This is a genomic window from Zunongwangia sp. HGR-M22 (genome assembly GCF_027594425.1).
In the GTDB taxonomy this organism is placed as follows: Bacteria; Bacteroidota; Bacteroidia; order Flavobacteriales; family Flavobacteriaceae; genus Zunongwangia.
In genome coordinates this window covers 346,029-403,699 of sequence record NZ_CP115159.1, presented here as the reverse complement: position 1 = coordinate 403,699, position 57,671 = coordinate 346,029, and the positions used below count along the sequence as shown (strand labels likewise).

Here is a 57,671-nt window from a genome sequence, read left to right as displayed (position 1 = left end):
CCATCAAACCCTTGCTATTCGCTGAAGCCTCCTTTACTTCAGTAAAAACTTTTTCTTGAATTTCTGGATGCTGCGCTAGTAGTTGCATGGTAAAACTTAAGGAATTTGAAGTGGTCTCGTGGCCGGCGACAAAAAGAATTAAAATTTCATCGATTAGTTGTTCCTCATCCATCGGCTGCCCATCATCATAACGCGCATCCAATAGCATATCGAGTAAATCGTCGTAACGCTTTGGATTTGCCTGACGTTCTTTTACGATTTGCTTTAAAATTTGTCGCGATTCTTCGCTTAATTTTAAGTGGCGTTTCAGCTCTCCGCTAATGCGGAACCAAACACTTTTATAAGGCTGTCGAAGTTCTTTTACAAGCATTTTTTGATTCGCTTCTGTCACAAACTGTAAACGATTAATTTGTTCCTGACTGGCCGCTGAACTAAATAAAGATTTAACGACAGTTTGGAAAGCTAGATCGTTGAATATGGAAAATACATCTAAAGAAGTATTGAGTTCGATCTTTGTATATTCAACCCTTATAGCTTCTAAAATTGTATCTAATAAGTTAGCAATATGCTTTTTATGAAAGGCAGGCTGAATTAATTTTCGTTGTTTCTGCCAATGTTTTCCGTTAGCAGTTAACAGACCACTACCTACGTATTTCTTGAGATCTTTGGTCTGAATTTCAGATTTTATATAATTCTTCTGATTCTTTTGTAAAACATATTGGGCAAAATCTGCATCTCTACAAAAAATAACAGACTTCTTAGGGCCAATATTTAAACGGAAAATATCACCATGCTTTTTGAAATTCTCACGATGAAAAGGCAATGGATTTTTTACAATGCTACCTGCATTTTTTAAAAATGTTAGCGTAGATACCTCTGGAATTTCTTTCTTCTTCATAAATCAAAACGTCAAAAATTGCAGCTTTATCTGCAACTATTAAAATAGACCTCCCTGCTTAGCGCCTGGCGATCTTCCCATATGCTTATAAGCAGCCTCGGTTACTTCTCTTCCTCTTGGTGTACGATAAATAAATCCTTGTTGAATCAAAAAAGGCTCGTAAACCTCTTCAATAGTCTCAGCACTTTCACTTACCGCAGTAGCTAAAGTGGTTATACCAACGGGACCACCTTTAAATTTATCGATTATAGTTTCTAGAATTTTGTTGTCCATTTCATCCAAACCATGCGCATCTACATTCAAAGCTTTCAAACCATATTTGGCAATATGAATATCAATTTTACCATCTCCTTTAATCTGAGCGAAATCACGAACTCTGCGTAAAAGTGCATTGGCTATACGCGGCGTTCCACGGCTACGACCTGCAATTTCTATCGCTGCTTCCATAGTAATTGGTACATTTAATATTTGCGCACTACGCTGAACAATATCTGAAAGCAGTTCGGTTGAATAATATTGAAGTCGACTTGAAATCCCAAAACGAGCTCTCATTGGTGCCGTAAGCAATCCAGATCTAGTGGTGGCACCAATTAAGGTAAACGGACTCAAATTAAGTTGAACCGTACGCGCATTTGGCCCAGATTCGATCATAATATCAATCCGATAATCTTCCATTGCTGAATATAAGTACTCTTCAACAATAGGGCTTAAACGGTGAATTTCGTCTATAAAAAGGATATCACGTTCATCAAGATTAGTCAAAAGACCGGCTAAATCTCCAGGTTTATCCAAAACAGGCCCTGAAGTAACTTTTAATCCAACATTCAATTCGTTTGCTAAAATATGAGCCAAGGTGGTTTTCCCTAATCCGGGAGGACCATGTAATAAGGTATGATCTAAAGCTTCATTTCTTAGATTCGCAGCTGCTACAAATACTTTTAAATTATCTAAAACCTGTTCCTGTCCAGCAAAATCATCAAAACTAAGAGGCCTTAAAGCCCTTTCAATATCAAATTCTTCCGAAGAAAAACTTTCTCCGCTGGCATCAAGATTTTCATTCATAGCAATTAAATTAAATACAGCTTAAGTATAGACAAACAAATATAAAATAAAAAAGCCTCTTCATTAAAGAAAAGGCTTTTGAGTATATAAGATAAAAGTTTATTAATGATGTAAATCTTCTTCATCCTTTTGCATCGGTACCGTTTGAGGTACATAATCCTGACCTTTAATAATGTATTCGCCGTTAGGATAGGTTTTACTATAATCATACGCCCAACGATATACTACAGGAAGCTCTCCTGGCCAGTTTCCATGAATATGCTCTACTGGTGTAGTCCATTCTAGAGTATTAGATTTCCAAGGGTTCATAGTCGCTTTCTTACCGCGGAACATTGAATTAAAGAAATTGTAAATGAATACCAACTGAACCAAAGCAGTTATGATAGCACAAACTGTAATAATTACATTAATATCTGCAAGATCATCGAAATATGGAAAAGCTGTATTTGTATAATAACGTCTTGGAAGACCAGCCATTCCTATAAAGTGCATTGGGAAGAAAACTCCATATGCTCCAACAGCTGTTACCCAGAAGTGGATATAACCAAGATTTTTGTTCATCATTCTTCCAAACATCTTTGGGAACCAGTGATAAACACCGGCAAAAAGACCATACAATGCTGAAATACCCATTACAAGGTGGAAGTGAGCTACCACAAAATAAGTATCATGAACGTTAATATCTAGTGTTGAATCCCCCAGAATAATACCGGTAAGACCACCAGTAATAAATGTGGATACCAAACCAATCGAGAATAACATTCCTGGATTCATTTGAAGGTTACCCTTCCATAATGTAGTTATATAGTTAAAAGCTTTTACCGCTGAAGGAATCGCAATCAATAACGTTGTAAAGGTAAATACAGATCCTAAAAATGGATTCATACCCGATACGAACATATGGTGCCCCCAAACGATTGTTGAAAGGAAACCAATTGCTAATATAGATGCGATCATCGCACGATAACCAAAAATAGGTTTACGAGAGTTTGTAGCAACAACTTCTGAAGTTATACCAAGAGCCGGAAGAATTACGATGTAAACTTCAGGGTGACCTAAGAACCAGAATAAATGTTCAAATAAAACCGGTGAACCACCATGGTGGCTTAATACTTCTCCTTCAATAAAAATATCACTTAAAAAGAATGAAGTTCCAAAACTTCTATCCATGATTAATAGTAATGCTGCCGATAGCAATACAGGGAAAGAAACCAAACCAAGAATTGCTGTTACGAAGAACGCCCAAATAGTTAATGGAAGTCTTGTCATAGACATTCCTTTGGTTCTTAAATTAATAACGGTAACAATGTAATTAATACCTCCTAATAACTGAGAAGCAATAAATAATGCCATGGAAACTAACCAAAGTGTCATCCCCATACCTGAACCACCAATCGCTTGCGGTAATGCACTTAAAGGAGGGTATATTGTCCAACCAGAAGAAGCAGGTCCTGCCTCTACGAATAAAGAACATAACATAATCACACAAGCTACAAAAAACAACCAATATGAAAGCATATTCATAAAACCAGAAGCCATATCTCTAGCACCAATTTGCAACGGAATAAGTAGGTTACTGAAGGTACCACTTAATCCCGCGGTAAGTACAAAAAATACCATGATAGTCCCATGGATGGTCACTAATGCAAGATAAATATTTGGTGTCATCACCCCATCTGGAGCCCATTTTCCTAGCAAAGCTTCAAAAATAGCAAAAGACTCCTCTGGCCATGCTAATTGCATTCTAAATAAAATAGACATTCCAATTCCAACGATCCCCATTAAGAGACCTGTAATTAGGAATTGCTTAGCAACCATTTTATGATCAAAGCTAAAAATATACTTCGATATAAATGTTTGTTTATGATGATGTCCGTGATCTTCGTGGTGATCCTGAGCTGGTGCGTTTACTACTGCTGACATATCTTAAATAATACTTTTAGTTCTTTAATAAAATAATTATTCTTGCGACATTGATTCTTCGAAAGTTCCTTGCTCGGCCAACCAGGCTTCGTATTCCGCTTCAGACTCTACAACAACCTTCATCTGCATGTTATAATGGGCTTGTCCACAAATCTTATTACATAGTAAGAAGTAATCAAATTCGTAAGAGTCATCTCCATTATCTTTCCTAATTTCATTTATATGATCTACTTTATCGATCATATCATCGTTATTCCTCATTTCTTCAGTAGTTACTGTTGGAGTAAAACCAAACTGAGTAATCATACCAGGAACAACATTCATTTGTGCTCTAAAATGAGGGAAATAAGCAGAGTGCAATACATCCTGAGACCTTAATTTAAATAATACTGGCTTATTGACCGGTAAATGTAATTCTCTTACAACTTTATCATCCTGAGCATAAGAATCTTCTTTATCAACCCCCAATGTATTTACTCCTTCTATGAAACGAACATTTGCCTCACCTAGAGTATTATCTTCACCTGCATATCTTGCAGTCCAACTAAATTGTTGAGCATATAACTCGATAACTATTGGATCCTCATCCTCATTAACACTCATAATATCGGTCCAAGTAAAAAGGCCATATATAATTAATCCTGCTAACACAATTACCGGAATGATAGTCCAAATAAATTCTAACTTATCATTATCTGCATAAAACAAAGCTTTCTTTCCTGCTGCACCTCTGTACTTATACGCAAAAAAATGCAGTAATGCCTGAGTTATAATTTGAACAAACATGATAAGTAGAATAGATATCAACATTAAGTTATCATATTTACTACCATGCTCTGATGAAGCTTCTGGTAAAGTTACGTTTGTGTAACTCCAAAAACAAAATATCATTAAAAGATAAAGAAAAACTGCAAAACCAATCATTAGTTTTCCCTGGTTCTCGTTATCCTTATTGTTAGCTACCTGAGAAGTATCTGCATCAGGAGTTTTTGACAATTCAAATATTTTTGAAATTTGCCATCCTGTTACAGCAAGAAGTGCTAATACTATGATTACTAAAAATACGGTCATTTTATAAAGTCTTCTTTAAACAATCAATCTTTTAATTAGTAATGGTAATTTTCACTTTCCTTAAGGAAAGGATTACCCTTTGGATATAAGGATTCTTTACCTAAACCAGTTCCTACAAACAATATAAACAAGCCTAAGAAGAATAAGATACTTCCAATTTCAGGAATACCGAAAGACCAGTAAGGTCCAACAGTAGAAGGCATAACTAATAGGAAAATATCTATATAATGTCCTACTAAAATTAATACTCCCGCCATCATCACAAACCAAGGAATACGCTTATAATCTGTATTTATCAGCATTAGAATAGGGAATATAAAATTCAAAACGATCATACCAAAGAATAATAAGTTATATTCTTCAATTCTAATAATAAAATAAGTTACTTCTTCAGGGATATTTGCATACCAAATTAATAAGAATTGGCCGAACCAAAGATAGGTCCAAAATACACTAAAAGCGAACATAAACTTAGCCAAATCGTGCAAGTGACTATCGTTTACGAAACTTAAATGTCCAAGCTTTTTAAGGAACATTGTTACCATGGCAATTACAGTAATCGCAGAAACAAACATACTAGCGAATATGTACCATGCGAAAAGTGTACTGTACCAATGCGGAGTCATACTCATAAACCAGTCCCAGGCCATCGTAGTTTCAGTAATTACAAAAAACAATAGGAAAAATACCGAAGCCTTAAAATTCTTTTTATAAGGAGTTAAAGTATTAGCTGTAGCTTGTGCTACTGAATTTCTGGTTGCAATGAATCGATATAAATTCCATCCTATTAGATAAATTATAGCTCTAATAACGAAAAACGGAAAATTAAGATATCCTGATTTACCTTGCAAGATCACATCTTCTTCAACAAGTTCATGATTTTGCCAAGGATAAAAATGCTCCCCTGCAAAAAGTACAATTAACACAACGATAATCGAACCTGGTAAAATATAATTGGTAATACCCTCAATAACTCTAAATAATACCGGAGACCAACCTGCCTGTGCGACGTATTGAATAGCATAAAATACAAGAGCTCCCAATGCAATCATTAAGAAAAAGAAACCTGAGACAAAAACGGCCGACCAAGGTTTGGTTTGAAATTGATGAAGCACATGCTCCATATGTTCATCACCATGCTCAGCTTCTCCGTGAGCTTCTGTTTCATGAGCTGTTTCATTTTCGTGAACTTCAGCAGAGCTGGCATGATGGTTTTCTTCAGCACCATGTCCCTCTATATTAGCCGTTGCTTCAACATGATCACTGCTGTGTTCGCCGTGAGCATCTGAAGCCATTAATTCCTTCAATTCTTCCTGGTTGGATGGTGTAGAAATAAAACCATAAACTAAGCCTATGGCACCAACAACTATTAGAATAATTGCAGTTAATTTTAATTTACTAGAAAGCGTATACATATTACTAGATCTAAAAGCTATATTCCTAATTAATTATTCCTCAGACTGAGATTCCTCTTCATTTGATCCTTCGACTTGCTCTTTACTAGGCTCATCAGCAGGTTCAGCAGGATTAAGATTTTCTGAATTTTCCTGAGTTATGGTATTGGTTTGAAAAGAACGTTCAGGATTTCCTTCTAACTTATCTTTTAAACTCATCACATAATGATCTATTTGCCAACGCTCTTTTATACTAGTTTGAACAGCGTAAGACCCCATATTGTTAAGACCATAATACATTGCGTGGTAAACACTTCCCTCTGTAATACTTCGACCTGGATCATCATAAGAAGGAACACCCAATATTTTTTCTCTTTCTACCAACGTTCCTTGCCCATCACCTTTGTCTCCATGACATACTGCACAATAAACAGTATATAGGGCTTTACCTTCAGTTAAATTATCCTCTGTATATGGTAAAGGGTTTTTTAAATTTGCTTTAGCATCCTCTCTTCCCTCTGGTGTATTTTCGTAATCATAAGGCATCCAACCTCTAGAGATGCTTCCTTCTACCGGCAATTTAGCTTCCTGCTGATTCGCAAAAATATCGTATGACCCATAAGGCTCGTAAGGAACTGGTCGATACATATCAGGAAAATACTGGTAGTTACGATCGTTATCATCTGCACAGGAAGTAAAAAAACCTGCGATTATAATAAAGACTATAGATTTATGAAATAAACTTCTCATCTGGTCTATTTATTATCAATTAATTTAATTTCTGCAGCACCCGTATCGTATAAAAACTTTGTAAGGTCGTCTACGTTATGATTTGTTGCGTCGATCTCCATTAAGAACATATCATCAGTTGTTCTTGGATCTGGATTTTCAGCTTTTTTAAAAGGTGCCAATCTACTTCTCATATAAAAAGTGATTACCATTAAGTGAGCCGCAAAAAATACAGTCAACTCAAACATAATTGGCACAAATGATGGCATATTGGTTATGAATGAAAAACTAGGTTTTCCTCCAATATCCTGAGGCCAATCTTGAACCATCATAAAATTCATCATCAAAATGGCTACCGATAAACCTGTAATACCGTATAAAAAAGAAGTTATCGCCAGTCTTGTAGGAGCTTCACCAATCGCTTTATCCAAACCGTGGACAGGAAAAGGAGTAAAGACTTCTCCAATGTGATAGCGCGCTTCACGAACCTGCTTTACAGCCTGTAAAAGCAGATCATCATCATTATAAATAGCGTGTATTGTCTTTGATGCCATCTTGGTTATTTATTTTTTAGTTCGGTTGCCTGAGCGTTCCAATCACTACGATTACTAGCAATAGGGAAGCTTTCTATAACTTCATCAAGCAAAACATAATCTTCATTCGTCAAATTAGCCACCTGGCCATACTTGTATATTCCTACTTGATGCAAACGCTGCTCCAACAACGGCCCAACATTATCAAGTTTTTGCAAATCATCAGCCTTTTGCGTTTCGGGATTGAAAGTTCCAATCCTTTCTAACATTACATCAAGGCGATTTTTTTGAGCTTCAGTGATTCCCAATCCATCCGCATTTACCGTTGCCTCATGGCCTTCTCCAACTTCCTTTTCAGTAGAAGTATCACCAAAGAAATTACCTTTTCCCTCAATATTTGCCGACGGCTCTTTAGAAGTAGGGTCATTATCTACGTGATGAGCAACGTCGTCACCATGTTTAGCTCTTAGATTCTTATAGTACTCACCAGATGATTTCAAGATAGTCTTAACTTCTGCCTGAGCGATCACTGGGAATGTTCTTGCATATAACAGGAACAAAACAAAGAAGAATCCAATTGTACCAATAAATACACCAATATCAACAAATGTAGGAGAAAACATTGCCCAAGATGATGGGGTTCTACCTTTACTTAAGTCGATCACAATAATATCAAAACGCTCAAACCACATTCCAATATTAATAACAAGAGCTACAATAAAAGTCCAAAGAATATTTCTTCTTAGCTTTTTAAACCATAAAGTTAGTGGCACTATAAAGTTACAAATAATTAATGCCCAAAAAGCCCAAGCATAAGGTCCTGTTGCAGCACCAAAAGATAAGTAAGTATAGTTCTCGTAACTAGTACCTGAATACCATCCTATAAAAAATTCAGTTATATATGCTACGGAAACAATACCTCCAGTTAGCAGGATAACTTTGTTCATATATTCAATATGAAGAACAGTAATATAATCCTGAAGATTTACCACTTTTCTCATAATGATTAATAAGGTTTGTACCATTGCAAAACCTGAAAAGATCGCCCCTGCTACGAAGTAAGGAGGGAAAATAGTACTGTGCCATCCTGGAACTACCGAAGTCGCAAAGTCAAAAGATACAATAGTGTGTACAGAAAGTACTAAAGGAGTTGCTAAACCAGCTAATACCAAAGATACTTCTTCGAATCGTTGCCAGTCTTTAACACGACCACTCCATCCAAAACTTAATATTCCGTATATTTTTTTCTGAAACTCATTTGTTGTTCTATCACGAAGCATCGCAAAATCAGGAAGCAAACCAGTCCACCAGAATACAAGAGATACAGAAAGATATGTAGAGATCGCAAATACATCCCAAAGTAAAGGTGAATTAAAGTTTACCCAAAGGGAACCAAATTGATTTGGAATTGGAAGCACCCAATATGCCAACCATGGACGTCCCATGTGTATAATTGGGAATAAACCTGCCTGAACTACCGCAAAAATTGTCATTGCCTCTGCAGAACGGTTAACTGCCATTCTCCATTTCTGACGGAATAACAATAATACAGCAGAAATCAAAGTTCCGGCATGTCCAATACCTACCCACCAAACGAAGTTGGTAATATCCCAAGCCCATCCAATGGTCTTGTTTAACCCCCATACTCCGATTCCTGTAGAAACAGTATAGATTATACAACCTAATCCCCACAAAAATGCAATTAAGGCAATTGTAAATACTATGTACCAGGATTTATTAGCTCTACCAAGTACAGGCGCTCCTACTTCAACACTTATATCATGATAAGTCTTCTCTCCAGTAACCAGAGGTTCTCTTATAGGTGCTTCGTAATGTGACGACATATTTCTAAAAAATTGATTCTTATTACTTAATTATTATGCTTCAGCAGTATTAGTGATTTTAGCCTGATACATTACGTTTGGCTTCGTACCGATACTTTCTAACAAATGATAAGTTCTATCATCATTTTGCATTTTAGCAACTTTAGATTCCTTATCGTTTACATCTCCAAACTGAATAGCTCCGGTATCACACGCTGCTGAACAAGCTGTACGGAATTCACCATCTTTGATTTCTCTTCCTTCGCGCTTAGCATCCAAAATTGTTTTTTGCGTCATTTGAATACACATAGAACATTTCTCCATAACTCCGCGAGAACGTACTACAACATCTGGATTTAATACCATACGACCAAGATCGTTATTCATATGATAATCAAATTCCTCGTTCTGAGCGTAATTAAACCAGTTAAATCTTCGCACTTTATAAGGACAGTTGTTAGCACAGTATCTTGTACCTACACATCTATTATAAATCATTTGGTTTTGCCCTTGTCTACCATGCGATGTTGCTGCAACTGGACAAACAGTTTCACAAGGTGCGTGGTTACAATGCTGACACATTACAGGCTGAAAAGCAACCTGTGGATTATCATAAGAAGGATCTTCTATAGTATCGTAGGTCTCAAAAGCAGGAAGATTTATTAATTTCTCTTGTTCTTCTTCAAAAGTATCGCCAGCAGAATAGTATCTATCTATTCTTAACCAGTGCATATCTCTAAACTTTCTTACCTCATCCTTACCAACAACAGGAACATTGTTTTCTGAATGACAAGCTATAACACAAGCGCCACAACCAGTACATGCATTTAAATCTATTGATAAATTAAAATGATGACCGATAGATCTATCGAAAGAATTCCAAATATCAGCTTTCTGATCACTTACTGGAATCTCCTGATGATTATAATCTACCTCAGGAACACTATTCCATTCATGTTTAGATTTTGTTGTAAGAACAGATAAACTAGTTTCTTTAACAATATCATCACGACCAGCTAGTGTACTTTGCATCTGAACACTGGCAAACTCATGAGTTCCTGCAGCTTTAGTAACAGATACATTTTGGAAAGCACTAAAATTCTTATATAAAGGATAGGCATTTACACCTACTTGCATCTCTTCTTGCATTCCTTCTTTCTTACCATAGCCTAAGGCTAAGGCAACAGAACCTTTTGCTTGACCTGGCTGTACTATTACAGGCACATTCTTAAGTGTTGTATCACCAACACTAATATCTACATAATTTCCGTTTAAAGCTCCGTTGGAAACAATTTCATTCTCCAAATCTAATTTATCTGCATCTGCTTTAGAAATCATCAGATAATTATCCCAAGTTGTTCTTGTTATAGGATCTGGAAGTTCTTGCAACCAAGGGTTGTTAGCTTGCTCACCATCTCCCATCGAAACTTTGGTATAAAGCGTAAGCTCCAAATCACCTTTTTCTTGGGCAGATGCATTCAATTTTCTCAACGATGAAGCATCATTGTTTGATGGAGCAAAACCTTCAGAAACCGGTAAACTAACAGGGCTGTTTCCTTCAAAAACACCGTCATGTAATGCCTGATTCCATCCACCAGATAAACTACCAGACCATGTTTCCTTAATATAATCGTGATAAGATTTACTATTACCAGACCATTTTAAAAGACACTCCTGAAACTGACGAGTATCAAATAAAGGTCTAATGGTAGGCTGCATTAAACTGAATTGTTTATCAGTAAACTGAACATCTCCCCAACTTTCAAGATAATGAGGAGTCGCAGCAATATATTTACAAAGTTTAGCTGTTTCGTCTTCCTTCATGGTAAATGAAACAGTTAAATCTACATTTTTAATACCTTCAATAAACTCAGAAGCATTAGGAAGACTATAAGCAGGATTTGTTCCCACAACCATTAGCGCTCCTACATTACCAGAATTCATATTTTCAACAAGTTCAGTAACCTGTGCCGTATTACCTTGACGCGTCAAGCGAGCATTATCAGTGTCCATAATAGAACTACCTAAAGCCTCATTAATAGACAAAACAAGAGCCTGCGCATCAGCATCTGGAATACCAGAAACTACAACACCTTTACTTCCAGCCTTTCTTAATTGACTTGCTGCTTTTACAACTGCATCATCAATTTTGGAAGAAAGCTCACTTGTAGAATTCCCTCCAACTATATATCCATAAAGCGCAGCTAAAATAGCCTTTTGCTCTGATGGTTTTGCAAGTACACGTTTATCCGCTTTGGCACCTGCCAAAGAAAGATTTGATTCAAATTGTACGTGTCTTGACATTTTTCCATTATTCGGGATACGACTTTTAGCATAACTAACATCGTAACCTCCGCCTTGCCAATCACCCAGAAAATCAGCTCCTATAGAAACTATAGCTTCCGCTTCACTAAAATCATAATTAGGAAGTGCTCTTCTTCCATATCTAGCTTCAAAGGCTGAAAGCGCTGCGCCTTCAGAAACGGCATCATAAGTAACATGTTTTACGTTAGCATATTTCGCACTAAATTCCTGAATAAGCTTAGTTGTACTAGGGCTAGCAAAAGTTTGTGTAAGTAAAACAATCTCTCCTGAAACCGAATTAAGAGCAGATCCAACTTCACGATCAAATTGCTCCCAAGATACATTCTTACCATCGATCATTGGGCGCTTCACTCTTTTCTTATCATACAAAGAAAGAACCGAAGCATGAACACGAGCACCACCCGCAGCTTTTACTTTCGCAAGATCATTATTTTCAATCTTAATTGGTCTACCCTCTCTGGTCTTAACCAAAACACTTTGAAAATCAAATCCGTTTGCAATGGTAGAAGCATAATAGTTAGCAACCCCAGGAACTATACGCTCTGGTTGAACTACATAAGGAATTGATTTAACCACAGGACCTTCACAGGCTGCAAGAGAAGCAGCTGCAGTACTAAACCCAACATACTTTAGAAAATCCCTTCTAGAAGTTTTTGAATTACTTAAAGATTCCTCATCACCAAGAAAATCCTCTACAGGAATCTCCTCTGCAAATTCTTTTTGTTTTAGCGTCTCAACAACAGAGCTACCTTTTAGCTCTTCAACACTTTTCCAGTATTTTTTGTTTGATGACATATATATCTAGATATTTACTTCTTAATTTATATCTGCTAACGCAGTTATTAATAGTGGCACTTACCACATTCAAGACCACCCATTTCAGCAATAGTAAGCTCTTCTACACCATACTTCTTAGAAAGCTCTTCGTGGATTTTTTCATAATATTCGTTTCCTTCCATCTGAACACTAGTTTCACGGTGACAGTTTATACACCACCCCATAGTAAGAGGAGCTTCCTGATGTACAACTTCCATTTCCTGAATAGGACCATGACAGTGCTGACATTGTACTCCCGCAACAGTAACGTGCTGCGAGTGGTTAAAATAAACGAAATCTGGAAGATTATGAATTCTAACCCATTTCACCGGCTTCTCTTCTCCCGAGTATGTTCTAGTTGCAGGATCCCATCCTACAGCATCGTATAATTTTGCAATCTCACCATCATAGAATTCTTTAGAATGATCTTCAGTAGCAGTTTCAGGTGCAACTTCAGAGATAGCTTTATGACAATTCATACACACATTCAATGATGGAATTCCTGAAGATTTTGAAACTCTGGCTGAAGAGTGGCAATACTTACATTCAATACCATTATCTCCTGCATGAATTCTATGAGAATAATGAATTGGCTGAATTGGTTGATAACCTTGATCAACTCCAACCTGCATCAAAAATCCATAAGCGAAATAACCAACACCTAAAAGCACAACTATTGAAAAAACAAGTACTAAAAACTGATTTTCAACAAAAGATTGCCAAATTGGCTTCCCTTTTGGCTTCTTAGGAAGTGAAACTCCGCTAGCCGCAGCAAAATTATTGAGCGTTTTATTCACTAAGAACAAAACAACCAACAGCATAATTAAAACAAAGATCAGAATACCTAATATGATATTCACAGAAACTCCTCCTCCAGATCCACCCTGGCCTTCAGCTTCTCCTCCACCAGTGGCGGCAGTAGAAGTTTCTGGTTGCGGCTGCTCTACATAAGCAAGAATATTATCAATATCCTCATTACTTAGCTGAGGAAAAACTGGCATTGCAGTACCATTGTATTCCTGATAAATCGCTTCTGCATCTGCATCCCCAGAAGCTCTTAGCTCTGCGTTGTTTTTAATCCATGCATAAAGCCATTCTTTATCATGCCTAAGTGTCACTCCGTTTAGTGCCGGACCAATACTAGCTGAGTATGGTTTATGACATGCTGCACACAAAGAATTAAACAAACCTTTACCGGCTGCCGGATCTCCAAGTTCTGCTGAAGCGGATGCATCATCTTTTCCTGCAGCTGTCTTTGGCTCACCAGCCTCGACATCTGTAGAATCCTGAGAAAATCCCGTTACAGAGAACGAAAGAAAAAACGCTACAATTAAGAGCAGTCGCGAAGTTGAGTGGCGGTATTTCACCTTTTTCATATTACAAGTTGAATTAACGTCTAAACTTTGGTACGGTTTTTAAGATTAAAATCTGTACGTAAAAACTCAGAATCGCACCATTAAATTCAGGCACAAAAGTAATACTTAAGTTCGATTTTGTGAATGTTACAGAAGTGTTAATCGGTAATTTATACTAGTTCTAAATAATAAAATAGCTAGAATCTTAGTTATTAAGTTTTACATTTGTCCATAAAATCATAGCTATGAATATTTTAAGCATACGAAATATCTCGTTGGGCTTATTCCTTGGTTTTTCAGGAATAGCCGTTTCTCAAGAAAATTCAGCAAAAATTAACATTTCAGAAGATGAAATGATAACTCAATTAATTGATACGAAAACAGAACTTCAAAAATCCTATACGATAGGGGATCGTTTTGCAATTCAGATCTTTAGCGGAAACTCCAAAGGTGCTAGCGAAGAGATAAAACACTACGAATCTCTATATAATTACAGTGCTAGAATTAAGTATGAAGAACCAAATTATAAGGTTTGGGTAGGAAACTTTAGAAATAGAATAGAAGCAGACAGAGCTCTTTTAACGCTAAAAGAAGCTTACCCCTCAGCTTTTATCCCAAAACCCAAAAGGAAGTAAACCAATTAAATTTTAAACATAAAAAAAGGCCGCAATAAGCGGCCTTTTTTTATGTTTACAATTTACGCTTAAAAGCGCGAAAAATTTATTTCAAGGTTTTCTTAACCTCTACTTCTCTAAAGGCTTCTATAACGTCACCTTCTCTAATATCATTATAATTTTTAACCTGCATACCACAGTCATATCCTTTAGCTACTTCTTTCACATCGTCTTTGAAACGCTTAAGCGAAGCAAGCTCTCCAGTATAGATTACCACACCATCTCTAATCAAACGAATACCCGCGCTTCTGTATATTTTACCTGAGGTAACCATACAACCTGCGATTGTTCCGATTTTCGATATTTTAAAGGTCTCTCTAATCTCTGCTGTACCGGTAATCTCTTCTTTCAATTCAGGAGAAAGCATACCTTCCATAGCATCTTTAAGATCATTGATAGCATCATAGATAATAGAATATGTTCTGATGTCGATTTCTTCTTTATCGGCTACCTGTCTGGCATTACCAGCAGGTCTCACGTTAAATCCAATTATAATCGCATCGGAAGCTGAAGCTAACAATACATCACTTTCAGTAATTGCTCCTACTCCTTTATGAATAATATTCACCTGTATCTCTTCAGTAGACAACTTCTGGAAACTATCTGTTAAAGCTTCTACAGAACCATCAACATCACCTTTCAAAATAATATTAAGCTCTTTAAACTCCCCTAAAGCTATACGACGTCCAATCTCATCTAGTGTTATATGACGTTGTGTTCTTACATTTTGTTCACGTTGCAGTTGAGTACGTTTCGCAGCAATATCTTTAGCTTCACGCTCGTCTAACATCACTTTAAACTTGTCTCCCGCTTGTGGAGCTCCATCTAAACCTAGAATAGAAACCGGAGTTGATGGCCCAGCTTCTTTGATTTCATGGCCACGCTCATCGTGCATTGCTTTTATCTTACCACTATGGCGACCTGCTAAAACATAATCACCAATTTTAAGTGTACCAGCCTGAACAAGAATTGTGGCTACATATCCACGACCGCGATCTAAGAATGCTTCCACTACTGTACCGTTAGCAATCTTGTTAGGATTCGCTTTTAGCTCAAGAATTTCGGCTTCAAGAAGTACTTTTTCCAGCAATTCTTTGACACCCATTCCTGTTTTAGCTGAAATATCATGAGATTGAACTTTACCTCCCCAATCTTCCACTAGAAGATTCATTGAAGCTAATTTCTCTTTGATTTTTTCTGGGTTTGCAGTTGGAAGATCCGATTTATTGATTGCAAATATAATTGGCACTCCCGCAGCCTGAGCGTGCGATATTGCTTCTTTGGTTTGCGGCATCACATCATCATCTGCAGCAATCACAATTATTGCAATATCTGTTACCTGTGCACCACGGGCACGCATTGCAGTAAAGGCCTCGTGACCTGGCGTATCAAGAAAAGCTATTTTTTGACCTCCTTCTAATTCTACTCCATAAGCACCAATATGCTGAGTAATACCACCACTCTCTCCCGCGATCACATTTTCTTTTCGAACATAATCCAGAAGTGATGTTTTACCGTGATCGACGTGCCCCATCACAGTTACAATTGGAGCTCTTTCTACTAAATCTTCTGGAGCATCCTCTACAACTTCAACAGTTTCTTCAACATCTGCAGTTACAAAATCTACCTCATAACCAAATTCATCTGCAACAATAGATAAGGTTTCTGCATCAAGTCTTTGGTTCATGGTTACCATCATACCAAGAGACATACATGCTGAAATCACTTTCGTTACAGAAACATCCATCATAGTTGCTACCTCACTTACGGTAACAAATTCGGTTACTTTAAGTGTTTTAGAATCGGTTTCCTGTTTTGCAAGATCTTCTTCTGAACGTTGACGGTGTTGATCCCTTTTATCTCTACGATACTTAGCACCTTTACCTTTACTAGATTTACCTTGAAGTTTCTCTAGTGTTTCGCGTACTTGCTTTTGTACTTCTTCTTCACTAGGCTCTTCTTTAGTAATCGGTTTACTACGTTGCTTAGTGTTGCGTCCTTTATTGCGGTTATTATTAGAACCTCCACCTTGATTAGGACCTCCTTTTACATCTTTACTAATTCTACGACGACGCTTTTTACGATTACCTTTTTTGTCATCGCTAGCAGCTGTTTTTTTATCGTCTTTTTTCTTAGCAGGCTTTTTAAATTTAGAAAGATCAATCTTCTGACCAGTAAAATTAGGACCGTCTAATTTAGTATAATTGGTCTTAATTCGATTATCCCCTTCTCCTTCAGAAGCTTCAGGCTTGCCTTCAGTTTCTTCTTTTACATTTTCCTGCTTAGGCTCTTCTTTTTTAGGGGCAGCTTCTTTTTGCTCTTTAGCATCATCAGATTTTGGCTTAGGCTTTTGATCAGCAGATTTTTGGGCTGGCTTATCCTGCTGATTTTCTGTTTCCTTTTCCTCTTTCTTAGCTATTTTTTTAGGCTCCTCTTTTGTAGATTCGTCCTTTTTTTGCACTTCTTTTTTCTTTTCACCTTGTTGTTGATCGAGATCGATCTTACCAACGGTTTTAAGACCAGAAAGTTTGGTTCTAGAAGTTATCGCTTCTTGCTCCTGCTGCTTTTTAATCTCCTGCTCCTCCTTAAGCCTTACCTCTTCAAGCTTTTCTTGCTCCTTCCTTTTCTCCTCCTGCTCGCGCTCGCGGGCCAGACGTAATTCTTCTTTCTCTTTTTTCCGCTCTTCACTTACTTCTTTGGAAGCTACTTTTTTGCTTTTATCCGTCTGAAACGCATCAAAAAGAACTTGATAAGTCTCCTGAGAAATTTTAGCAGTAGGACGTGCTTCAATATCGTGCCCCTTAGAGTTTAAAAACTCCACAGCCCGGTCCAGCGAAATATTGAATTCACGTAATACTTTGTTTAATCGCATTGTTTTTGCTTCAGCCATAAATTGCCCTCTAAATTAACCTCTTTTGTTTATTATTACAATAAATTATTCTTCGAATTCTTCGCGAAGAACATTGAATACCTCACGAATAGTCTCTTCTTCCAAGTCAGTACGCTTAATTAAATCATTTACATCTTGTTCTAAAATACTTTTTGCAGTATCAAGACCAATTTTTGCAAATTCTTTAATTACCCAGTCTTCAATTTCATCAGAGAATTCAGACAATTCTACATCCTCTTCTACTCCTTCTCTAAAGACATCTATCTCGTAACCTGTTAATTGACCCGCTAGTCTTATATTATGACCTCCACGACCAATTGCTTTAGAAACCTCTTCAGGCTTAAGCATAACTTCAGCCCTTTTATTTTCTTCGTCGATCTTAATAGATGTGATTTTCGCAGGACTTAAAGACCTGGTTATAAATAACTGATCGTTATTTGTATAATTAATCACATCAATATTTTCGTTACCAAGTTCTCTCACAATACTGTGAATTCTTGATCCTTTCATCCCAACACAAGCTCCAACAGGATCAATTCTATCATCGTAAGAATCCACCGCTACTTTCGCTTTTTCGCCAGGCACACGTACCACTTTTTTTATGGTAATTAAACCATCAAACACCTCAGGAATCTCTTGTTCGAATAATTTTTCTAAAAATACAGGTGCAGTTCTAGATAAAATTATACTTGGTTTATTCCCTTTAAGCTCTACACTTTCAATAACACCTTTTACATTTTCTCCTTTTCGAAAGAAATCTGATGGAATTTGTCGATCTTTTGGAAGAACAATCTCATTCCCTTCATCATCTAAAAGGATTATTGCACGATGTCTAATATGATGAACTTCTGCAGTATAAATTTCTCCTTCAAGATCTTTAAACTGCTTATATATATTTGTATTATCATGCTCATGAATCTTGGAAATTAGATTTTGTCTTAATGCCAAAATCGCTCTACGCCCAAGATCTATTAATTTAACTTCTTCAGAAACATCCTCGCCAACTTCAAAATCTGGCTCAATTTGTCGTGCTTCTGTTAGTGATATTTCCTGATTAGGATCTTCTACCTCACCATCTGCCACAACAACTCGGTTTCTCCAGATCTCTAAATCTCCTTTATCGGGATTTACAATGATATCAAAGTTATCATCCTCACCATACTTCTTTTTTAAAGCATTTCTAAACACATCTTCCAAGATCGCCATCAATGTTACACGATCTATCAACTTATCATCCTTAAACTCTGAAAATGAATCTATTAAGGCGAGATTTTCCATACTAAGACAATTAAAATGTTATCATAACTTTAGCTTCAACAACTGCTGAATATTCTAATACAGCTTCCTTCTCTACCGTCAACTTTCCTTTACCAACAGGTTTAGGTTCACGTGCTTTCCAGCGCAGTTTAAAATTGGTTTCTGTAGCATCGATTAAATTCCCTTCAAATTGTTCATTTTCAGTTTTAACCTGCAACTTTCTTCCAACATTTTTTTTAAACTGTCTTGGGAGCAGCAATGGCTCAGATACTCCTGCAGAAGTTACTTCTAAAGAAAAATCCTCTTCCTCTCTATCTAAATTATGCTCTACCTTACGGCTCACATTAATGCAATCTTCTACAGATACTCCTTTATCACCATCAATAACCACTCTTATTTGATTATCTGGCGTTACCATAAGGTCAATCAAAAATAAGGAATTATTCTCATCGAATGCTTCTTGTAGTAACTTTTCTACTTTCTCCTTCAACTCCATACTGGTTATAAAAAGAGGGGACTTTATGTCCCCTCGCTGTACTTTTTTAGTTTCAACGATGCAAATATAATAATAATTCCCGAGAAAGAAAACCAGGCAATTAGGCAAAAATCTTTGTAAATTTAATATGCGGTTTAAAACCCATTAAAATTAACCACTATGAAAAAGATTTTGGTTCCCACAGATTTTTCAGAAATTGCTGAAAATGCACTTAAATCTGCAGCAAAAATAGCTACTAAATTTAACGCTGATATTTATTTACTGCATATGCTGGATCTTCCGCTTCATCTTGCCGACCCGGTTTTACAGAACAACGAAAACATACCGGAAGCACTATATTTTATGAAACTTGCTCATCAGCAATTCAGCAAAATAAAGAATATGGATTTTCTCAAAAATATAAATATTCACGAAGCAGTTCAGTTTAATTATGCGTTTAAAGGCATTACTGAATTTGCTAAAAATAATGAGTGCGACCTGATCGTAATGGGATCACATGGCAGTAGCGGGTATAAAGAAATGTTTATAGGATCTAACGCGGAAAAGGTAGTTCGCGAATCTGAAATACCTGTTTTGGTCGTTAAAAAGGAACTTTCAGACTTCAACATTAAAAAATTCGTTTTAGCGACAGATGCAGATCTAGACAACAAAAAAACACTTTTAAAAGCGGTTCATTTTGCAAAATTATTCGAAACAGAACTTCATTTATTGTTTGTAAATACACCCAATAATTTCACCACTACAAAACAAGCTTATGCAGATTTAGAGGAATTTCTAGAAGAAATTAAATTAAACAATATCGAAAAGCATATTTATAATGACGTGAGCATCGAGAGGGGAATTTTAAATTTTGCCGAAAAATTTAATGCAGATTTAATAGGAATTATCACTCACGGACGCAAAGGACTTTCACACTTTTTTAATGGAAGCATAAGCGAAGATTTAATAAATCATGCCTCTAGACCGGTTATAACTTTTAAGATCTAAACAAAGGTTTTAAGAGCACCTTTACGAATACAAGACCATAGATAATTCCAGAAAGATTTAGTTTTATCTCGCTCAATCTCTAAACCTTTATTGGCATTTTTTCCACTTTCACCGTTATGATTTACAAATATATTCGCAATACTTGTTAGAAATCCACTTTTTTCTGTTCCGTCATTTTTAAGAACTTCAATCTTAAAATCCTTATAAGCAATATTTACTCCGCCGGTAGCTTTATTTCTGTTTCCAAAAAAATCATATCTCATAGAAGTTATAGCACCTTCAGCCTTCACATTCATTCCCGGCTCCAAAAATCCGTTAATACTTCTAGCAGAAAGCGTCCCCATGCTTCCGGAAACATTAAAATAATCACTAAGATTATTTACTTTAAATCCCCAATTTAAATTTATTGGAGCTTCATTCATAAAATCGGCATTAGCACTAATACTTGTACTTGGAAATTCCTTCTTCTCGGTAAAATTGGTAAGATTTACTATGGTCGCGTTTAGATTAGCGAAAATCACTTTTCCAGGTTTACGATCTGCTTTCATTCTTTCCTCATAAGCAATTCTTGAATTTGAAATCTGAAGAGTATCCAATTTTAGCAGAAATGACATTTTTCGTAGCATTTCACTGTACATTGGTTTTACAGAAGTATCGTCTGGCAATGTTTTATCTCGATAAATTTGAAAATCGGCATTTTTAACGAGAGCCCTGTCCACTAAAACTTTCAAACTATCATTTCTAAACCCATAATCCGTATTTTGAAAGGCCAGACTATCGATTTTTAGATCGTACATGTCTTTTTCTATATCGGTATGCCTTTGAAATTCTTCACGAGAATATTTAGAGCTTAGATGAATACTTTCTAAAAAGCTTTTGTTGTTAGTTACACTAATCGCAGCAACATTCAATTGATGCCTTTTATCGACATTCAATTTTACAGAATCTAACTTCAAATTAAAACCTCCATACTTAAACGGAATCTTATTAGCAATAGTAGCGCTACATAAAAAGATTTCGTTGAGCTCAAAATCAAAAGTATTTATCAACAATGTACGCTCTTGGATGCTATCTAATATTTTAAAACTTCCTTTTTTAATATTGAAGCTATTCACCGTAATTTCCTTTTTGAAATCCTTGGATTTATCATCGCTTCCTTTTGACTTCTTACTACTCTCAGCCGATTTGCTTTTAGAAAAATAAATGACTTCAGGATCCAGAATCGCAATACTACTTATCTCGACATCACCACTTATCAGAAACTTCCAATAATCCAGACCAGTTACATTTATTTCATTCGATTTTAAATCTACATTGCCTTTACGTATACTTATTCGAGATAGATTCGCTTGGTTTTGAAAAATATTAATGTTTAAATCGTCAAATTGAAGCTCGGGCAACTCTTTTTGAAGTAAAGAAATTGCTTTTTTTTCGACAAAAGAATTTGCGAAGAAACTTGAGATAACCACTGCGACAATTATTAATGAAATCACAGTAACCGTAATTTGTTTTTTGGTCAAGATGTCCTTATTTAATTGAAATGTACGATTCTATTATGACCAAGGTAACATGATTAAGAATTTTTAACTAAAAACTTTAAATTAAGGAAATTACCAAAGTTAAATTTACGTCAAAAATTAAAATTTTTTACTAGACTACGAGATTAGAAATTATATTTGTAACAACTAATTGCTAACCAATGATTTTTAAATTGAGCCTTAAGATACTGTTTGTAATTGCTGAAATTTTCTTGGCATTTTACAGCTTTGCTATGAGCGACAGCCTATTGGTTAAATTTATTTTCTTTGCTTTTACAGCGGTGATCATTGCGTTTGCACTTACTAAAATCACCAATAAATTCTTACCCGTAGATAAAGACTACATTTCTAAAGAGCAAGAAGACGGTACCGGCGAATAATCGATATCAGCTTATGCGCTTAGTTTCCATTTCAGACACTCATAATAAACACGAAGATCTTCAATTACCCGATGCAGATATTTTGATTCATTGTGGTGATTTTACTGAAGGAGGTTCAAAAAAAGAAACTTTAAATTTTCTTGAATGGTTTTCAAAACAACCACACACCCATAAAATACTCGTTGCGGGTAATCATGATTTTTATCTAGAAAAACATCAACAGGAAATTTCGAATATCATTCCTAACAATATAATCTACCTTGAGGATAGTGGAATTAACATAAAAGGGATTAATTTCTGGGGAAGCCCTTATACTCCGAGCAATGTTAATTGGGCATTCGCTTTAGAAAGAGGAAAAAGGATTAAGGAAAAGTGGAATATGATTCCTGAAGATACGCATATACTGATAACGCACACTCCGCCTTACAGCATTCATGATGAAAGTATAGAATATAAAAATATTGGATGCGAAGAGTTGCTTAAAAAAGTGGTGGATATAAAACCGAGGTTTCATTTATTTGGACACGTCCATGATGATTTTGGAAGTAAAAAAATTGGCACTACAACTTTCATAAATTCGTCTGTAATGGACAACAAATCTAGGCTAATCAATAAAATTTCAGTTTTTGAGATTTAGAAAAAAGATTTGGATACAGATAAACCTGCGGCGAAGTTCGATTTTTTTTCTGAAAAATCAATTGCACCCATTACATCAAGATTCACAAAATCTCTTAACAAGCCAACTTTTAAATAAGTTGAAACAACTTCAGGCTGCACTTTGAACAGAGAACGCTCATCATCTGAGTCATAATGCCTGTACTTCAAATAAGCTATATTTTGATTAAAGCCATAGTTTCTACGATAGCTCACTTTAAATTCATAAGGAAAATATAGTTTCCCCTGAACTCCTAAATGATGGGCAATCAATCTATTATTACCTACAGTTACAAAATCTCCACCATAATCTGAAAGGTATGTATTAGTAATAAATGGGACGCCAATCACATTTTGCTGATATGTCCATCCACTACTATAAACACCATGATTAAAATAGTTATCCCAAAGATGCGGAGCAGTTTGACTCTGATTTTTAGTATAAATAAATTCGTAAACAAATGAGTTTATAAAATGATCTGTTTTGCCGGTATCATAAAATACACCATAGCGACCGTCAGGAAAATTTCTCATAGCACTACCCGAGCCATCCTCAAAAATACTATTATAAAATAATTCCAATTCACCTTCGCGAAATTGTCTGTTATATGAAAGCTCATAACTACCAATATGATTACCTATCGCATTTTCCTGATCTGTTGGTAGCGAATTATCACTACCCGCTCTACCAAAAAACATTCGAACATATTCTTCAACACCTATTGGTTGATTATCAAATCGTGAATCGGAAGGACTTCCGCCATACTGAACAATATGTCTAATCCCCAGTTTAAAATTAGAAACATTATTCAATTTATAAACTAAGGATAAATACTTATGGTGCACATGAGTATCCTCAGTAGCTCTATTATCATTCAGGAAATATTCACTAAATAAAGCTTCAAAACCCAAATGCTTATCAAATAGAAAATAAATAGGCTCGGATGTTTTTATTTCTGTCCCAGGCAAAGATCGCGCATTATCGGACCAAAGAATACTTTGATTTGTTGAAGCCAAACCATTATATTTTATGTCGCGATGCTTTACACCAACAGCTATATTTATATATTTTGAAGAAAAATTTGCATACAATTCATCTACAAAAAAATCTTTATTAGCTTCGACATCATTAAATTTATTACGATAAGCAAAAGCCGATTTTAATGTTAATACCGAATTTTCGCCAACATCAAACTTATAAGATGGTGCTAAAACAGCGTAAAGATCAGTTTCCCTACCCACTCTGCCGTAGTTGTTGCTACGTAACCAAAATGGAAGCGCATCGTCTCCATTTACAAATGCAGCCGACTCCATATCAACTTTAAAACCCGATTGCGAATACCCAACTAAAACAGAAGAACAGAAAAAAACTAAGAATAAATTTCTCTTAAAATTTATAAGTCGCCTCATATCTCAATTATTAAAGTTAAACAAAAATTGGGCATTAAAACCAATAATTTTTAATTAAAGGCTAACTAAAATTGTTCTTTAAATTTCTCCCAAAAGCTTTTTTTATCAGCCCCATAAGAGTAGCCATATTTATTTCCGTAACCGAAATTAGCAAGATCCACATCATTTAAAACAAAGCTAACATCATGAAGCTTTCCAGCTTTTTTTGAATCTATAGGGAATTGCAATAAAGCTTTTTCAGTATAAGAAGCTCTTACCACATAAAGTGTAAGATCTGCGTACTGACTAATCAGGAAAGTATCTGCAACTAACATACAGGGTGCCGTATCGAGAATTATGTAATCATACCTTTCTTCCAATATGCTAAGCATTTCGCCCAGGCGACGATGCCTTAATAATTCAGAAGGATTTGGCGGTATACTTCCTGACGTTAAAAAATCTAAATTTTTATTATATTTAGTCTGTTCAATAAGATCAATTAATTGTAAGTCTTCGTTAATGAGATAATCACTAACACCTAATTGTTTTCTCGAACCTACATCATAACGCTGTAACTGTGGATTACGTAAATCCGCTCCTACCACGATGACTTTTTTACCCATGTTCGCCAGGGTTAAAGCCAGGTTTATCGAAGTAAAGGTTTTCCCCTCCCCTTTAACCGTAGAAGTGACCAGCATTTTAATTCCTTTCTGCTTATCAGTCTTATTAATCAGTAAATACTGCATATTCGTAATAGCAATTCTAAAGGATTCAGCTAAAACCGAACGATCGGCTTCTGTAATTAAATGACTTTGCTTTTTATCAATTCTAGGAATTTCACCAACGATTGGGATTTGTTTTGCTTTTTTCTCTATATCATCCCTATTCTTAACTTTATTATTAAGGATATTTTTTCCATAAATAATTCCTAATGGTATCAAAAAACCTACCATCAAACCTCCAAGCAATATCATTCTTGATTTCGGTGCTACTGGAGACCCGGATGTATAAGCATGATCCACAATTTTAGCCTTAGGAGCCGTAACTGCCAAGGAAAGAGAGTTTTCTTCTCTTTTCTGTAATAAAAATAGATATAAGGCTTCCTTAATTTGCTGCTGCCTATCGATACCACGGAATTGACGTTCTATTGAGGGAACTGAGGAGATTCTAGACTGAATCACTTTAGCTTCATTATTAAGCTCATTCATGGATATATCGAGATTACTACGTAAACGCTGTAAACTTTTCTTAACGACCAAGCGCATTTGCTCTATTTGCTGATCTAAACTTACGATTACAGGGTTCTTTAAAGTAGAGGCTTCAAGTATGCGATTACGCTCTAAAACCAATTGATTGTAATCCGAAACCTGCTGATTTACCCCCTCTCCTTCCAAACCTAAGTTAGCGGGTAAAAGATCCGAATTTGTTCCTTCTTCCAAATAATCCAACATTGCCGCTGCAAGTTGAACCTGTGTTGTTACTTCCTGACGTTTCTTTTTATATTCACTTGCATTTTCTAAAAAAATTTCGGATTCTGCCTGAATATCAGTAAGCTCACGATCTTCCTTAAAAGCCTCTTTATCTATTTCTACGGAATCCAGTTCAAAATTTATAATCTTTAAACGTTCATTAATAAATTCAGCAGTGTTTGAAGCCACCAAATTTTTATCAATTATAGCCTCTTTATTGTACTCTACAATTAATTGGTTTAAAACATCCTGAGATTTTTCTGGTACAGATCCTTCCAAACCAAGTTGAATCAACGTTGAGTTATCGTCAACTAATTCAGCAATCAATCCACCTTGATAATACGCCACAACAGATTCTACAGGAAGAATTTTAAACCCATAATCTAAAGATTCCTCATCTTCTGCTAATTTAAAATCCTCATTCCTTCTTATTACTATTTCTGCAAATCCCAAATTAAAAGGTTCTCCGAATTTAGATGTTATCTTTTTATCCGTTTCTTTATTTATCAAAGATAACCCCTCACTATTCCAGGAGATTTTAAACTCGTTTTGAGCCTCTTTGGCAAATTTTGAAAGCTTTGAACTATCCAATTTAAGAATATCCAATTTAAAAGGTGCATTATTATAAACATCACGTGTAACAAAAAAACCATAGGATAAATACTGAATATTAAGATCTAAAGAATTTATAGTTTTGGTCATCATTCTTTTAGATTTTAGCAAACCTATCTCGTTTTCAATACTACTCGTTTTAAGTCCTTCTAATATACCCAAATCTGTAAAAGATGATAAGCCTGAAGTTGCAGGAGACTTAGTATCTTCATCTTTAATGATTATAGTGGCATTTGTTAGGTATACGGATTTTGAAGTTTTTAAAAAAATAAAAGCCAGTACTACCGCAACAAAAACGGAAACAATAAACCACGGCCAATACTTTAAGTATTTTTGAATCTCTTCTCTAAGATTAATTTCTTGTTCCTGGAAATTTTGATATTGGTTATTCATAAGTAGATTATCGGGTTAGCAATACAGCTACTGAAACTAGAACAGAAGCTATGGATATATAAACGGATGCATTTCGGTTATAACTCGCAGATTGCAATTGAGGACCATTAGGCTCTACATATACCACATCGTTTTGTTGTAAATAATAAAAAGGAGAATTGACGATCTCAGAATCTGTCAAATCCAAATACGCATGCTCTTTATTACCATCTTTCGACTCTCTAACAACTAGAATATTTTTACGTTTACCGTAAATGGTTAAATCTCCGGCAAGGCCTAAAGCCTTTGGCAAACTAAGATATTCATCAGTAACAGGAAATGTTCCTGGTTTATTGACCTCACCCAACACGGTCACCTGAAAATTAGAAATTCTCACAATTACTATAGGCTTCTGTATATATTCTTCAATTTCTCTCTGAAGCTTTTTCGATAATTCTTTTCTGTTAAGACCGGCTACTTTTACAGTCCCTAAAACAGGAAATTGTATTTCACCATCCGCATTTACCAAATAATTTTGCAATGACGGCGTTCCATTTACGCGCACTTCTGAATTCTGACTTCCTATGTTATTGCCTACAAAAGGAAGATTGAATGGTAATGCTGCCTCCATTTCTTCGGCAGATACGGTAATACTCAGCTGATCATTAGGCTTTATCTTTAAGTTATCATATATAGATGGATTTGAAGACAACTCATTAAGACGGTCTGAGTTTTGAAAATAAACCATCTCTTCTCGCGACACACAGGATGACAATAAAAATAAACAAAACAGATAAAAAACAGATTTAGGTTTTAACATCAAATTAGATTTTAAGCTAAAATAAATTTTTAAAAACATTTAAAAAATAAATTAAATATTGTGAGTAACATCAATAAGCTTTCTCCTCGCCATTAATGGCATTTAGAACAGTTTTAATTATAATTTTTATATCTAATAATAGCGACCACTTTTCTACATAAAATATATCTAAGCGGGTACGATTTATAATATCCGACTTCACTACGACCTCCCCACGATAACCTTTTATTTGTGCTAAGCCTGTAATCCCAGGTTTAGCATAATGTCTTACCAGGTATTTATCAACAGAATTTTCATACTCCCTAGTATGAGCCTCCATATGCGGCCTTGGCCCAACTACGCTCATATCACCCAATAAAACATTAATAAATTGAGGTAATTCGTCTATACTTGTTTTTCTAATAAACTTCCCTATTTTCGTTAGTCGAACATCATTTTTGGTCATCATTTTTGTATCTGCGTCCTTATTTACAGCCATAGATCGAAACTTATAACAGAAAAAGGATTGTTTATTTACTCCATGTCGCTTTTGTTTAAAAAAAACAGGACCACGGGATTCCAATTTTATGCAAATTCCTATAATTGGTACTAACCACGATAATACAAATAAAACAACCAAAGATGAAAAAACAATATCAAAACTACGCTTTGTATATCGAGCCACATCAGTATCCAAAGGCAACTTTCTTAAATTAAGAATAGGTACGTTCCCAAAAAGTTCAACATCCATAGCACGAGTATAGATTTCTTTATTATCAGGCACCATTTTAATTTTGACCAGATTATTATCACAAAACGCAATAAGTTCATTAATCTGATCGGAGGATAGCCGGGACACCATACAATAAACCTCATCTACAGTATGATTGCGGATAAAATCGAATGCCTGATCTATATCCCCTAAATAGGTTATACTTTTAGAGGGATTATTATCAAAATATCCCCTATATCGATATCCCAATTCGGGCTGATCGAAAATCTGACGTATCTTTTTCAATTTTCTATCTCTACCAATAACTACAACACTTACAAAATTCCCTCCTTCTACTCGATAAATATCTCTTAAATAATAGAAGATATAACGATAGATCATAATGGTTGAAAAAATGACCAATAAAACTTTTAAATGATATATAGGAGAAATTGGAAGATTTCTAAATGTAAAATTGGTAAAATAAGCCAGAGAAAATATAAGAAATAACCCCAATACCTTGTGAAAATTAGTGAAAAATCGTTCATTTCTTTTTGTGGGATAAAAATCTATAACAAAAGTTATGAGCAACCAACTAAGATTATAGTAAACAATTGTCACAAAATCATTATATGTTTCGAAACTTAAAGTAAACAACGTGAAGTTGATAATAATAAGATGGACAACAATTGAAACAGGTATAATTAAAGAAGACCTCTTCATATTTTCTATAACTAAAAATGCTAAACTACTTAATAAATGTGAGATTAAGGTTAATTTGTGTGGTTCTGTCTTTTAAATTTTTCCTTTATCATTAAATAGACAAACAAAGTATTAGTATATGCATATCGCTTAAACAAACGCTTCGGCTCCTGAGATAATCTAAACAACCACTCAGTGGACGTTTTCTGCATCCATACCGGCGCCCGTTTTTGTAAACCAATCATTACCGGAAGAGCACCACCTATACCAATCATACAGGCTCTAATCTTATCTCTCATACTTGCCATCCATTTTTCCTGTTTAGGACAACCTAGAGCGACGAAAACAAAACCTGCCTGGCTTTCATTGATTAATTGCGCATAATCCTCTTCTTCTTCTTCGCTTAAGGCTCTAAAAGGCGGACTTATTAAACCTACAATATCCAAATTGGGATAATTTTCAGCACAGTATTCTTGAGTTTTATCCAGCATTTCCTGCGTCCCTCCATAAAAAAGTACATGTATGTTTTGTTTTTCGGAAACACTCAATAAATCTGGTAATAAATCCATGCCTGCAACACGATCCTGTTCTATGCCGTAAATTTGCTTTAAGCCTTTTGCCAATGGCATACCATCAGGCGTAACCATGTCTGCATTATTTACTACTGCAGCAAAATTTCTATCATTATAAGCCTCGACCAACATATGAACATTGGCTACACAAGTATAGCTGGAATTTTTATTAAGTGCGAGTGTGGTTAAATCTTTAATAAATTCCTGATAAGGTTTTATTGATATATCAATACTGATAAGTCTTTTTTTCATGGATCATTACTTGATTAGAAAGATTTAGTTAGAGATTTATACAAACTAACAACTTCTCTAGATTTATAATCCCATGATAGTTTAAATTTGTAATCCTTACAATTTTGTGATAACGAAAACAATTTATCTCTTTCTCGTATAGCCGAATTAATAATGTTGGAAAAGTCTTGGGTCGCTTTTTCAGGGTTTGACAATGGAACCTTAAAACCTATCTCATTATTTACAATATCACCCTGACCACAAGTATTAAAACATATAATTGGAAGATGATTACTTATAGCTTCTAACACCACGTGAGGGGTCCCTTCAGCTACACTAGTAAAAAATAACAAATCAGAAGTTTTCATAAGTTCTTGAACTTTAGAATGACTTACTAATCCATACCAAACACATAAGCTTTCAACTTCTAAAGATTGAGCCAATTCTTTAAATTTCAGCATATTTCCATCGCCAACTATATGCAATCTTACATTTTTATTCGATAATTCGGCAAGAGTTTTAATTGCCAAATTTAATTGCTTTCTAAAATCAAATTTCCCAACCCATAGCAAATTAAGACACTCATGACTTGATCTTTCATTTAAAGTTTCTTCTTTGATATAGCAGCCAGTCTCATTTATAAGCTTAGCATCAATATTTAGGAATTTTTTAAATGAATCTTGAGAATTAGAGGAAGCTGCTATTACGAGTGATGCCTTTTCTGCAAGTCTTTTAACCCTAGCTGAATGCTTTAATTGAAATTTAGTAATTCTATTCTTTAATTTAGTAAATAGTCTCGTTTTATAATCTGCTTGATTAAGGAACGATTCAGGAAAAGACTCTTTTGCATCAACAGGCCCCCATACAATAGGTACATTCTCAAGTTTCCAAAGATAACCTGGTTCTCTAAATCCAATCATATTTAGTTGATGAACGATATCTATATTTTCCTTCTCTACTACCGCTCTAGCTATTTCTAAGGTTTTTTTTTGCCATAGCCTATAGTGCTTATAAAATCGCCAATCACCTTGATTCCAGCACATTTTTCGAATCTCTTCTGACACTGGATTATAATAAAAATGCATATTGGATGCCTGAGGCAAGGTTTTTAAGGCATCCTCTATATAATCCTTAAATTCTCCTTCAGTAATTACATGCACTTCGCAGTATTTAGCCAAATTAGCACACCAATTCCAACCCATTCCTGGCTCGCTTCCTGTATGGGGAGAACAGGCATACGAATTAATTAAAATTTTTAGCATTATTAGTGAAAATTAACTATTTCAGAAAGATCCCTTTTCTTAGAGGTTGTAACAACTAAATCTTCCTCAGGATAGCCTAGAGAAACAAACGCTATAAAACATTCTGATTCCTTTATCTTTAACAATTTTCGAATTTTACGATCCTGTTTTATAGAGAAACTATTATTTAAAGGACAGGCCGCGATCCCTTTATAGTGTAAAGCATATAATAAATTCATTAAAAATATACCGCCATCTATATAAACCTGATTTTTTTCAAAAACACCATTCGATATTTCCATATCCTCTGTTAAGACAATTAATTTATGTATTGTGTTTTTAAATCCGCCAGTACCAACATGTATAGATAAAATGTTTTGAATTAATTCTTTATCTTCTATTAAATGAATCCTAGCACCCTGACGGTTGCAAGCCGACGGCGCATTTTGAGCTATTAAAAAAGCTTCGTTTAAATCTTCTCGAGGAATAATTTTATTTTTATATTTTCTAACGCTTTTTCTGGAAAAAGAGAAAGCTTTAAAAGGCGCATTCTGATTTTCAAAATAATTTTGGGCGTTAGTCGTAATCTGTAAAGAATGATTTGTTACACCCGTCTTTTCTTTTAATAATTCTATTTTTTTATCCAGATCATCATCAATCGAATAATTAAATTTTTTATGATAATGCTGATACTCATTCACCACTTCTATGCTATGGATAATCTGACTTGTATCAAGACCATATTTCTCAAAATATAAGCTATTTAACTCTACTAATTCCGCAATATGTTTTTGAGCAAATCCTAGTCTAACATTAGGCAGAGCCAATGATCTTTCAACTGAATGGTAACCCTCAACTATACGTCCTAACAATTTGTTTCTGGTTATAGGGTATTTAAAAATACCAGAATAAATAACAAATTTAAAATAAGCGTATATGAATTCAACAAAAGCAATTATATATATAGAAAAAAATAAATATTTCTTAACAAAAGATCGAAACCCCATTTTTGATTTTTTTGATTAGTACAGATTTAGACTATCCTAAATGTTCTTTTAAAAATGCCACTGATGATTTCTTTTCTGCATCAAGAATCTTATTGGCTTCGATAAAATTACACTCAAAATATTTATCTAACAATGACATCTCTTTAATATCTTCCCAGACTATTCTATCTTCCAACCGAGTCATTTTAAGAAAATTAATCATTCTAGAATTATTTTTTCTTTCTGGATTTAAAATTGCAAAAAAAGGAACGTTAAAATTAGTAGCGAAAGCTGTACCGTGAAAAGAATTTGTTAAAACAAAACTTGCACTCATAAACAATTCGATATATTCTGCTGGCCCTGCATACTCGATTATTTCTATACCAGAATAACTTTTATTAGAATAAGCCCTTTTGGTTAGCATAATCACTTTAAGACCCAACTTTTCTTTTAAGTAATTAGCTATGTTAATAAGCGTTTCAGATTCATGCAGCATGTAAATAATAATATAAGGATTTGCTTTTAAGTGAGCAACACAGCTATTACCAACTATCACTTCCATCCATTCTTCTTTAGACATGAGCAAAGTCGGGTCTAACACCCTCTTAGCTTCTCTTCCTGCAATTTCCTTCACTAAATCTACCCCGTCATCTTCTCTGACAGCAATTGCATCAAGGTTATCAATATATTTTTTATATAGTTGATAATACTCCTCATCTATTTTGGAAACACCAAAACTCGAAGCGAATGAAATTTTCTTAGTAGACTTCGGCACAAAATCTAAAAAATAAGGTGCTAAAGAAGTACCTGCACTAGGATTCCATATTTGGTCACTTCCAGCAACTATCACATCATATTCTAATTGTGCTTTCTTCAAATCTTCGTATTTTCTGTATTCATTAGAAAATTTAGTATTCTTTCTATGAAAATTGTGAAAATTTTTTTTTCTCAGGCTAATCTTCTTAATAAATAGAGATCCGAAATCTTCTACAACAGGAGACACCATTCTATACAAGAAAAAATGTTTCACTCTATCACTTTTTTGAAAATTAATATCAGGGCGAGAAGCTGGAGACTCTATATGTCTTTTATGCTTATAGTAAACGTAATCGATTAATTCTGCATCGTAGCCTATTAGCCGCAATTTTTTTTGAGTCGAATATGCCTGCAATTCGGCTCCATAATTATTTGTTCGAGATATTGTAATTATTCCAATTTTTTTCATATTTCAATTTCTTGAGAGTTTTGTGATAAAAATCTTAAATGCTTAGATTTATCACTTTCATTTTTAAATCTTTCTCTAAGTTTTTTAGCAGGGACTCCTCCCCATATTTCACATGGAGGTATACTTTTATTTACGACTGAACCTGCTGCAATTATAGAACCTTTTCCTATAGTTACGCCTGCTATGATGGTGGAAGCATGCCCTATCCATACATCATCTTCAACGATTGTCAATCCATCATTTATTCTTTCTCCATCCCAGATATATTTACTCGCAGCTTCGAAATAATGATCATTTCTTCCCACAAATGAAACTCTTCCAGCCATTAAAATATTATCTCCGAAATGAACATCAGTTGCTATGCTACAATATTTTCCGAATTGAACCCTATCTCCAATTTTTATATTTCCCTTTACGAAACTAGTGTATTTCATAACTCTCACAAAACCATTGTACTGAACCCATGGAAATTTTATATTGAAAAAATACCAAGTTCTTAGCAAATTTAAATACCATTTTATTAAGAATTTATATTTGCTTGATCCTTTTGGTAAATTAGTGTATTGTATTTTCATTATTTTGCAAACTTTTTAAACACCTCTACATAATCCTGAAAGGATACTGGCATTAGATTGGAATTATTATCGCTTCTAAAATTCCCTGAATTTTCTATAAAATAATCAAGTACATTTACGAATTCCATTTCACTCAAAGGATCAAATAATTTTCCATTTTGATCTGTTACAAAATCAATGGCACCAATATATTTACTCGCCATAACCGGAGTCCCAAATATTAGCGCCTCATTTATAACCGCACCAAAAGGTTCAAATCGGCTTGGCAATACATAAAATTGCGCCATTTCATACCAGGTATAAAGTTTTACTCCAGAATAGAAACCAGGAAAAATAACTTTATCTTTAATACCCAGTGAAATGGTCTGAGCTACTAAATCATCTTTTTTACTCCCTTCTCCTACCAACACCAATATGCAGTCACTATTTTGAGATTTCGAAAAGGAAGATAATAGTAAATCTAGCCCTTTAATATGCTCTAGGCGACCAGAATATAATATTAGTTTCTTATTAAATAAGTTAAACTGCTCTTTATACCGTTTTATTAACTTAGGAAATTCACGCCTATATTTTAATAAACTTTGAGGGTTTTGGATATTTGGACAAACTTCCACATTCAAATAAGGAAAGTTTTCCTTGTACCATTTTTTTACTCTATTACTATATACAACTACTGAATTGGAACGAAGCAAAACATAATTTCTAAAATAAGACTTAAGCCCACTAACGGATTTAGCAATACTTAGATTATCAGAAGTTGTAATAACTAATTGGTAATTATACTTATTCTTAAATCTCGCCACCATTATACTAGTAGCAGAATATTCGTGAGAAAATATGACTTTTGGCTTTAATACTTTGATAATCTTAAAAACCCCAGTCCTAATTGGACGCTTCCCGATCCTCAAGCCTTTATATAAAAATATGGTCTTAATATTTCGATCCAATTTGCTTAGCAACTCTTCCCTGTTATATTTAAACCCATCAAGATCGGCATCAGTAAAAGCTATAGTTAAATCATAAAATTTTGCCATTTCATTAAATACATCAATACGCCAAGGAGGAAGATATTGAAAAAAAATAAGCGCTTTTGGTTTTAACATAATCAATACCTATTTCTTAATTTCCTTTTGATTTGCTTAAATAAAAATAGGCTCACCTTTCTTAAACCATTTAATTTGACCGAAAAAAAAATAGGACTATGACTTTCTTTTGCTAGGCTTTGTAATTTTTCACTTTCAAGATTAATTACTTTGGGAATACTTACTTTCACAAATGGAATACCATGATGAGAGGTTTTAAAACCAAAAAAATGCATATCTAAATGTTTTATATGCTCATATTGAATGAGATCCCAATCACTTTTATTGGAATAGAAATAAAAAATGTTTTCAGGAGATGAAATATATTTTTTCAATGAAAAATATGAATTCACTGAAGAATCATATTTCTTACGAAAAACAATAGGATTTTTAGATTCATTAGAAGTTTCTAAAAGATCATACAATTGCGTTTGACCATTAAATGAAAATATAGATCCTGCCTTTAATAGCTGCCCAAAAAGTATAGCAGCATATCCTCCAGCAGAACTACCCACTGTTACCACTTCATACCCTTTTGTTTCTACTTTTAGCATTTCATAAAGCTTTTCAATAGAATTTAGTTCTTTGTTTATTCCATTTAAATACCATTGCTTTTTAATATCTCTTACAAAAATATGCTTTTCCGCTTTTTCTATACGTGTACCATACCATTCAAAGCGATTACGGTCGACTAATTGCTTTTTAAATGCTTCTGGATGATTTGGATAATAAATATCATGGCTACTAAAATAAATAGCACAATAAGGTTTGCTTTCTCTCTTAACAGCAGGGTCATCTATCTGCGAAAATTGAATAATAAAGTTGGGATTATTTCTATAATATTCATTTACTTCCTGAGAATCGGACTGAAATACATTTATTATATTTTCCATAATTTAGGGAATGTAGCTCTGAGATGAATTGAAAAAAAATGTTTGGTAGCTATAAAAATGCCGTAATGCCTTAGCTCATATATATAAAAATAATAAGGATGACTATTGGCTAACGGGGAATATAAGGATTTGTACCTTTTTATTATTGGGGTCTCTGGCAGACACCACTTTGGTTGTGTTTCATGATTATCGCAAACACCAATGATTTGTGAGGCGACAAAAATTTTGATTCCCTTCTTTTTTGCCCTCAGTCCGTAATCCAGATCTCCCATACTGTGCCTGAATACAGGATCAATTAAACCTATCTTATTATATACATATTCAGGCACTAAAACAAAGTTACCATTCATATAACTGCATTCCCTTAGCTGATTTGAAGGCTCTAATATACCTTTACCTGGCAAACTTCCTCCATAGCTTAATTTTGTACCATCAGTATTTTGAGTAGTTCCACATATAATAGCAGTGTTCCCTTTACTTTCTGAATTCTTGAGCATTGTATTCAATGCTCCTTCAAAAAGAAAGGTATCATCATTTAACCATAAATAAAAGTCATATTTCTTATGTGTTACTGCAGCTTTCCAACCCAAATGCATACCTCGGTTCCAAAACAAATCTCCAGAACCTTTTATTATTTTTACCATTGGAAAATTTTCAGCTACTGCATCAGGTGTTCCATCGGTACAACCATCATCCACCATAAAGGTTTCCAACTCATAAGCCTCAGGTATTTGCTGATTATAAAGCTTTTCTAGGCATTCAAGCGTTTTCTCTTTTCTATTAAATACAGTTAGTATAGCCGCTACAGTTTTCATCTACACATTTTTAATAAATTTAGCGGGATTGCCACCCCATATCTGATTATCCGGAATATCTTTAGTAACTAGAGAATATGCTCCAACTATTGAATTTTCTCCTACGGTAACTCCTTTTAAGATCATTGCCCCTGCACCCAAAAAAGCATTTTCCTTTATAATAACTGGTGCTACAGCCTTATGAAAAACGTCTTCTTTACTAGCTCTAATTTTTGGATCTAAGGAATGAAAATCCGTATCAAAAATTTTCACTCCTCCTCCTATCTTCACATTATCACAAATAGTGATTTTATGGTGACAAATCAATGCTGTTTGCGAAATACCAACATTCTTACCTATAATTAATTCTGCATGATGGTTTACGAAAAAAGTACATCTATTATAGTATCCTATAGGATTACCTTTTATTCCATTATTCATAGCGAAATTTTCATCTATAGAAAACCTTCCATTTTTAGCTACCATCGTGTAAGGAATTCCTCTTGTTCTAAATGTTTTATAATCAATTCTGTTACCTTTAAAAAGATAAATCGTTATTAATTTCTCCAGTTTTCTGGTAAAAATTGATCTTATTTTTAATGTTATTTTATATAAATAATACAAAACGGTACTTTTTAATTTATGTAACTAAATTTGGAAAATCTTAGATTGAAAGAATTAAATTAATTGATTATAAATTTGAATTTGATTTTCTAATACTAACTCAGGAGCATTTTCCAATTCGCGCCTTTTAATTGCATATTTTGAAATATCGCTAGCCAACTTTTCATCTTCTATTAATTGAGCGATCATTGAAGCACATGCCACCACATCCCTAGAGTTATAAAAAAGTGCTTCTTTACGATCCTGTGCAAGCTCAGGCATAGCACCAGCATAAGAAGCTACTACGGGAACCCCTAAGATCATCGCCTCAGCAAATGCTAGACAATAAGTTTCTACAAAAGATGGTACTACACAAACATCACAAGCTAATAATTCCTTTACTATTTCCTTTTCAGATAATGATCCCGTATAGAAAACATTATCCTTCAAATCGTTTTTATCAACTAAAGATTTTAAAAAAAGGGAATAGCCGTCAATCATTTTATTACCAACCATTAGGTTTCCAGCGAGCCTAAGCTTAACATTAGGATATTGTCTTTTTAAAAATTTCGTAGCTTTAATCAAAACATGAATACCTTTATACGAAACAGCAGCGGAGCTCGAAGAAAAAATAACTGGAGAACCTTTATTCTTTTTAAATTTCCATTTCGGAGAAGAATAAAAAGAATCTCTCAAGAGTATTTTAGTAGCATAAAGATTAGCCTTTGAATTAATGTATTGAACATGATTTTTCACCCAAATTGATTGATAAGAAATATGCTTAAAACATTTTAAAGCTTCCACTTCTTCATATCCTCGTTCTCTAAATTTATTTTTCCTTTGAGTTAAAATACGATTAGGCATAATTAACTCCTTAATTGTAATGGTTTTAAAAATTTCCAAATAACTTAAGCCTCCATAATAAAATTGAGTATAAGCAAATAAGAGCCCCTGTATGTCTATTATTGTTTTAAAACTTATAAACCCATTTTTATAAATTGCTGCCCATATTCCTTCGGTTCCCCATATATGCACTAAATCAGGCTTTATTTTATCTAAAATAGACTTTACCTCCAATGAAAGAGCTTTATCCGATTTTTTAAGGATTACTATTTGCGAAATACCATCTACATCGTATTCCTCAGCTTTATTACCTAATGCTAAATTATACATTTTAAAACTACCGGTATGGTTCAATTTCATTGCTAATGGTTGTAACCAACCACCTGTAGCTCTTATAAGCTCTTTAGAAAAAGATACATTACTTAACCAAACAATTTTTTTCATCTAAATATGGTATTTATCCACAAACCGAATTCTTTGTTATTCATCCTTCTCAATTCCTCTGAATATCCCATAGCTATTGCCATCCACAAAGAAATATTCATTATATCAAATTTATTAAAGTCTTCAACCCAACCATATATAATATGGAAACCTATAAAAAGACCTAAAACTTTTAAATAAATATTATTAGATCTATAAATAGCTAAATAACCACTCCTAATATATATTAAAAAATAGAGAGTTAAACCAATCAGCCCTAGCCATGTAAAGACATTTGGAAAAACCATTTCATTGTAATGCCTCTCTTGATGATTGGTTTCGACAGCTTGAGAAATTTTATCACCCAAAACTTTAGAATCGTTGCCTCGAGCTGGAGTCCTTCCAATGATTACATATCTATTTTTTATTGCTGAGCTTATAACTTCACTGTATAATAAAGTTCGCGTATCCGCGGACAGATCTTCTGTAACAGTTTTCCCATTTACAATTTTTTGCTGTGTATAATCGTCATCGCTGTAAATATCTTTAAATACATTAAAATGACCCGTAACGCCTAAAGCAATTAAAATGAACGGTATAAAACAACAAAAAACATATATATATTTTATAAATTTTAAAGATAACACTCTGTAAAATACATAGACAAAATTCAGTATTAGAACTACGAAAGATTTAATCACTTGACTTCGTGCCCCAAGATCTGAAAACATCATCACCAATAACAAAATGATAAAAATGATTCTCCACTTTTTTTTAAGTACTGGCAAAAAACAACAGAGCAAAATTACAGGCCCCAAATAAAAATGGTAATTACCAGATTTAAGTACCCAAATAAAAAATATAAAAAACGCAGGAAAAGCATATTTCATCCACTTTCTCAAAGTGTACCCTAGAATCAAAGGATTGGAATAAGGGAAAACGAATACGGGAATAGAAAGAGCTAAAGAACCTGCTATCAGTTGTTTATACTCCCAATAGCCATCAGCTATAATTCCTCCCCTTATTACTTCAAAAATTAACCATCCAAAATATAAGTACAACATAGGAAAATACCTACTAGGCATAGATAGAGTTGCATTTCTAGTATAAACAATTACTGTTATAATAGTAAGAAATGCAATAAACCATTCAATCATTACATTAGACAAGGGTAAAGCACTCCATTGATTGACAGAAATAAAAGTAATTACAATAATAAAAAAGGGAAGAATATCTTTTATTTTTATCATCAAAAGCTGTTTGGTAATAAAACTTTATTTATATCATCAAATGGGCATGCAGAAATCAAAGGTTCTAAATCTATTTCCGGAGTCTCCCATTCATCCATTATATATTTTGAAAGATTGTCAATCTTCCTAATATTATCATAAAAATAGGGCTCATTTATAGATTTATTTATCGAAAGATAGAAGTCATTATACTTAAAGTAAGATTTCTTAGAAGCTAGGTGAAAGCCAAATGCAGTCCATAGATTTGGTACATTGTATGCTTCTGAAACAATCACCCCATGAAGAGAGCTAGATAAAATAGCTTCACAAGATAAGATTTCATCAATAAAATTTGTCCATTTTCCGTAATTTGAAATATTAATAAAGAGTACATCCTCTTTGGAATAACCATATGGAAGTTCGACCTGTACTTTGTTAAGCTCTGAGTAATGTAAAATTAGTCCTATCTTGTACTTTTTCCTAAACTTTGGATAATAGATTCTTGGTAGAATTAAAGCAGGATCACCATATACTTCTGGACAATCAATCCCACATTTTAAAAGTTCATATCTAGTCAAAGGGCCTCTTACAGCTAAGACTTTTTTAGGTTTTTCTAATTTTCCAACTTCATGCAACAAACCTGCTCCCCATATTACTGAGTTTGAATTGCAATACCATTGTATAACGCTACCAATAAATAAGTAATTATTACTATTAAAAATCCTATAACGATATGGAATCACTTTTTTACCAGAAATTATTTCTCCAATCTCAAAATTAATATCATCTCCCCAATTATAATTATCTTTTTTGAACCTAGGTATAGCAAATGATATATAAATATACCCTTTGCTTGATAAGAAACTAGATAAGAAATATATAATATTTAATTTATCAAGAATTATATTTTTTATGTTAATTAATTTCATTTCGTCAATAGCTATTTTTTAAACTTAATTATTTTATTTTTTACATTCCTTAACATATTCTTTTCCATCTGAGTTATAAAAAAGAAATAATAAACTAACAAGAAAGTGACTGTAGTGAGTAATCCTACTAATAACAATCTCAAAACACCTCTATCTAACAAGATATTTATTGAAAACCCTGATACTATCATCAATAATGAAATAACACTAACGGGCCAAAAGACTTTAAAAAAATAACTACTATATTTAAGATCACACAATTTACGGGAAAAGAAAATGTTTGCATAGCCACCCAAAATACCCCAAAAAAATATCCAAACTATATATAGAACATAAGGTGGACTGCCATAATTAAATAAAATATAAGTGATAATTATTGGCAGAATATTTATTATACTTTTTACAATAGTGTATGTTTTTATATTACCCTGTGCAACTACTGTCCTACTAATCATAAAAGTTAATTGTTCAACTAAAGATTTCAACAATTGCAAACGAACAAATAATACTGCCCATTCTGGAATATTTTTTAACCAAACTTTTAAAATAAATTCAGTTTCTATGATAAAAGGTATAGCAAAAAAAGCTAAAAGTAAATATGAAAATTTACAGCTTATCAATGAAGTATCTAGCATTAGAGCTCTATTACCTTCCCCTTCACTTTTTGAAATTACGGGATTTACGGCTTTCATCATATTATTAGAGAATACCATAAGCTGCCCAGATATTTGATTAGCAACTCCCTGTGCTGCATTTAATACAGGTCCAAAAAAACTATTCAAAACTACTCCAAAACCATACTGAGTAATCATCGAACTTGAAGCTCCTAAAAGATTGAATCCTGCAAAACTTGTCATTTCTTTCATAAAGACATAATCCCAATATCTCTTAATAGAAATAGTACATTCTTCATATTTCTTATGACAATAAATTCTCATGACAGTAAGAATGATAATTGGTATAATTGCCATTAATACTCCGTAAACTATCAATTTGTCAGCTTCTGTATAGACAACATAAATTGCAACTGTTAATTTTAATACTGATTCTATAACGCCTACAATTGAATAATATAGCATATTTTCATGAGAGTTAAGAATTGCTTCATAAGGCACACTCATGACCGTAAACATTGTACTAATAATTAAACAGCCAAATACGACCTTAGCGGCATAGATCCGTTCTTCCGGTATAGTCAAAAATTCCCTAAAAAAAAAATATCCAGCACACAATAACAATATTCCAACAAATAAAGCTATACAAAAATGAAGAACAAAACTGATATTAAAAATACGCTTTTGCATATTTATATCTCCTTTGCCCTCATAAAAAGACATAAACCTCTGTGTAGCTCCCGCCATTGCAGCATGTAGAAAACCTAACATTGCAATTGCTCCGCCAACCACATTGAAGATACCAAAATCCGTAACCCCCAAAGCATTAAGAATCAACCTTGTAGTGTACAATGAGATAAACATAGTTATCCCCATCTTGGCATACAAAAAACCTGTATTTTTTATTACCCTATTAGCTATGGACATTTAGAAAAAAATCAAATAATAAAACTTTGGTTACTAACATATTCGCATCTAAACTTTCTTTCAATTCAAATTTTGAAAAAAAAGAAAGTTTTACTTTTACTCAACCTGTTTTAAAATTTTATGCCCTGCTTTTAAAAGATCTACATCTCTTTTCATCAACTTTATGTCCCCTTTCATCATATCTTTCACTAATCCTTTTAGATCATATTCCGGCACCCAACCCAGCTTTTCTTTTGCTTTAGAAGGATCTCCTAACAATAAATCTACCTCTGTTGGACGGAAATATGAAGGATCTACCGACAATACTTCTTTTCCAATCTCGACTTTATATTCGCCTTTACAGGATACAACATAAGCTTTTTCATCAACTCCTTTACCTTTAAAATCTAACTCAATCCCAACTTCTTCAAAAGCCATACGAACAAATTCTCTAACCGTGGTAGTCACCCCAGTGGCAATTACCCAGTCTTCTGCTTTTTCAGCTTGCAATATCATCCACATCATACGCACATAATCTTTAGCATGTCCCCAATCTCGTTGAGCTTCTAAATTCCCCAAATATATTTTATCCTGTAAACCAAGGGCTATTTTTGCTACAGCTCGAGTAATCTTTCGGGTCACAAAAGTTTCACCTCGTCGCGGAGATTCGTGATTAAACAGGATTCCGTTACAAGCATACATATCATAAGCTTCACGGTAATTCTTAGTAATCCAAAAGCCGTAAATTTTAGCTACTCCGTAAGGAGACCTTGGATAAAAAGGACATGTTTCATCATAGAAGCCATTTGCATTTTTATTTTCCGGTAAACCGCCGTAAAGTTCAGAAGTAGAAGCCTGGTAAATTCTTGTTTTTTTCTCTAGCCCTAATAAGCGCACTGCTTCTAAAATTCTTAGAGTCCCTAATCCATCTACATTACCTACATACTCCGGAGAGTCAAAAGACACTTTAACATGAGACATCGCTCCCAAATTATAGATCTCATCAGGTTGCGTTTCCTGTATAATACGGGTTAGATTCATAGAATCTGTTAGATCACCATAGTGCAACTTTAACTTTTGTTCTGGATCATGTGGATCCTGATACAAATGATCAATCCTATCAGTATTAAATAAGGAAGCTCTTCTTTTGATACCATGAACCATATAGCCCTTTTCTAATAATAACTCAGCTAAATAAGATCCATCCTGACCTGTAATACCCGTGATTAATGCGACTTTCATAATTAAAATTTTAAGTATTAGTTTAGATTGTTAAATCGTTATAATTTTACTTCCTTAAAGTTCTCTATATTTTCAAGAAACCATCGATACGTTCTCTCTATTCCTTCTTCTAGATCTACTTTATGTTTCCACCCCAAATTATGCATTTTGGAAACGTCCATTAATTTACGAGGTGTTCCATCTGGCTTCGAACTATCCCAAAAAATATCACCTGTATGACCAACGCTTCTTTGTATTGTTTCCGCCAGTTCTTTAATGGTGATATCGATACCGGTACCTATATTATATAAATGTTCAGGTAGTTTATTCTCAAGTGCAAAAACAATACTTTCAGCCATATCATCAACAAATAAAAATTCTCTCATTGGTGTCCCACTACCCCATAAAGTAACTGGCGCATTTCCATTTTCTTTTGCTTCATGAAATTTACGAATCATTGCAGGTAAAACATGTGAAGTTTTAAGATCAAAGTTATCGTGCGTTCCATATAAATTGGTAGGCATCAAACTAACAAAATCTTTATTAAACTGTTTGCGTATTGCCTGGCAGGTCTTTACACCCGTAATCTTTGCAATCGCATACCATTCATTAGTAGCTTCCAAAGGTCCAGTAAGCAAATATTCTTCTTTTAATGGCTGCGGAGCTAACTTAGGATAAATACAAGAACTTCCTAGGAATACAAATTTTTCAACATCTAGTTCATGTGCTGCATTAATTAGATTGTTTTGGATTTGCATATTCTCCATAATAAATTGGTATGGATAATCATTGTTTGCTAAAATCCCACCAACTCTTGCTGCGGCGTCTATAATAACATCCGGCTTTTCTTTTGAAATAAAGTCAGCGACTTGCTTTTGATCTCTAAGATCAAGCTCTTTACTAGTTTTTCCTATCAAATTAGAATAGCCTTTATTTTCTAAAGTTCTCCATATAGCGCCACCTACCATTCCACGATGACCTGCAATATAAATTTTAGCAGTTTTATCCATAACAATCATTATTTTAATTTCTTTTTTTAACAATTGAATTAATTTCCAATCGCATAAAATTTAAATCCTAAATCTTCCATTTCTTTATTACTCAATAATTTTCTTCCATCGAAAAGGAAAGCAGGTTTAAGCATATTTTCATAAATTTCTTTCCAATCTAAAGTTTTGAATTCATCCCACTCTGTCATCAGTGCTATTGCATGAGCATCATTACAGGCTGCTTCAGCAGTATTTACAACTTTAACAAGTTTGCGGTTTTCTTCATCAGACCTTGAACCTAGATAAGCCAAATCAGCATAAATTTGTTCAGCAGTTACTTTAGGATCGTATACAACAATTTCTGCCTGTTCATTTAAAAGATAATCTGCGACATAGATAGATGCAGCCTCTCTTGTATCGTTAGTATCTTTTTTGAAAGCCCATCCTAGCATTGCAATTTTCTTTCCTGATACTGTATTATAAAGTGTCTTTACAATGTTAGCAGCAAAACGTCTTTTTTGATGATCATTCATGATAATCACCTGCTCCCAATAATCAGCCACTTCATTTAAACCGAAAGACTTAGAAATATAGACGAGATTAAGAATATCTTTCTGAAAACAAGATCCTCCAAAGCCTACAGAAGCTTTAAGAAATTTGGGCCCAATTCTAGTATCCATGCCTACAGCTTTCGCTACTTCATTCACATCTGCACCTGTCTTTTCACAAAGTTCAGACATTGCATTTATACTAGACACTCGTTGTGCCAGAAAAGCGTTAGCCGTTAATTTCGATAATTCCGAAGACCAAACATTTGTGGTTAGGATATTGGTTTGAGGCACCCAATGTCCATACACATCAACTAAAGCTTGCATTGCTTCTCTACCCTTTTCAGTATCAATCTCGCCACCAATTAAAACCCTATCCGGATTTAATAAATCATCTACTGCCGTTCCTTCTGCTAAAAATTCAGGGTTTGATAAAATTTGAAAATTAACGCCATTCCCAGTATTTTCAAGGATATTTTTTAATGCCTGAGCCGTTCTAACGGGTAAGGTAGATTTTTCAACAACAATTTTATCTGAAGTAGCAACCCTTGCAATTTGACGTGCACATAATTCTATCCACTTTAGATCAGCTGCCATTCCCTTACCTATACCATAGGTCTTTGTTGGTGTATTAACCGAAATAAAAATCATATCTGCTTTATCGATCGCCTGATCCACTTCAGTAGAAAAAAATAGATTTCTACCTCTGGCTTCCTCTACTATTTCAGATAAACCGGGCTCATAAATAGGAATATTATTCACATCTTCATCGTTCCAGGCAGCAATTCTTTTTTCATTAAGATCTACTACGGTTACATTAATTTCCGGGCATTTTTGAGCAATAACTGACATAGTTGGCCCACCAACATAACCAGCTCCTATACAGCAGATATTCTTAATTTTCATTTATAATATTTTAGTTGATTACTTTATGAATGAGCAGAAACACATATAAAGTCACTGTTCCTTAAATCTTTTTTATTATATAATAGTGGTATTTGATTCCAATCCTGTATTTCGGCATGTGCATAAGAACAAACAGCGTGTCCTGCGGCGGTATCCCATTCCATAGTCGTGCCAAATCTTGGATAGCAATCCAAAACACCTTCAGCCACCATACAGATTTTTAAAGAACTTCCTTTAGAAATAACCTCTACATTAGGGTATTCTCTTCTTTGCTTTTCAATAAAATTTTTAGTTTTTTCTGTCAAATGAGATTTACTTGCTGCAATTGTAAAATTCTTTGTATCAGATTTTAAAGGAAGTTTCTGTTTATTTTTAAAACTACTCTGAAAATCATCGAAACATGTAACATTAGCTAATTTGTATGATCCTGACTTTGATCCCCAATAAATTACCTTTAAGGCCGGAGCATATACAACACCCAACACTGGTTTTTGTTGTTCGATCAAAGCGATATTTATGGTAAACTCTCCACTTTTTTTGATAAACTCTTTAGTACCATCTATTGGATCTACAATCCAAAGCTTCTCCCAATCTTTTCTCTCCTCGTAAGACAAATGTTTTCCTTCTTCAGAAAGAATTGGAATTCCTGTTTTTTCCAGCTCTTCTTTTATAATTCTGTGCGCAGCTTTATCGGCTCGGGTTAAAGGTGAATTATCCGATTTAAACTCTACATCGAAGCCTCCTTCATTATAAATTGACATTACCTTTTTGGCCGCTTTAAAACTTGCCTTAATTGCTATCTCTAAATACTGATTTTCCAAATTAAACAATCATTCCTGCAGCTACAGTTTCATTAGTTCCTTCATCAATTAGAATGATGCTTCCGGTATTTCTATTATCACGATAAGAATCGATCATTAATCTTCTTGTAGCCCGAATCTTCACTCGAGCAATATCATTCATATTCAAGCTATCATCACCTTCCTCACGGTCATAAGAATTGATATCTATCTTATAAACCACAGATTTAATCATTGCTCTTTCCTCATTCGAAGTATGCTGAATTAGATATTTAGCACGTGGCTTCGCAGCCTCATTATTTAACCAGCATAACATCACATCAAACTCTTGAGAAGGTTCCGGCTGATTATTTTTTTTCACGATCATATCTCCTCGGCTAATATCTATATCATCTTCCAAGGTAATCGAAACAGACATTGGAGCAAAAGCTTCTTCAACTTCAATATCACCTGTATTGATGGACTTAATTTTTGAAGTAAATCCTGAAGGTAAAACAGCTACTTCATCTCCTTTTCTATAAATTCCGCTAGCGATTCTACCAGCGTATCCTCTATAATCCCTAAACTCCTCAGATTGCGGTCTTAGAACTGTTTGAACAGGAAATCTAGCATCTATCTTATTAATATCGCTACTAATATGAAGTGTCTCAAGAACGTTTAAAAGAGTACCACCAGCATACCAGTTCATATTTTCTGATTTATTCACAACATTATCTCCTTCTAAAGCGCTAATTGGAATAAACCGCACATCTTTCATTAATAACTTACTACTAAATTCTTCAAATTGAGCCGTAATTTTATTAAAAGCCTCTTCAGAAAAATCAACAAGATCCATTTTATTTACACATACCACAAGATGTGGAATATTTAATAGCGAAGCTATAAAAGAATGTCTTTTTGTTTGCTCGATAACGCCGTTTCTGGCATCAATAAGAATCACCGCTGCATTAGCTGTCGAAGCTCCTGTCACCATATTTCTTGTATACTGAATATGACCGGGTGTATCTGCTATTATAAACTTCCTTTTGGGAGTAGTAAAATAGCGATATGCAACATCTATGGTAATCCCCTGTTCTCTTTCATCTTTAAGCCCATCCGTAAAAAGAGCAAGATCGACGCCGTCATGTCCCTTTTTAGAGCTCGTCTCTGTAACGGAAGCTAATTGATCTTCAAATATAGATTTTGAATCGTATAAAAGCCTTCCTATCAAGGTACTTTTACCGTCGTCTACACTACCTGCGGTTGTAAATCGTAATAATTGATTATTACTAATTTCCATAGTAACTTGTATCTTAAGGTCTAAGACCCATTTATTTAAAAATAACCCTGTTTTTTTCTGTCTTCCATAGCCGTTTCTGAGCGCTTATCGTCAGATCGATCGCCCCGTTCTGTCTTGCGCATGGTAGAAACCTCTTCTGCAATTTTTTCCAGTGTATCTGCATCAGACTCTATGCCTCCAGTAATTGTGATGTCTCCTAGTGTTCTAAATCTTATTTTCTTAGATAAAATTTCTTCATGCTCTTCCAATTTCAAAAAATCCGAAACCGGAATCCAAGAATTGTTTCTCCAAACCACCTCTCTCTCATGAGCGAAATATAAAGATGGGATTTGAATATTTTCACGTTTTATATAATTCCAAACATCCATTTCAGTCCAATTACTTATTGGAAATGCCCTAAAATGTTCTCCTTCAAAATGCTTTCCATTAAGGAGATTCCATAATTCCGGACGTTGATTTTTAGGATCCCATTGTCCAAAATCGTCTCTATGCGAAAAAAATCGTTCTTTAGCCCTAGCCTTTTCTTCATCTCTTCTCCCACCACCTATGGCACAATCAATCTTATTAGCCTCAATAGCATCGAGCAGAGTGGTAATTTGTAATGCATTACGAGTTGCATTTTTACCCTTTTCTTCCTGCACCCGGCCTTGGTTTATAGATTCCTGAACAGAACCAACCAAAAGATTAACGCCTAATTTCTCCACTAGATCATCACGAAAAGCAATGGTCTCTGGAAAGTTATGCCCAGTATCCACATGCAATAGCGAGAACGGTATTTTACTTGGATAGAACGCTTTTTTTGCTAAATGAGTCACAAGAATCGAGTCTTTGCCACCGGAAAATAAGATTACCGGATTATCAAATTGAGCCCAGACTTCTCGTAAAACATAAATTGCTTCCGATTCAAGTTCATCTAAATAATTCAGATAATACTTCTTCATATCATTTTTCAATTATTCGGTCGTGAATATACTGAAATATTCTCCGAATGCTTTCTTCTATTTCTTCCTTTTGAGTTTCTACATGCAAATCTGGTGCTGTAGGCTTCTCAAACTCACAGGTAACTCCTGTAAAATTTCTTATCTCTCCCTGCCTTGCCTTTTTATATAGACCTTTAACATCTCTTTTCTCACAAATCTCTATTGGCGTATCAACAAAAATCTCTATACATGCATCACCAAGAGTTGATTTTATAATGTTCCGATCAATTTTTTTAGGGGTTATAAATGCAGCAATCACAATTAAACCACTATCCAAAAACAATTTACAAACTTCAGCTATTCTTCTAATGTTTTCATTTCTGGATTCTTGATCAAATCCTAGATCTCTATTGAGTCCACACCTCATATTATCCCCGTCCAATGTGTACGTATGAAAACCTTCGGAAAAAAGTTTTTTCTCCAGCAGATTAGCCAAGGTAGATTTACCAGATCCTGAAAGACCGCTAAACCATACTGCAATAGGCTTCTGACCTTTTAAAGAAGCTCGTTCGGAAACAGAAATTTCATATTTATGGGGAATAATATTACTCATATTAATCTATTCTACTTAAGAAGCTAGCAACTTAAAAATAAAAGCAGAATTAAATATTTCTATTGGATTAAAGGTGAATTTTTATCTACCAGTTGTTGATAAACCCCTTTTACATCTTGCGAAGCTTTTTTCGACAAAATCAAAATAGCATCATCAGTATTTATGAAAATACAATTTTTCAATCCAACAAAAGCGGTAAATTTATCGCAGCCAATAACCATATTCCCATATTCATCTACAGGATAACCAGACTCTAAAAAGTAATCATATACCGCTTCAAAGCTACCCATGTCGCTCCAGTCGAATTCAGCATTAACCACCTTTATTAATTCACTACGTTCCATTACAGCATAATCGACGCTTATAGAAGGGATTTGCATCGACAATTCCTCATCAAGCATCCCATCATTCGCCTTTTCAAAAGCCTCCTTAGAATTATTATACACCTCGGGTTCATATTTTTGAAGTTCTGATAAAAACACCCCTGCTTTAAAGCAAAACATTCCGCTATTCCATAAAAAATTACCTTTATGCAGAAAATCTTTTGCGGTCTCTAAGTTGGGCTTTTCGCGGAAAGAAAGTACCGATTGTCCATCACTTTCAATATACCCATAACCAGTTTCTGGCCTAGTTGGTTTTACACCAAATGTTACAATATTATCTGATTTAGCTAACTCTATAGCCTTAGAAACTGCTTTATCATAAAATTGATCTGCCTTGATAATATGATCGGCAGGTGTCACCACCAATATATCATCTGGTTTTACCTGAAATGCTGCAAAGGCAATAGCTGGAGCAGTATTTCGAGGAGTGGCTTCAACTATTTCATAATAATTATTAACTCCAAGTTTTTCCAGACTTTTAATTGAAAGATTGCGATTATCTTTATTTCCCACCACTATCAATCCATCAGAAAATTTCTGATTTCGCTTAACAGCAAGCTCAAATAAAGAATCATTCTTAAAGATTTCTAAATATTGTTTAGGTCTGGATTTTCTGGATAGTGGCCATAAACGGCTTCCCACCCCCCCGGTTAATACAACATGATAAGTAGCACCCATACTTTAACTGATTATTTTACTTTAAAGATAAAATTTTATACGGCTTCGCCGCAAGAGTCACAGATTTAAATCTCCCAAGTAGTTTATTCGAAACTTCAATTCATATAAAAAAGAAGCTGTATTTTATGTGTAAAATCGATTCAACCTTTAGTTAAACCGAGCTCCAAAACTATTTATTTAGAGTACACTAACCTATAAATAAATGTTAATTCAACAAAACTAAAATTTAACATTTTTTTTACTATTGCTATATATTTAAAAAGACTCCGGTGTTATCAAGAAATATTCATTAATTAAATAGTTAAATTCAGAATAATGTGATATTCATTAATTCAAATAACTTCATTAATATCAGCAGTTAAAAATATTCCTAAATCTGGCAGAACAAGCTTTAATTTTGTTTTATTTATCTCCTGAACAAAAGCCGTTTTATCTTTAAAAGCTCCTTTTTTAATCTTGAAATTTTCACCCGGTTTATATTGTGAAACTCTAATATTATTGATGGTTTCATTGCCCAACCACTCTTTGATCATTTCAATTTCATTTTGACGAACTTTAGCCGGCTTTCCTAACCAAAATAAATATTTTACGACCCCTGGCACATCAAAAACTATAGAACGATCCTTTTCTAATAACTTCACAAAAATATATGTTCGAAATAAAGGAACAGTGAACTTCTTTTTACGATCACTCCATTGTCGTACTTCTTCTATTACGGGACAAAAGACCTCAATTCCCATTTCCTTTAGAGTTTTAGCCACTCTAATTTCAGACTTAGGCTTTGTTATTACTACATACCAAGACATAATAAATCACTGGTTTGAAACAGAAGCTATCTTTTGGGGAATAATTAAAGAAACCTTAAGTGGGGAAGTTTCTAAATGAATCATAGCTTCAAAAATGAAGCTGTAAATATAAATCAATTAATAAAATTCAATAAAAGAAAGTGTAAAAATTTTCATGGCTCATTAATACTAAAAAGAAAAAAGAACTATATCGAAATAGTTAATAACTCCTCACAAATACCGCGTGATTTCAGCAAAACATGACATTAATCATAATTTCTCCAGAGTTAATATGAGAAATTTGTATCAAACAAAACAAATAAGCCATGAGAACTAAATCCCTTAATTATTCATTGATCACTTTAATCCTTATAATTTTCACAGGATTTAATGTAAACAGCCAGAATCTTAAATCGATTACCTCTAACATTTTGGTAGAAGGAACATCTAATATTCATGATTGGGAAATGACTTCTAAAAATGCCGTTGGACACATAGAAAGTAAAGACGGAAAAGTCTCTAAAATCACAATTGAAATCCCGATTAAATCTCTAAAAAGCGGAAAAGGAGGCATGGATAAAAATGCGTACAAGGCTTTAAACGAAGATGATTATCCTAAAGTAAAATTTACTTCGAAAGAAGTACAATCAAACAAGATTATTGGAAACCTTACAATGAATGGAAAGTCTAAAACAATTTCAATACCAGTAAGTATAAAAAATTCTAACCAAAACATCAAAATCTCAGGAAAACAGACAATTAACATGACCGATTACGGTGTAGAACCTCCAACAGCTTTGATGGGTACCATTAAAACAGGTGAAGAGGTAACGGTAAACTTCAATTTTCAATTCAATCAATAACTAATTCATAAATCAAACAATATGAAAACTATATTTAAAATCTCCGCTATTGCTTTCTCTTTATTCCTAGGAGTAAATATACAAGCTCAAGACAATCGAAATCTAGATAATTATCGCGAACCAGATAAAAATGGTGTCAATGTTTTTGAAGCACCAAAAGATACCACCACTACTTTTGATGGATTAAAAGTTAGAATCGGAGGAGCCTTTGCTTTACAGTTCCAGGCTTTAGATAATGAAAATGCAAATATAGACGGTTATCAAATACAAGGTATTGGCGAGAATTTTAACCTTCCTACCGCAAATTTCGATTTAGATGTAGCCTTGTATGATGGAGTTAGAATGCACCTTCGTACATACTTATCTTCAAGACACCACCACGAACCTTATGTAAAAGGAGGATATTTATTGGTAGACAAACTCAACTTTGTGCAAGAAGGATTTTTAGAGGATGTTATGAAATACACCACGATTAAAATTGGACATATGGAAAACAACTATGGTGATGCTCACTTTAGAAGATCAGATAATGCACAAGCTATCTACAATCCATTTGTAGGAAACTTAATTATGGATGCTTTTACTACTGAAGTAGGGGCTGAACTTTACTACCGCCGTAACGGATTTATAGGAATGGTTGGTTTTACAAACGGTAAATTAAACCAATCTGTTAGCGAAAATGAATACAGCAAAACAGGCGGAGCTTCTTTCTTAGCAAAATTAGGTTACGACAAACAATTAAATAACGATTTACGTGTTCGTCTTACTGGTTCTATGTATAACACTGGCTACATTCCAAACACATATCTATACAGCGCAGATAGAGCAGGAGCTAGATATTATAATGTAATGCAAGTATTAGGTAGTGAAAGTGATGATTTTAGAGCTTCAAGATACGACCCTAAGTTATCTAACGAAATCACTGCAATTATGATTAACCCATTTGTGAAATATAGAGGTCTTGAATTCTTCGGAACAATTGAAACTGCCACAGGAAAAGCCAGTGCTGAAGTTGATGACAGAACTGCTAACCAATATGCTGGTGAATTGATATACAGATTTGGACTTGATGAAAACATCTATGTTGGCGCTCGTTATAATGTAGTAGATGCAGAAGATCCTTCAGGACAAGATATAAATATCAACAGATTTCAAGCAGCTGCAGGTTGGTTTATGACTGATAATATTCTATTGAAAGCTGAATACGTAGTGCAAAACTACGATGACTTTAGCCAGACAAGTATTTTAAATGAAGGAAAATTTAATGGTGCAACAGTTGAAGCAGTGATTAGTTTTTAGATAAATTCAATTTAGAAAAAGGAGAACGAATTTATCGCTCTCCTTTTTCATTTTTTCATTAAAATCCCCTTAGCAATGAAAACTTTCTTATTTATACTATTTTTAGCATTTTTTGGAATTCAATTAACCAATGCTCAAGACCTAGAACATAAAACCCTAAAAATCAATAAAGAGTCCCATCTTAAAATTACAGGCGACACTAATATCAATACTTTTAGCTGCGAATTTGACCCTAAGGAACTACCAGAACATCTAAGAGTTTCTTTTCAAAGAAAACAAAATACCTTATTCTTCCAAAACACCAGTTTAAAACTAAATTCTAAAGCTTTTGACTGCGGAAGTCGACCAATCAACAAGGATTTTAAAGCTTTGATGAAAGCTGAAAAACACCCTAATATTATTCTAAATTTGATAAAGTTAGAATTCAAAGATTTATCTTCTTCATTAATTACTTTAGAAATAAATATTGCAGGCATAGCAAAAACTTTTGAAGTCCCGGTAAAAATAGATCAGGCTTCTTCAAATTACAAAGGAACAATTCTTCTAAATATCAATGATTTTAAACTAGAACCTCCTAAAAAAGTTTTCGGTTTAATTAAAGTCAAAGAAGAAATTGAAATTAAATTCGATTTGTATCTAGAGGGTTAATTTCAAAATTGATACAAAAGCGGAATCATTATCGTAGCTATTATCCAAAAGATAATATTAAGTAGTGTACCTACTTTTAAAAAATCTTTAAACTTATATTGTCCCGCACTATAGACCATTGTATTGGTTTGATAACCAACCGGCGTCATAAAGCTTGCTGAAGCGGCGAACATAATTGCCATTAAAAATGGCATAGGATCTACACCAAGATTTACTGCTGTAGCAATCGCAATTGGAGTCAATAAAGCTGCCGCTGCATTATTAGACATAATTTCTGTAAGCATTGAGGTTACTAAATATAAACCCGAAACAATAGCCACCGGTCCCCAACTGCCTAAACTGCTAATTAATCCATTAGCAATCATTTCATCAAGACCTGTTTTGCTCATAGCAGTTCCCATACTTAATGCACCAGCCAGGAGAAACACAATTTTCCAGTTAATTGCCTGATACATTTCTTTCATAGATATTGTTTTCAGTAGGACTAAAAGGGTAACACCCGTTATAGCGCCTACCATAATATCAAGAATATTAAAAGTAGCTAACAGAATTACACCTAATATCACGCTAATCACGGTATAAAACTTCTTCTTATCAAAATCGGTTATCATATCTTCTGAAAGAACAATAAAAGGTGCCTTTTGAGAACTTCCTTTTTTACGTAATTCCTTAACGTAATGGGTTTTAACCTCTGCAAGAACTACATCTCCGGCTTTTAATTTCACATCGTAAAGTTGATCGTGTTTTACCTCCTCGCGATGCCTAATAGCTAAAGGAACAGCCCTATACCTTCTTCTAAAATCCATAGATTTTAAGGTTTTACCTTCAATTTCAGAATTAGCTGTTAAAACAAGTTCTACTATGGTAGAATTTGTTCCAGTTAAATCATCATCGCCAATTCGAATGGAAGTACCAATAACTATCTTAGCTCGATCCTTTAAAGACTTAATCTTCTCGACATCGCATCGTATTTTCAGGATATCTCCTCTTTGCAAGATAAAGTCTCCTGCAGGAAGCGTAAACTTCTGGTCATTTCTTCGAATTTCGATGATATCCATCTCCAATTCTTTCACTAAACCGGAGTCCATTATTTTTTTTCCTACAGAACCAGAATCCTCTAAAAGTTCAATTTCGGTAAGGTAACCGCTCATCTGAAATTTTGCACGGAGATCTTTACTTACTTTTCTATTAGGTAATATTTTAACTCCAAAAACAATCATATATAAAATACCAACAACCAGGAAAATTAGTCCCAAAGGAGTCATATCGAACATTGAAATCGAAATACCCGCATCAGATTCAGAAATACTGTTTACCAAAATATTTGTGGAAGTTCCTATAAGCGTACAAGTTCCACCAAAAATTGAAGCAAACGAAAGCGGAATAAGCATTTTTGCGGGACTTTGGCCGGAAGAATGAGCAATCTGAATAATAACAGGAATAAATACAGCAACAACCGGTGTATTATTAATAAAAGCCGAAATGAAGGCTATAAGCACCATCATCAAAATTATGCCTACATTAAATTTATATCTAAAAATACCGGATAATCGATGTGCCATAACCTGAAGTGCACCAGTTTTTAACAAAGCAGCGCTTAAAACAAACATAAAAGCCACAGTAATAGTAGCGGTATTGCTAAACCCTCTTACCCCTTCCTGTGGAGTTAGAACACCACTTAAAATTAAAACCAGCATAACCGATAAGGCTACTAGGTCAATAGATAAAAGTTCGGTAGCAAAAAGTATAATTGCTCCAACTATAACACATATCGTTATAATTGCCTCGATCGACATAATTTCTAGGTTCCGGGTTAGGATTAGTATTTCAAATATATAGAATTCAAATCCTGATCAAAATAAAAAAGCCCTCAAAAATTTGAGGGCTTTTTCTGTTGGCCTACTAGGGCTCGAACCTAGACTCTTCTGGACCAAAACCAGACGTGTTGCCAGTTACACCATAGGCCATTGCTGTAATGCGGATGCAAATTTAAAACAAAGTTTCATTCCCACAAATATTTTTTAAAAAAAATACAACTTTTAATTGAAATCAGCATGAACGCACTATCCAATATTATACTAAATTTAAGAACTTCAGTACTTTTCTAAATTCAGCAAAAAATAAATACTTTAAATAAGCGTTGTACAGACGTTCCTAATTTTATTACTAAATTCGCCACACAAGATTCAACATTACGGAAAATGACAAAATTCAACTTTAAAAAGTGGAATATAATCACCGGTTGGGTGATTTTTGCTATCGCCCTTTTTACCTACAGCTCGACTCTAGAACCTACAGCCAGTTTTTGGGATGCAGGAGAATATATTGCAACTTCAGCTAATTTAGAAGTAGGCCACCCGCCGGGTGCGCCACTTTACCAAATGCTTGGGGCGTTTTTCTCTACTTTCGCTCCCGATAACGCACATATAGCGTTAATGGTAAACTTTATGTCTGGATTAGCCAGTGCGTTTGCGGTATTATTTATGTTCTGGTCAGTTTCTCTACTTATCCGTAAAATTTCAGGACCAGCGAACACGCTTAGTGTTTCTGGACAAATTGCCGTTCTTGGGAGTGCAGCCGTTGGCTCTTTAGCCTTCACTTTTACCGATAGTTTTTGGTTTAGTGCTGTAGAAGCTGAAGTTTACGCTGGTGCGGCATGTCTTATGTCCCTTATGTTTTATCTTGGATTACTTTGGGAACGGGATATGTTTGAATCTCGCGGAAACAAATGGCTAATTTTAATATCTTTAGTTACAGGACTAACATTCGGGATTCACTTTATGGGACTTTTAACGATCCCAGCGATTGGTTTTCTATATTTCTTTAAAAATTATCCAAAGGTAACCGTAAAGAATTTCATCATTGCCAATGTCGTAGTAGTAGCAGTATTACTATTCATATTTAAATTATTACTACCTTACACCTTAACATTCTTTTCAGCTTCCGAAGTTTTCTTTACAAACTCACTCGGGATGCCTTTTAATACGGGTACAATCGTAGCTTTCTTAGTCGTTATTGCTGCTTTTTACTTCGGAATTAATTGGAGTATAAGAAACAAGAAAACTGAAATAAACACACTATTACATTGTATTCTCTTTATCTTAATAGGATTCTCTTGTTGGATCATGCTACCTATTCGTTCTAACGCACCGACTGTTATTAATGAAAACAGCCCTGATAATGCGCGTGAACTACTTGCTTACTACAATAGAGAGCAATACGGAGAAACACATTTATTTTACGGCCCGCAATGGTCTGAAATGTATTCTGGTTTAGATGAAGACAATCCATACAGCGATAAAAAACCTAAATACGAGAAAAACGAAGAGCTTGGCAAGTATGTGATTACCAATAACTGGAAAAATACGAAGCAAAATCTGGATGATGATCATAAAACTTTCCTTCCAAGAATGTGGAGTACAGAGCATGCTTCAAATTATATGGATTTAACGGGAGCACTTAAATTTACCGTTAAACCAGAATACCAGGGTGAAGAACGTTTGATGCAAGCTATCTCTCAGTTTAAACAACGCTATTCTAGTGGAGAGTTAGATAACTCAGACTATCATAAATTTCTTCAACAATTTAGTGATTACATTGATGTTGGAAAACCTACACCCTCAGCTAATATTTCCTATTTACTAGAATACCAAATTGGTTATATGTACTGGAGGTATTTTATGTGGAATTTTGTTGGGAGACAAGATGATATTCAGGGAAAATATACTGATTT

Annotated in this window: 49 protein-coding genes and 1 tRNA gene (2 of these 50 cut by a window edge); 8 read left to right on the top strand and 42 right to left on the bottom strand. The window is 34.2% G+C overall.

Going from position 1 to position 57,671, the window contains the following annotated elements; genetic code table 11:
- From PBT91_RS01765 to PBT91_RS01720, 10 genes are all read right to left on the bottom strand, one after another.
- Positions 1 to 898 carry the 5' portion of a cytochrome P450 gene (locus tag PBT91_RS01765; protein WP_270060099.1) on the bottom strand. It extends 428 nt beyond the left edge of the window, so the window shows 898 of its 1,326 coding nt (coding positions 1–898); it begins with the start codon at positions 896 to 898; its stop codon lies off the left edge, out of view.
- A 39-nt stretch (positions 899 to 937) separates the two neighbouring features.
- A complete protein-coding gene (ruvB, locus tag PBT91_RS01760; protein WP_270060098.1) occupies positions 938 to 1,960 on the bottom strand; it encodes a Holliday junction branch migration DNA helicase RuvB in 1,023 nt (340 codons plus the stop codon).
- 102 nt (positions 1,961 to 2,062) lie between these two features.
- Positions 2,063 to 3,883, bottom strand: a complete 1,821-nt coding sequence (locus PBT91_RS01755; RefSeq protein ID WP_270060097.1) for a cytochrome c oxidase subunit I — start codon at positions 3,881 to 3,883, stop codon at positions 2,063 to 2,065.
- A 36-nt stretch (positions 3,884 to 3,919) separates the two neighbouring features.
- The gene (locus tag PBT91_RS01750) at positions 3,920 to 4,954 is read right to left on the bottom strand and encodes a cytochrome c oxidase subunit II (protein ID WP_270060096.1); all 1,035 of its coding nucleotides are present in this window, start codon (positions 4,952 to 4,954) and stop codon (positions 3,920 to 3,922) included.
- 35 nt (positions 4,955 to 4,989) lie between these two features.
- A complete protein-coding gene (locus PBT91_RS01745) occupies positions 4,990 to 6,369 on the bottom strand; it encodes a quinol:cytochrome C oxidoreductase (RefSeq protein WP_270060095.1) in 1,380 nt (459 codons plus the stop codon).
- A 33-nt stretch (positions 6,370 to 6,402) separates the two neighbouring features.
- Positions 6,403 to 7,098 (bottom strand): c-type cytochrome, encoded by a 696-nt coding sequence (locus PBT91_RS01740; protein WP_270060094.1) that lies wholly within the window; start codon positions 7,096 to 7,098, stop codon positions 6,403 to 6,405.
- A gap of 5 nt (positions 7,099 to 7,103) precedes the next feature.
- Positions 7,104 to 7,631, bottom strand: coding sequence for a DUF3341 domain-containing protein (locus PBT91_RS01735; protein WP_270060093.1), 528 nt, complete (start codon positions 7,629 to 7,631; stop codon positions 7,104 to 7,106).
- Positions 7,632 to 7,636: 5 nt separating this feature from the next.
- Positions 7,637 to 9,454, bottom strand: coding sequence for an NrfD/PsrC family molybdoenzyme membrane anchor subunit (nrfD, locus tag PBT91_RS01730; protein ID WP_270060092.1), 1,818 nt, complete (start codon positions 9,452 to 9,454; stop codon positions 7,637 to 7,639).
- A 33-nt stretch (positions 9,455 to 9,487) separates the two neighbouring features.
- Positions 9,488 to 12,553 carry a TAT-variant-translocated molybdopterin oxidoreductase gene (locus PBT91_RS01725; protein WP_270060091.1) on the bottom strand — a complete coding sequence of 1,022 codons (3,066 nt, stop codon included), beginning with the start codon at positions 12,551 to 12,553 and terminating at the stop codon, positions 9,488 to 9,490.
- Between the two features lie 47 nt (positions 12,554 to 12,600).
- Entirely contained in the window at positions 12,601 to 13,950 is a 1,350-nt protein-coding gene (locus PBT91_RS01720; RefSeq protein WP_270060090.1) for a c-type cytochrome, read from the bottom strand.
- A gap of 224 nt (positions 13,951 to 14,174) precedes the next feature.
- Here PBT91_RS01720 and PBT91_RS01715 point away from each other — a divergent pair, with 224 nt between their 5' ends.
- Positions 14,175 to 14,564: an SPOR domain-containing protein gene (locus PBT91_RS01715; RefSeq protein ID WP_270060089.1), complete on the top strand. Its 390-nt coding sequence runs from the start codon at positions 14,175 to 14,177 to the stop codon at positions 14,562 to 14,564.
- Between the two features lie 85 nt (positions 14,565 to 14,649).
- Here PBT91_RS01715 and infB read toward each other — a convergent pair whose 3' ends face one another.
- From infB to rimP, 3 genes are read right to left on the bottom strand one after another with little or no spacing between them, the layout of a single operon-like run.
- Entirely contained in the window at positions 14,650 to 17,493 is a 2,844-nt protein-coding gene (gene infB / locus PBT91_RS01710) for a translation initiation factor IF-2 (protein ID WP_270060088.1), read from the bottom strand.
- Positions 17,494 to 17,538: 45 nt separating this feature from the next.
- Positions 17,539 to 18,771 (bottom strand): transcription termination factor NusA, encoded by a 1,233-nt coding sequence (gene nusA / locus PBT91_RS01705; RefSeq protein WP_270060087.1) that lies wholly within the window; start codon positions 18,769 to 18,771, stop codon positions 17,539 to 17,541.
- Positions 18,772 to 18,781: 10 nt separating this feature from the next.
- A complete protein-coding gene (rimP, locus tag PBT91_RS01700; protein WP_270060086.1) occupies positions 18,782 to 19,246 on the bottom strand; it encodes a ribosome assembly cofactor RimP in 465 nt (154 codons plus the stop codon).
- A gap of 159 nt (positions 19,247 to 19,405) precedes the next feature.
- Between rimP and PBT91_RS01695 the strand changes: the two genes are divergently transcribed.
- The gene (locus PBT91_RS01695) at positions 19,406 to 20,233 is read left to right on the top strand and encodes a universal stress protein (protein ID WP_270060085.1); all 828 of its coding nucleotides are present in this window, start codon (positions 19,406 to 19,408) and stop codon (positions 20,231 to 20,233) included.
- Here PBT91_RS01695 and PBT91_RS01690 read toward each other — a convergent pair.
- Positions 20,230 to 21,753, bottom strand: coding sequence for a hypothetical protein (locus tag PBT91_RS01690; protein ID WP_270060084.1), 1,524 nt, complete (start codon positions 21,751 to 21,753; stop codon positions 20,230 to 20,232). The genes PBT91_RS01695 and PBT91_RS01690 overlap by 4 nt on opposite strands.
- Before the next feature lie 179 nt (positions 21,754 to 21,932).
- Here PBT91_RS01690 and PBT91_RS01685 point away from each other — a divergent pair, with 179 nt between their 5' ends.
- Both PBT91_RS01685 and PBT91_RS01680 read left to right on the top strand, forming a co-directional pair.
- Complete coding sequence (locus PBT91_RS01685) at positions 21,933 to 22,151, top strand: hypothetical protein (RefSeq protein ID WP_270060083.1); 219 nt, start codon at positions 21,933 to 21,935, stop codon at positions 22,149 to 22,151.
- A gap of 13 nt (positions 22,152 to 22,164) precedes the next feature.
- Complete coding sequence (locus PBT91_RS01680) at positions 22,165 to 22,788, top strand: metallophosphatase domain-containing protein (RefSeq protein WP_270060082.1); 624 nt, start codon at positions 22,165 to 22,167, stop codon at positions 22,786 to 22,788.
- Here the strand turns inward: PBT91_RS01680 and PBT91_RS01675 are convergent.
- The 26 genes from PBT91_RS01675 to PBT91_RS01550 all read right to left on the bottom strand — a co-directional run bounded on the left by PBT91_RS01675 (position 22,785) and on the right by PBT91_RS01550 (position 51,149).
- Positions 22,785 to 24,215: a capsule assembly Wzi family protein gene (locus PBT91_RS01675; RefSeq protein ID WP_270060081.1), complete on the bottom strand. Its 1,431-nt coding sequence runs from the start codon at positions 24,213 to 24,215 to the stop codon at positions 22,785 to 22,787. The genes PBT91_RS01680 and PBT91_RS01675 overlap by 4 nt on opposite strands.
- 65 nt (positions 24,216 to 24,280) lie before the next feature.
- The gene (locus tag PBT91_RS01670; protein WP_270060080.1) at positions 24,281 to 26,668 is read right to left on the bottom strand and encodes a GumC family protein; all 2,388 of its coding nucleotides are present in this window, start codon (positions 26,666 to 26,668) and stop codon (positions 24,281 to 24,283) included.
- A 7-nt stretch (positions 26,669 to 26,675) separates the two neighbouring features.
- Complete coding sequence (locus tag PBT91_RS01665) at positions 26,676 to 27,467, bottom strand: polysaccharide biosynthesis/export family protein (RefSeq protein ID WP_270060079.1); 792 nt, start codon at positions 27,465 to 27,467, stop codon at positions 26,676 to 26,678.
- Positions 27,468 to 27,537: 70 nt separating this feature from the next.
- On the bottom strand, positions 27,538 to 28,881 hold the full coding sequence (locus PBT91_RS01660; protein ID WP_270060078.1) for an undecaprenyl-phosphate glucose phosphotransferase: 1,344 nt from the start codon (positions 28,879 to 28,881) through the stop codon (positions 27,538 to 27,540).
- 50 nt (positions 28,882 to 28,931) lie between these two features.
- Positions 28,932 to 29,684, bottom strand: a complete 753-nt coding sequence (locus tag PBT91_RS01655; protein WP_270060077.1) for a WecB/TagA/CpsF family glycosyltransferase — start codon at positions 29,682 to 29,684, stop codon at positions 28,932 to 28,934.
- A 14-nt stretch (positions 29,685 to 29,698) separates the two neighbouring features.
- Positions 29,699 to 30,925 carry a glycosyltransferase family 4 protein gene (locus tag PBT91_RS01650; RefSeq protein WP_270060076.1) on the bottom strand — a complete coding sequence of 409 codons (1,227 nt, stop codon included), beginning with the start codon at positions 30,923 to 30,925 and terminating at the stop codon, positions 29,699 to 29,701.
- A 2-nt stretch (positions 30,926 to 30,927) separates the two neighbouring features.
- Positions 30,928 to 31,911 (bottom strand): nitroreductase family protein, encoded by a 984-nt coding sequence (locus tag PBT91_RS01645; protein ID WP_270060075.1) that lies wholly within the window; start codon positions 31,909 to 31,911, stop codon positions 30,928 to 30,930.
- A 31-nt stretch (positions 31,912 to 31,942) separates the two neighbouring features.
- Positions 31,943 to 33,115, bottom strand: coding sequence for a polysaccharide pyruvyl transferase family protein (locus tag PBT91_RS01640; protein ID WP_270060074.1), 1,173 nt, complete (start codon positions 33,113 to 33,115; stop codon positions 31,943 to 31,945).
- A complete protein-coding gene (locus tag PBT91_RS01635; RefSeq protein ID WP_270060073.1) occupies positions 33,112 to 33,690 on the bottom strand; it encodes an acyltransferase in 579 nt (192 codons plus the stop codon). Before PBT91_RS01635 ends, PBT91_RS01640 begins: the two co-directional genes overlap by 4 nt.
- On the bottom strand, positions 33,690 to 34,793 hold the full coding sequence (locus tag PBT91_RS01630; RefSeq protein WP_270060072.1) for a glycosyltransferase: 1,104 nt from the start codon (positions 34,791 to 34,793) through the stop codon (positions 33,690 to 33,692). Before PBT91_RS01630 ends, PBT91_RS01635 begins: the two co-directional genes overlap by 1 nt.
- A gap of 2 nt (positions 34,794 to 34,795) precedes the next feature.
- Complete coding sequence (locus PBT91_RS01625; RefSeq protein WP_270060071.1) at positions 34,796 to 35,665, bottom strand: hypothetical protein; 870 nt, start codon at positions 35,663 to 35,665, stop codon at positions 34,796 to 34,798.
- Positions 35,653 to 36,480 (bottom strand): glycosyltransferase family 2 protein, encoded by an 828-nt coding sequence (locus tag PBT91_RS01620; protein ID WP_270060070.1) that lies wholly within the window; start codon positions 36,478 to 36,480, stop codon positions 35,653 to 35,655. Before PBT91_RS01620 ends, PBT91_RS01625 begins: the two co-directional genes overlap by 13 nt.
- Positions 36,481 to 37,083: an acyltransferase gene (locus PBT91_RS01615; protein ID WP_270060069.1), complete on the bottom strand. Its 603-nt coding sequence runs from the start codon at positions 37,081 to 37,083 to the stop codon at positions 36,481 to 36,483. It abuts the gene before it with no gap.
- A 54-nt stretch (positions 37,084 to 37,137) separates the two neighbouring features.
- Positions 37,138 to 38,349, bottom strand: coding sequence for a glycosyltransferase family 4 protein (locus PBT91_RS01610; RefSeq protein WP_270060068.1), 1,212 nt, complete (start codon positions 38,347 to 38,349; stop codon positions 37,138 to 37,140).
- Positions 38,346 to 39,578, bottom strand: coding sequence for a hypothetical protein (locus tag PBT91_RS01605; protein WP_270060067.1), 1,233 nt, complete (start codon positions 39,576 to 39,578; stop codon positions 38,346 to 38,348). The genes PBT91_RS01610 and PBT91_RS01605 overlap by 4 nt, the downstream gene beginning before the upstream one ends.
- Positions 39,578 to 40,486: a polysaccharide pyruvyl transferase family protein gene (locus PBT91_RS01600; protein WP_270060066.1), complete on the bottom strand. Its 909-nt coding sequence runs from the start codon at positions 40,484 to 40,486 to the stop codon at positions 39,578 to 39,580. The genes PBT91_RS01605 and PBT91_RS01600 overlap by 1 nt, the downstream gene beginning before the upstream one ends.
- Positions 40,487 to 40,497: 11 nt before the next feature.
- On the bottom strand, positions 40,498 to 42,027 hold the full coding sequence (locus PBT91_RS01595) for an MATE family efflux transporter (protein WP_270060065.1): 1,530 nt from the start codon (positions 42,025 to 42,027) through the stop codon (positions 40,498 to 40,500).
- 96 nt (positions 42,028 to 42,123) lie between these two features.
- Positions 42,124 to 43,248 (bottom strand): GDP-mannose 4,6-dehydratase, encoded by a 1,125-nt coding sequence (gene gmd, locus PBT91_RS01590; protein WP_270060064.1) that lies wholly within the window; start codon positions 43,246 to 43,248, stop codon positions 42,124 to 42,126.
- 38 nt (positions 43,249 to 43,286) lie between these two features.
- A complete protein-coding gene (locus PBT91_RS01585) occupies positions 43,287 to 44,237 on the bottom strand; it encodes a GDP-L-fucose synthase family protein (protein ID WP_270060063.1) in 951 nt (316 codons plus the stop codon).
- A 38-nt stretch (positions 44,238 to 44,275) separates the two neighbouring features.
- Positions 44,276 to 45,670 carry a nucleotide sugar dehydrogenase gene (locus tag PBT91_RS01580; protein WP_270060062.1) on the bottom strand — a complete coding sequence of 465 codons (1,395 nt, stop codon included), beginning with the start codon at positions 45,668 to 45,670 and terminating at the stop codon, positions 44,276 to 44,278.
- Between the two features lie 23 nt (positions 45,671 to 45,693).
- The gene (gene cysQ, locus PBT91_RS01575) at positions 45,694 to 46,431 is read right to left on the bottom strand and encodes a 3'(2'),5'-bisphosphate nucleotidase CysQ (protein ID WP_270060061.1); all 738 of its coding nucleotides are present in this window, start codon (positions 46,429 to 46,431) and stop codon (positions 45,694 to 45,696) included.
- Between the two features lie 61 nt (positions 46,432 to 46,492).
- On the bottom strand, positions 46,493 to 47,749 hold the full coding sequence (cysN, locus tag PBT91_RS01570) for a sulfate adenylyltransferase subunit CysN (protein ID WP_270060060.1): 1,257 nt from the start codon (positions 47,747 to 47,749) through the stop codon (positions 46,493 to 46,495).
- Positions 47,750 to 47,784: 35 nt separating this feature from the next.
- Positions 47,785 to 48,690, bottom strand: a complete 906-nt coding sequence (cysD, locus tag PBT91_RS01565; protein WP_270060059.1) for a sulfate adenylyltransferase subunit CysD — start codon at positions 48,688 to 48,690, stop codon at positions 47,785 to 47,787.
- A gap of 1 nt (position 48,691) precedes the next feature.
- Positions 48,692 to 49,282: an adenylyl-sulfate kinase gene (gene cysC / locus PBT91_RS01560; RefSeq protein ID WP_270060058.1), complete on the bottom strand. Its 591-nt coding sequence runs from the start codon at positions 49,280 to 49,282 to the stop codon at positions 48,692 to 48,694.
- Positions 49,283 to 49,341: 59 nt separating this feature from the next.
- Positions 49,342 to 50,343: a mannose-1-phosphate guanylyltransferase gene (locus PBT91_RS01555; protein ID WP_270060057.1), complete on the bottom strand. Its 1,002-nt coding sequence runs from the start codon at positions 50,341 to 50,343 to the stop codon at positions 49,342 to 49,344.
- A 332-nt stretch (positions 50,344 to 50,675) separates the two neighbouring features.
- The gene (locus PBT91_RS01550) at positions 50,676 to 51,149 is read right to left on the bottom strand and encodes a UpxY family transcription antiterminator (protein WP_270060056.1); all 474 of its coding nucleotides are present in this window, start codon (positions 51,147 to 51,149) and stop codon (positions 50,676 to 50,678) included.
- 305 nt (positions 51,150 to 51,454) lie between these two features.
- Between PBT91_RS01550 and PBT91_RS01545 the strand changes: the two genes are divergently transcribed.
- The 3 genes from PBT91_RS01545 to PBT91_RS01535 all read left to right on the top strand — a co-directional run bounded on the left by PBT91_RS01545 (position 51,455) and on the right by PBT91_RS01535 (position 53,938).
- Positions 51,455 to 51,991 carry a YceI family protein gene (locus tag PBT91_RS01545; RefSeq protein WP_270060055.1) on the top strand — a complete coding sequence of 179 codons (537 nt, stop codon included), beginning with the start codon at positions 51,455 to 51,457 and terminating at the stop codon, positions 51,989 to 51,991.
- Between the two features lie 21 nt (positions 51,992 to 52,012).
- Positions 52,013 to 53,290, top strand: coding sequence for a hypothetical protein (locus tag PBT91_RS01540; protein ID WP_270060054.1), 1,278 nt, complete (start codon positions 52,013 to 52,015; stop codon positions 53,288 to 53,290).
- Between the two features lie 75 nt (positions 53,291 to 53,365).
- The gene (locus tag PBT91_RS01535) at positions 53,366 to 53,938 is read left to right on the top strand and encodes a YceI family protein (RefSeq protein WP_270060053.1); all 573 of its coding nucleotides are present in this window, start codon (positions 53,366 to 53,368) and stop codon (positions 53,936 to 53,938) included.
- A gap of 2 nt (positions 53,939 to 53,940) precedes the next feature.
- Here the strand turns inward: PBT91_RS01535 and PBT91_RS01530 are convergent, their stop codons facing one another.
- The gene (locus PBT91_RS01530; protein WP_270060052.1) at positions 53,941 to 55,734 is read right to left on the bottom strand and encodes an SLC13 family permease; all 1,794 of its coding nucleotides are present in this window, start codon (positions 55,732 to 55,734) and stop codon (positions 53,941 to 53,943) included.
- A gap of 98 nt (positions 55,735 to 55,832) precedes the next feature.
- Positions 55,833 to 55,905 (bottom strand) — tRNA-Gln (locus PBT91_RS01525).
- Between the two features lie 234 nt (positions 55,906 to 56,139).
- On the opposite strand from PBT91_RS01525, the gene PBT91_RS01520 reads away from it, so the two are divergent.
- Positions 56,140 to 57,671, top strand: partial view of a glycosyltransferase family 117 protein gene (locus tag PBT91_RS01520; protein WP_270060051.1) — the 5' portion only. Its footprint extends 1,786 nt past the window's final position; 1,532 of the gene's 3,318 nt are visible here — the first part of the coding sequence; its start codon is at positions 56,140 to 56,142; its stop codon lies off the right edge, out of view.

Bases quoted from the DNA above. Each gene is read 5' to 3' on its own strand.
- nrfD (WP_270060092.1), bottom strand. From the start codon at position 9,454: ATGTCGTCACATTACGAAGCACCTATAAGAGAACCTCTGGTTACTGGA.
- gmd (WP_270060064.1), bottom strand. From the start codon at position 43,248: ATGAAAGTCGCATTAATCACGGGTATTACAGGTCAGGATGGATCTTAT.
- PBT91_RS01655 (WP_270060077.1), bottom strand. From the start codon at position 29,684: ATGAAAAAAAGACTTATCAGTATTGATATATCAATAAAACCTTATCAG.
- PBT91_RS01680 (WP_270060082.1), top strand. From the start codon at position 22,165: ATGCGCTTAGTTTCCATTTCAGACACTCATAATAAACACGAAGATCTT.
- PBT91_RS01555 (WP_270060057.1), bottom strand. From the start codon at position 50,343: ATGGGTGCTACTTATCATGTTGTATTAACCGGGGGGGTGGGAAGCCGT.
- cysQ (WP_270060061.1), bottom strand. From the start codon at position 46,431: ATGTCAATTTATAATGAAGGAGGCTTCGATGTAGAGTTTAAATCGGAT.
- cysN (WP_270060060.1), bottom strand. From the start codon at position 47,749: ATGGAAATTAGTAATAATCAATTATTACGATTTACAACCGCAGGTAGT.
- PBT91_RS01735 (WP_270060093.1), bottom strand. From the start codon at position 7,631: ATGGCATCAAAGACAATACACGCTATTTATAATGATGATGATCTGCTT.
- PBT91_RS01755 (WP_270060097.1), bottom strand. From the start codon at position 3,883: ATGTCAGCAGTAGTAAACGCACCAGCTCAGGATCACCACGAAGATCAC.
- PBT91_RS01605 (WP_270060067.1), bottom strand. From the start codon at position 39,578: ATGATAAAAATAAAAGATATTCTTCCCTTTTTTATTATTGTAATTACT.
- PBT91_RS01640 (WP_270060074.1), bottom strand. From the start codon at position 33,115: ATGAAAAAAATTGGAATAATTACAATATCTCGAACAAATAATTATGGA.
- PBT91_RS01635 (WP_270060073.1), bottom strand. From the start codon at position 33,690: ATGAAAATACAATACACTAATTTACCAAAAGGATCAAGCAAATATAAA.
- PBT91_RS01600 (WP_270060066.1), bottom strand. From the start codon at position 40,486: ATGAAATTAATTAACATAAAAAATATAATTCTTGATAAATTAAATATT.
- PBT91_RS01715 (WP_270060089.1), top strand. From the start codon at position 14,175: ATGAATATTTTAAGCATACGAAATATCTCGTTGGGCTTATTCCTTGGT.
- cysC (WP_270060058.1), bottom strand. From the start codon at position 49,282: ATGAGTAATATTATTCCCCATAAATATGAAATTTCTGTTTCCGAACGA.
- PBT91_RS01530 (WP_270060052.1), bottom strand. From the start codon at position 55,734: ATGTCGATCGAGGCAATTATAACGATATGTGTTATAGTTGGAGCAATT.
- cysD (WP_270060059.1), bottom strand. From the start codon at position 48,690: ATGAAGAAGTATTATCTGAATTATTTAGATGAACTTGAATCGGAAGCA.
- PBT91_RS01670 (WP_270060080.1), bottom strand. From the start codon at position 26,668: ATGAATAACCAATATCAAAATTTCCAGGAACAAGAAATTAATCTTAGA.
- PBT91_RS01665 (WP_270060079.1), bottom strand. From the start codon at position 27,467: ATGTTAAAACCTAAATCTGTTTTTTATCTGTTTTGTTTATTTTTATTG.
- PBT91_RS01620 (WP_270060070.1), bottom strand. From the start codon at position 36,480: ATGAAAACTGTAGCGGCTATACTAACTGTATTTAATAGAAAAGAGAAA.
- PBT91_RS01550 (WP_270060056.1), bottom strand. From the start codon at position 51,149: ATGTCTTGGTATGTAGTAATAACAAAGCCTAAGTCTGAAATTAGAGTG.
- PBT91_RS01630 (WP_270060072.1), bottom strand. From the start codon at position 34,793: ATGTTAAAACCAAAAGCGCTTATTTTTTTTCAATATCTTCCTCCTTGG.
- PBT91_RS01725 (WP_270060091.1), bottom strand. From the start codon at position 12,553: ATGTCATCAAACAAAAAATACTGGAAAAGTGTTGAAGAGCTAAAAGGT.
- PBT91_RS01625 (WP_270060071.1), bottom strand. From the start codon at position 35,665: ATGGAAAATATAATAAATGTATTTCAGTCCGATTCTCAGGAAGTAAAT.
- PBT91_RS01540 (WP_270060054.1), top strand. From the start codon at position 52,013: ATGAAAACTATATTTAAAATCTCCGCTATTGCTTTCTCTTTATTCCTA.
- PBT91_RS01695 (WP_270060085.1), top strand. From the start codon at position 19,406: ATGAAAAAGATTTTGGTTCCCACAGATTTTTCAGAAATTGCTGAAAAT.
- PBT91_RS01535 (WP_270060053.1), top strand. From the start codon at position 53,366: ATGAAAACTTTCTTATTTATACTATTTTTAGCATTTTTTGGAATTCAA.
- PBT91_RS01685 (WP_270060083.1), top strand. From the start codon at position 21,933: ATGATTTTTAAATTGAGCCTTAAGATACTGTTTGTAATTGCTGAAATT.
- nusA (WP_270060087.1), bottom strand. From the start codon at position 18,771: ATGGAAAATCTCGCCTTAATAGATTCATTTTCAGAGTTTAAGGATGAT.
- PBT91_RS01720 (WP_270060090.1), bottom strand. From the start codon at position 13,950: ATGAAAAAGGTGAAATACCGCCACTCAACTTCGCGACTGCTCTTAATT.
- PBT91_RS01750 (WP_270060096.1), bottom strand. From the start codon at position 4,954: ATGACCGTATTTTTAGTAATCATAGTATTAGCACTTCTTGCTGTAACA.
- ruvB (WP_270060098.1), bottom strand. From the start codon at position 1,960: ATGAATGAAAATCTTGATGCCAGCGGAGAAAGTTTTTCTTCGGAAGAA.
- PBT91_RS01745 (WP_270060095.1), bottom strand. From the start codon at position 6,369: ATGTATACGCTTTCTAGTAAATTAAAATTAACTGCAATTATTCTAATA.
- rimP (WP_270060086.1), bottom strand. From the start codon at position 19,246: ATGGAGTTGAAGGAGAAAGTAGAAAAGTTACTACAAGAAGCATTCGAT.
- PBT91_RS01610 (WP_270060068.1), bottom strand. From the start codon at position 38,349: ATGAAAAAAATTGTTTGGTTAAGTAATGTATCTTTTTCTAAAGAGCTT.
- PBT91_RS01585 (WP_270060063.1), bottom strand. From the start codon at position 44,237: ATGGATAAAACTGCTAAAATTTATATTGCAGGTCATCGTGGAATGGTA.
- PBT91_RS01545 (WP_270060055.1), top strand. From the start codon at position 51,455: ATGAGAACTAAATCCCTTAATTATTCATTGATCACTTTAATCCTTATA.
- PBT91_RS01660 (WP_270060078.1), bottom strand. From the start codon at position 28,881: ATGAAGAGGTCTTCTTTAATTATACCTGTTTCAATTGTTGTCCATCTT.
- infB (WP_270060088.1), bottom strand. From the start codon at position 17,493: ATGGCTGAAGCAAAAACAATGCGATTAAACAAAGTATTACGTGAATTC.
- PBT91_RS01675 (WP_270060081.1), bottom strand. From the start codon at position 24,215: ATGAGGCGACTTATAAATTTTAAGAGAAATTTATTCTTAGTTTTTTTC.
- PBT91_RS01740 (WP_270060094.1), bottom strand. From the start codon at position 7,098: ATGAGAAGTTTATTTCATAAATCTATAGTCTTTATTATAATCGCAGGT.
- PBT91_RS01595 (WP_270060065.1), bottom strand. From the start codon at position 42,027: ATGTCCATAGCTAATAGGGTAATAAAAAATACAGGTTTTTTGTATGCC.
- PBT91_RS01650 (WP_270060076.1), bottom strand. From the start codon at position 30,925: ATGCTAAAAATTTTAATTAATTCGTATGCCTGTTCTCCCCATACAGGA.
- PBT91_RS01580 (WP_270060062.1), bottom strand. From the start codon at position 45,670: ATGAAAATTAAGAATATCTGCTGTATAGGAGCTGGTTATGTTGGTGGG.
- PBT91_RS01645 (WP_270060075.1), bottom strand. From the start codon at position 31,911: ATGGGGTTTCGATCTTTTGTTAAGAAATATTTATTTTTTTCTATATAT.